The organism is Vibrio qingdaonensis (assembly GCF_026191675.1).
Lineage (GTDB): Bacteria > Pseudomonadota > Gammaproteobacteria > Enterobacterales > Vibrionaceae > Vibrio > Vibrio qingdaonensis.
In genome coordinates, this window is sequence record NZ_JAKRRY010000003.1 from 230,686 (window position 1) to 288,356 (window position 57,671).

Genomic DNA, 57,671 nt, shown 5'->3' on the forward strand with positions numbered 1-57,671 from the left:
AGAAATCTGAAAATAACTGCAATGACGGCGACAACCAAGTCATCAGAGGTAGACCAAACAATAAGGCGAAGAAGAGGCCTATTGGGAAGTAAGACAGTTTTATCGATGATTGCGTTGAACGTAATTCCGGATTTGCTAAGTAGCGCACCCCAATTAACGCTGCAGCCAGCAAAATTACAATTTGCGTTATAACACTCTGGAACAGCAACAGTGCAACGGCTGTTGAAATACAGAGTGCGACCGTGAGCTTTTGTTGGCAGAAGTTTTTATACATTCCCCAAGCCGCATCGGCGACCACAACGACTGCGAGCAGTTTTAGACCGTGTACCAGGCTTTGAAAGTAACTCGACTCGGTTAACTGACTGCTCAGTAAAGCCAGCGCGATCATTAAAATAATCGAAGGAAGGGTGAAGCCGAGAAATGCCATGATTCCGCCACCTAACCCTGCCCGTTGGTAACCCACGGCAAAGCCAACTTGGCTTGAACCAGGACCGGGAAGAAATTGACTGAGCGCCACCATTTGCGCGTATTCTTCATCCGACAACCATTGCATTTTTTCAACAAAAGTTTGTCTGAAGTACCCAATATGAGCCGCTGGTCCGCCAAAGCTGACCCAACCTAGCGCAAAAAAGAGTTTGAAAATGGAAAATAATGACTCATTCGGCGCAGAGTCTTTTGATAGTGCTGTCACTTCGGAACCTTTAGATGGGAGTTTCATTGGCACAAATAGTACTGTCAGCATTATAATGACTCAAATTAATAAATTTGGTTTGTACTATGAGTGAAATAGGATTGGGGGAGGTGGACTGGAGACGCATTGATCTCAATTTGTTGGTCGTGTTTTATCACCTTTATCAAACACAGAGCGTGTCTGAAGCGGCAGCGCAAAGTTATGTCAGCCAGTCTGCGATGAGTCATAGTTTAGCGAAATTACGAGTGTTATGTGATGACCCGTTATTTGAGAGGAAAGGGCATCAAATGCTTCCAACTGAGCGCGCTTATGAACTGTTTCCGGTTGTCGAGCAGATATTGAATTTGTTTGAATTTAAAGTGATGCCTAAGCGTGATTTTCAACCGTCCGAGTACGATGGGGTGTGTAAAATAGGACTCACCGATTACGCTGAATTTATTTTTGCTCCGATTATTTATGATGCCGTCATGTCTCAAGCCCCGAAAGCGAAACTTCGCTTTATTAATGTGAATCGAGATAACTACACCAAGGTCTGCGAGCAACAACGTCTCGATATTATGATTGGCAGTATTCCCGATCTCGAAGACTCATTTTCCTCGCAAAAATTGTATACCGAAAAGCATGTTTGTATTTATGATGCTTCGGTCTGTCAGGTGAAGACATTAGATATCGCCACATTTGTTTCCAAACCTCATTGCCTTGTAAGTCCTACTGGCGACTTTCACTCCCCAGTAGATAAACATCTCGATGCGGTCGGTGAATCTCGCACCGTCAACGCCGTATCACGAAACTTTTTGACGATAGGCCGATTGGTTCATGGAAGAGAAATGTTTGCCATCGTGCCAAAGAAAATGGCGGAGATAAGCCTGATGCAAAGCGCGTTAACCGCCGTCGCACCTCCGGTGCCTGTGGCAGACTTTGATATCTCGTTAATATGGAAAACCCACTCACATATGAATCACAAAGTGTCGTGGCTTAAGGATTCATTGTACGACGCGATTATTACTGCGCTGTAATGACGGGTTGGCTAACACTCGTCGTCCTAATAAGGTTAAGCAATAAAGTGATCACTTCCACAAGGTTATGAATTTGTTGCTAACCTTGTCTTAAATCCAACCTCTAGTGCTTTTTTTGTCAGCAAACGGTGGTAACGTCCAAGTGTAAACGTTACCAATTACCGTATGGCGAGAATGTACCATGAGATCTTTTTCTGAAATTTTGTTCGCTCGTGAGTGGGAAAACCAGCACGTTACCCACCACAATGTACTTAATGCTCACGCGCCTTTGCATGCTTTTCATAGTGAGCCTGCCGCGTTGCAAAACCGTTCATCCACCAATGAAAGAAGCCTAAATGGTGAATGGCAATTTAAGTGCTTCGCAAAGCCAGAGTTGGTAGAGGAAGAGGTGATTAGCACTACGTTTGATGATGCCTCATGGGCAAGAATTTCCGTTCCTAGTAATTGGCAACTTCAAGGCTTCGATAAACCTATTTATACCAATGTGAAATACCCGTTTGCAGACACGCCCCCTAAAGTGCCAAGTGACAATCCAACAGGGGTGTATCGCGTGGTATTTGATATGACGAGTCTGGATACGGAGCAGCGGCATACACTCACATTTGATGGCGTGAATTCGGCGTTTCACTTATGGCTAAACGGTCGTTGGATTGGGTATTCACAAGACAGCCGTCTCGCCGCTGAATTTGATATTACCGATGCGTTAGTGGTGGGTAATAATCAGCTTGTGGTGATGGTGTTGCGCTGGTCTGATGGGTCTTATCTCGAAGATCAAGATATGTGGTGGTTGAGTGGCATCTTTCGGAATGTGACACTACGGACTAAGCCACGTATCGCTATTGCAGATGTGGCGATTAATACCGAGTTGGACGCGTGCTATCGAGACGCGTTGTTAACGGTGTCAACTCACATCAGTGTCACGCCAGAAGAGCGAGCAATGTGCAGCTCTTATTCAGTAGAGGCTGAGTTATTCGATAGGCAGGGTGTGAGCGTTTTTGGCAAAAAGGTGTCTAAATTTGCACAACGCCTTATTGATGAAAAAGGGGCGTGGCAAGAGTTAGCAGAGCATAGTATCAACATTGACAGCCCTCTAAAGTGGAGTGCTGAAGCGCCGAATTTGTATCGTTTAGTCGTGGTTCTAAAAGACGAAGAAGGGAAGTTTGTCGACTGCGAAGCTTACAATGTGGGTTTTCGTTGTGTGGAGATCACTTCAGGTCTGCTTAAAGTGAATGGTCAAGCGCTACTCATACGCGGAGTGAACCGCCATGAGCATCATCCAGAATTAGGTCATACCATGACTCGAGATGCGATGATTGAAGACATTAAATTGCTCAAACAGAATAATTTTAACGCGGTGCGTACTGCTCACTACCCAAATGATCCTCTTTGGTATGAGCTCTGCGATGAATTTGGCCTGTATTTAGTGGACGAAGCGAATATCGAAACCCACGGTCAATTCCCCATGTGCCGTTTGTCAGACGATGTGACTTGGGTGAATGCCTACTTGCGCCGTATGACTCGCCTTGTTGAGCGTGATAAGAACCACCCCTCTGTCATCATATGGTCGTTAGGAAATGAATCGGGTATTGGCAATAACCACCACGCGATGTATCAATGGACTAAGCAGCGCGATCCTTCTCGTCCAGTGCAATATGAAGGCGGGGGATCGGATACGGCGGCAACGGATATCATTGCTCCGATGTATGCACGAGTTGACCGTGACCAACGCCTTGCGGCCGATCCTAATGTCACGCCTAAAATTGGCATTAAAAAATGGCTAACGATGCCAGGTGAAGATCGCCCATTGATATTGTGTGAGTATGCACATGCGATGGGAAATAGCCTAGGCAGTTTTGATAAGTATTGGGATGCGTTTCGAGAGTACCCACGACTGCAAGGTGGTTTTATTTGGGATTGGGTTGACCAAGGGCTGAGCAAAGTGAATCAAAACGGGGTCCATTATTGGGCTTATGGCGGGGATTTTGGCGATCATATCAATGATCGTCAGTTCTGTATTAATGGTTTAGTGTTCCCCGACAGGAGTGCGCATCCTGCGCTTTATGAAGCAAAAAAAGCGCAACAATTTCATTGTATAACGTTAATTTCAACACACCCAGTTAGCGTTAAAGTAAAAAGTGAGTACTTATTTACAGCCACGGAAGATGAAGCGCTGCATTGGAATATTACCGAAGATGGCCATGTGATCGCTCAAGGTTCGCAAGTATTACACGTGTCGCCGCAAGGTGAGACGCTATTGTCGTTGATGGACGCATTACCTGTAGCGCAAATTGGGCGAGATTATCACTTGAATATCGATATCGTTAAAATGTGTTCGACGCCATGGTCGGAAGCGAATCACCTTCTATCGTCACAGCAAATTGAATTACCGAGTGCGTTTGGTTTGAAGCACAAGCCTGCTAATGGCTCCGGAGTAGCGACGACAACAATAAGTGGCGATAAGGTGACGTTACATGCGAGTGAACAAGTCATGGTGTTTGATTCTACATCCGGAGAGCTAGTCTCTTGGAGCGTAGATGATGTGGAACAGTTGGCCCAGCCATTAAAAGATAACTTTTATCGCGCACCATTGGATAATGATATTGGTACCAGTGAAGCCAATCATGTTGATCCTAACTCATGGGTCGCTCGTTGGGATGCGGCTGGGTTACCTTCTCTAGAGGTCGAATGTATCGACTTTGAGCATTTTGCTCGTCCGCATTATTATCAAGTTGAATCTCGTCGAGCCTATCGGTTTAACCATCATTGTGTTTTTGAGACGCTTTGGTGCTATAAAATCTATCAAAATGGTGAGGTTCATATTGATGTTCAGGTTGAAGCCGCACCGGGGCTTCCATCGTTACCTAGGGTGGGTATGGAGCTGGCGTTATATCCATCTTTTGAGAGCGTGTCTTGGTATGGACGGGGGCCTTTTGAAAACTATCCAGACAGGAAGCTCGCGGCGCACATGGGCCGATACCACGCTTCCATTGACGACATGCATACTCCTTATATATTTCCTACGGATTGCGGGCTAAGAACAGATGTTAAACATAGCCAGATAGGCGCACTCCAGATTACGGGTGAGCATCACTTGTCGGTAAGCCGATACAGTACCTCTGCGTTAAGCGCTGCCAAACACACCCACGAGCTGCGTGACAGTGGCGTTGTTTTTGTCCGTTTGGATGGCTTTCATATGGGAGTGGGCGGTGATGATTCATGGACACCAAGTGTCCATGAGGAATTTAAGCTATTGCAACGTCAGTATCAATATCAGTTGCGGCTGAGTATGCAAGGTTAATGCAAATAAGATAGGTTTAGAACGCTCTGAAGAAGTCAGCGTGCTGGTTTACGTGCCCCCAATAAGCGGAGGCACGTAACAGTTAACTTGGTAACTAGAAGAAAAGGTAACTAGGAGAAAAGGTAACTAGGACAGTTGAAAACGAACCCAGACTTTGGAACGCCAGCGACGAATCATGACAATGCCTCTTACCCATTCATCCATCCCCATTGCGATCCACGCACCGATCACGCCATATCCCCAGTGGATGCCCAACAGGTAACTAAAAACCACAGCAACGCCCCACATGCTTAAAATGCCCATTTGAACGGGGAATTTAATGTCGCCAGAACCTTTTAACGCAGCTATAAAAATGAGGTTAGAGACACGACCAGATTCGACAAAAATTGAGCCGGCAATTAATAGTGCGACGAGGGCGACGATCTCGCTTTCTTGGGTAAAGAGATCAATCAACGGGTAGCGGAATACAAACAACACCAAAATGATACTGGTCGAAACCGCCAGTCCAACGAGATAGTACTTTTGGATTCGCGTGAGAATATCATCGGCCCATCCCTTGCCAATAAAGTAACTGGTTTGTATCTGTCCAGCTTGACCCAAAGCTAGCGCAAACGCAAACGAGACCCGTGTGATGTTTTGAGCATACGTGTAAGCCGCCAATGAAGACGTCCCCATTTGCACAACAAAATAGACAATCGTCATTTGGGCGAGGTTGTAGGATAAAATCTCACCAGCATTCATGGTACCGATTTTGATGATTTTTTTGAATAAGGCGCTAGGGATTGTGCGCCATTGGGTAAAAGGGAGGTCGATATTTTTTGAACGTACGACTTGGCACATCAACAGCGTACCAATCACTTGACTGACAACCGTCGCGGTTGCAACACCACTGACACCGTAGACGGGGAGCCCAAAGGGTTGGTATAGCGCCAAATAGTTACCGGCGATATTGATAACACCAGCAATGAGATTGATCACCATCGGTGAGCGAGAATAGCCGTGACTACGAAGTATGGTGGTGAGCACAATACCAATAGTGACGTTAAACGTCATGGAGCCACTAATAATAAGGTAGTCATAGCCAAAAGCCGCCACATCATCGGCTAAGCCAAATAATGTGATGAACTGCTCTGCCCCGAAAAACAACGCAAGACTTAAAAAAGTACCCACACCACAGGCAAGAATAATGCTTGCTACTGCCACTTGCGCGGAATCTGAAAATCGTGAAGCACCATTGTATTGTGCGATGAGTATGCCAGTGCCGCTGCTCACCATCATAGAAATAACAATCAGGAAAAAGGTGATTTGTGTGATAACCCCGACAGCGGATACCGCTGCGTCTGAGTAACCACTGAGCATGAATACGTCGGTGGTATTGAGCGCGGTGCGTAAAAGAACCTCTATGAAAATAGGCCAAGTAAGGGCAACAATATTCATTCTTTTGCTGAGCGTTGAAGCGTTTTTTGGCATGAGATTAAGGCCTAATCAGAGTGACCCAGAGTGGGGGGACGCAAGTGTACTCGCTAATTAACCAAACGCAATACTTTACCGACGAATGATCGTAATTGAATGCGCTAAAATGTAATCGTTACCACTTTGAGGCCTAAAAACGAGGTAAATAAAATCATATAAAATCGCCAAAAAAGGAGATCTTTGTCTCGATGTTACACTGTGAAACATTGAGAGACGTTGTTTTTCCTTTGTTTGTTAACTAATTCAAACAATTTGGCTTGGTTTTGACAACTTTTGTTACGGTTGTGATTTTTTTTAACTTCCTCACATTAATTGTTCATTTTGTCACTATACTTCAGGTTAAACGTTTTCATGTTGAGCAGGTTGTAAGCTGAACCCGAACGTTTTACCCCCTACAAAACTCAATTATAATATTTACAAATAGGACTTGTTCAATGAGAAAGTTAACACTCTTGGCTGCACTTTGTGCTGGTATGGGCTTTGGAACTCAAGCGGTTGCAAGCACCACGGTTGGTTTTACGATCTATAAATATGACGACAACTTTATGTCGGTTGTTCGTCAAGCGATCGTAAAAGAAGCAGACAAAGACAGCGATACTCGCGTATTGATGAATGACTCTCAAAACAGTCAATCAATGCAGAATGACCAAGTAGATGTCATGCTTGCTCGTGGTGTAAAAGCGTTAGCAATTAACCTTGTGGACCCTGCCGCTGCACCAAGCATTATTAAGAAAGCAAAAATGGATGATGTGCCAATTGTTTTCTATAACAAAGAACCAAGCCGTAAAGCACTTGATAGCTATGACAAAGCGTATTACGTAGGCACAGACTCTAAAGAGTCTGGTATTATCCAAGGCGACTTGATTGCTCAGCAATGGAAAGCAAACTCTGCTTGGGATAAGAATGGCGACGGTGTCATCCAATACGTGATGCTAAAAGGTGAACCTGGTCACCCAGATGCAGAAGCTCGTACGTCTTACTCAGTGAAAACCATCAACGATAACGGCATCAAAACCGATGAACTGCACATGGATACTGGCATGTGGGATACCGCGATGGCAAAAGATAAGATGGATGCATGGTTATCTGGTCCTAATGGCAGCAAAATCGAAGTGGTCATTGCTAACAATGACGGCATGGCAATGGGCGCAGTTGAAGCTCTGAAAGGTGCTGGTGTTGCGGTTCCTGTCTTCGGTGTTGATGCCTTGAGTGAAGCACTTGCACTAGTAAAATCAGGAGCAATGGCAGGAACAGTACTTAACGATGCTGACTCGCAAGCAAAGGCGACGTTTGAACTTGCTCGTAACCTTGCAAACGGAAAAGCAGCGACAGAAGGTACTCAGTGGGAAATGACGAACAAAGTAGTACGCGTTCCTTACGTTGGTGTTGATAAGTCAACGTTAGAGTAGTAATGACCAAATTAGGGAGAACGGTGTTCTCCCTAATTATTAATATTGAATATATTAGGTAGTATGAACGAGTATATATTACTCGTTCAGGGTACGTTACGCCTTGTGGTTAATTGTAATAATAAGAAAGTGATGCCATGGTTAATCAAGAACATGAATTTTTGTTAGAAATGACAGGAATTAGTAAAGAGTTTCCAGGGGTTAAGGCATTAGATAAAGTTAATTTAAAAGTGCGACCAAATTCCATTCATGCACTCATGGGAGAGAATGGAGCGGGTAAGTCGACATTATTAAAATGCCTATTCGGAATTTATGAAAAAAATGAAGGTAATATAGTCTTTCTTGGGAATAATATTAACTTTCAATCCTCTAAAGAAGCATTGGAATCCGGTGTTTCAATGGTTCACCAAGAGCTGAATCAGGTACTTCAATGTACCGTAATGGATAATATATGGTTAGGGAGATACCCTAAAAAAGGGTTATTTGTTGACCACGATAAAATGTATCGAGATACCAAAGAAATTTTTGAAGAACTCGATATTAATATTGATCCTAAAGTCAAAGTGAAAACACCCTCAGTTTCTCAAATGCAAATGCTAGAAATAGCTAAGGCATTTTCCTATGATGCAAAAATCGTCATCATGGATGAGCCGACGTCGTCACTGACAGAAAAAGAAGTCAACCATCTATTTACCATTATCAAAAAGCTCAAAGCCAAGGGCTGTGGTGTGGTGTATATCTCGCATAAAATGGAAGAAATTTTTGCGATTTGTGATGAAATAACCATTCTTCGCGACGGTCAGTGGGTAACCACTCGACCACTGGAGGGGTTGGATATGGACGCTATCATCGCAATGATGGTAGGGCGAGAATTGACGCAGCGTTTCCCAGAAAAAAGTAATGTCCCCAAAGAAACGGTTTTAGAAGTGAAGGGGCTAACAGCACTTAATCAACCTTCGATTCAAGATATTTCATTTGATTTAAAAGCTGGTGAGATCCTCGGTGTTGCAGGTCTAGTAGGGTCACGTCGAACCGATATAGTTGAAACCATATTTGGCGTTCGCGAGCGAAGCGAAGGGCAGATCTTGCTTCATGGCAAAGAGATGACGAACCGTGATGCACACGAAGCCATCAGTAATGGTTTTGCATTAGTCACGGAAGAGCGTCGTTCTACCGGGATATATGGCAATTTGGATATCACGTTCAACTCATTGGTTGCCAATGTCGACAGTTATAAAACCAAGTCGGGCTTGTTAAGTAACAAGAAAATGAAAAGTGATACTCAGTGGGTAATTGACTCGATGAGTGTGAAAACACCGTCTCATGAAACCTCGATTGGTTCTTTGTCTGGCGGTAATCAACAGAAAGTGATCATTGGACGTTGGCTGTTAACTCAACCAGAAATATTAATGCTAGATGAGCCAACACGAGGTATTGATGTTGGTGCGAAGTTTGAAATCTATCAATTGATACTTGAACTCGCTAAGAAAAACAAAGGCATTATTATCATTTCTTCGGAAATGCCAGAGTTGTTAGGTATTACTGACCGCATTCTTGTCATGAGTAATGGTCGAGCGGCTGGTGTCGTTGATACCAAGGAAACCACACAAAGTGAAATATTAGAGCTGGCCTCTCGTTACCTCTAGGGAAATTATTATGGACGCTGTTAAATCATTTGCAATGAAGCACTTAAAAGAAGGTGCTATCTATGCGGTTCTCTTTATATTATTGGCAATTATTGTTATTCAAGAACCGTCTTTTTTAAGCTTAAGAAACTTTAGTAACATCCTGACTCAATCTTCTGTACGTGTCATTATTGCTTTGGGTGTGGCTGGTTTGATTGTTACCCAAGGTACCGACTTGTCTGCAGGTCGTCAGGTTGGTTTGGCTGCGGTTGTTTCTGCAACATTGCTACAGTCGGTAGACAATGTGAATAAAGTATTCCCGGATTTAGGTGATATACCGATTTTCGCCGTTATTATCGTCGTTTGTGCGCTTGGTGCCATCATTGGTCTTGTGAACGGTATTATTGTCGCTTACTTAAAAGTGACGCCATTTATCGCCACATTAGGCACGATGATCATCGTATATGGTGTGAACTCTTTGTACTATGACTCCGTTGGGGCTTCGCCAATCGCGGGTTTTGATGAGCGCTTTTCTGAGTTTACGCAAGGGTTTATTCGCATGGGAGACTTTAGGCTCTCCTATATTACCTTCTATGCCATTATAGCTATTGTATTCATGTGGGTACTTTGGAATAAAACGGTGTTTGGCAAAAATATCTTCGCGGTTGGTGGTAACCCAGAAGCGGCAAAAGTTTCTGGTGTAAATGTTCCCGTAACCTTGTTGAAAGTCTATGCATTATCAGGGGTGTTTTATGGCTTTGCCGGTATGCTTGAGGCTGGACGAATTGGTAGTGCGACCAACAACCTAGGTTTCCTATATGAACTCGATGCCATTGCTGCTTGTGTGGTAGGTGGTGTGTCATTTGCTGGTGGTGTCGGTAGTATTGCGGGTGTGGTTACCGGCGTATTGATCTTTACTGTGATCAACTATGGTATGACCTACATCGGCGTCAGCCCGTACTGGCAGTACATTATCAAGGGGTCGATCATTATCTTTGCTGTCGCGCTCGATTCAATGAAATACGCCAATAAAAAATAGTCGCAAGGGCACTCCATTGAGTGCCCTTTTTTATGCCCCCTTCATTATTATCATGATGAAGGATACAGGATTATGTAATCGTTTAACATTATGTGTAATTCTTATGATGCTGTTTTTAAATCACTTTATTTGCGATTGAATGATCTTTTCGGACTTTTTCATTGTTATCTGTGTAAACGTTTACACTTTTTGCGTTCGATCACAGTATGATCTTGCTGACTGTTGCTACAATTTCCTTAGTTTGAAGAATGAGCGCGTATTCTCGGAATAATTCGCTCGCAATTAGAGTGAAACGTAGGAGTGTAATGTGAAAGTACTAGTGACGGGTGGAATGGGCTACATCGGCAGCCATACCTGCGTTCAGATGTTGGAAAGTGGTATTGAACCTATCATCATCGATAACTTGTGCAATGCCAATCAAGCCGTGTTAGCACGTATTGAAGCGCTTACTGGTCAAGCACCAACGTTTTATCAAGGTGATATTCGCGATGAAGCGTTGCTCGATCGCATTTTTGAAGCACATGAGATTCAGTCGGTGATTCACTTTGCTGGGTTAAAAGCGGTAGGTGAATCTGTTGCTAAACCTATTGAGTACTACGATAACAATGTGAACGGCACATTGGTTCTTGCTCGTGCAATGAGAAAAGCAGGCGTTAAGAGCATTATCTTCAGTTCTTCTGCCACGGTGTATGGTGACCCTGACGTGGTGCCCATCACTGAAACTTCTCCTGTTGGAAATACGACCAACCCATACGGTACCAGTAAGTTTATGGTGGAGCGCTGCCTGAGTGATGTGTTCACCTCTGACGACGAATGGAGCATCACCTTACTACGTTATTTCAATCCTGTTGGTGCGCATCCGTCGGGCACGATGGGTGAAGACCCAAAGGGTATCCCTAATAATCTAATGCCTTTTATTGCTCAAGTTGCAGTTGGGCGTCGTGAGAAACTGTCCGTTTTTGGTAATGACTACCCAACACCAGATGGCACAGGCGTTCGCGATTATATTCATGTGATGGACTTGGCAGATGGCCATATTGCAGCGCTTAAAGCGGTTGGCCTGAAGGCTGGCTTACATATTTACAATTTAGGTACCGGTAAAGGCAGCAGTGTTCTAGAAATGGTGGATGCATTTGCAACCGCTAGCGGTAAGCCAATTCCTTACGATCTGCACCCTCGTCGTCCAGGTGATATTGCAGAGTGCTGGGCAAGCACTGCAAAAGCAGAGGCGGATTTAAACTGGAAAGCGACACGGACATTACAAGATATGACCACGGACTCGTGGCATTGGCAGTCCAGTAACCCCAACGGTTACGACAGCGAATAAGGCTGCCTCGTTATCTCAAGAGACTTTTAGAATTTAACCATTGAGTAAGTAATATGTCGAGTATTGAATTTAATCCAGTCGATCATCCTCATCGCCGTTATAACCCGTTAACAGGACAGTGGATCCTTGTGTCACCACATCGCGCAAAGCGTCCTTGGAGCGGCCAAAGTGAGGAGGTCTCTCATGTACAACTGCCAACTTACGACGAGAAGTGTTTTCTGTGTCCGACCAATGATCGCATCTCTGGAGATGTGAACCCAGACTACCAAGGTACTTATGTATTTGGTAACGACTTCGCGGCTTTGATGCCAGATTCCCCTGATGCTCCTGAATCAGAGAATCCATTGTTTAAAACTCAAGGTGTACGTGGCCTTAGCCGCGTCATCTGCTTCTCGCCAGACCACAGTAAAACATTGCCGGAGCTCACCCCCCAAGAACTGCGCTGCGTTGTTGATACATGGAATGGGCAAATTGAAGAATTGGGTAAAGAGTATCTTTGGGTTCAAGCTTTTGAAAACAAAGGTGAAGCAATGGGCTGCTCACAGCCGCACCCTCATGGCCAAATTTGGGCAAACAGTTTTTTGCCTAATGAAATCGAGCGAAAAGATCGCTTAATGCGTGAATATTATCAACAGCAAGGTTCAAACTTGCTGGTGGACTATGTCACCGCAGAAATGAAAGATGGCGCGCGCACGGTCGTAGAAACGGAACATTGGCTCGCGATTGTCCCTTACTGGGCGGCGTGGCCATTCGAAACCATGCTGCTTCCTAAGACGCATATTCGCCGCATGAGCGAACTCAGTGAAGCGCAAAAAGACGATTTAGCGGTTGCCATTAAAATGCTGACGTCACGCTACGACAACTTATTTGAGTGCTCTTTCCCCTACTCAATGGGGTGGCACTACGCCCCATTTTTTAATGAAGGTGAAAGCACCGAACATTGGCAGTTGCATGCGCTTTTCTACCCCCCCTTATTGCGCTCAGCGACGATCCGCAAGTTTATGGTGGGTTATGAAATGTTGGCCGAATCACAACGTGATTTAACCGCCGAGCAAGCAGCAGAGCGTCTAAGAGCATTGAGTGATGTTCATTACAAACAACAATAATTTAAAAATTTGATGTTATGAAGTGGGCAAAACGCCGTCAGCACTAAGGCATCAGGTATTGAGAGAATCTAAAATGAAAGATCTAATTCAAAGCGTAGCAAACTCTTTTGAGAATATACTGGGCTACAAGCCTACTCACTTCATTCAAGCTCCTGGACGTGTAAATCTAATTGGTGAGCATACTGACTACAACGATGGTTTTGTCTTACCGTGTGCCATTAACTATCAAACCGTGGTTGCTGCGGCAAAGCGTGACGATAATCTCATTCGCGTTGTCTCTGTTGATTACCAAGACGCGACCGATGAGTTTGATCTCACCCAAGAGATCACTTTTCAACAAGATAAAATGTGGGCGAACTACATTCGCGGTGTGGTGAAGTGCTTGATGGCTCGCGGCTATCAACTTGGTGGCGCGGATATATCGGTGTCTGGCAATGTACCGCAAGGTGCGGGACTGAGCTCTTCTGCTGCACTAGAAGTGGTGATCGGTCAGACATTTAAAACGCTTTATAACCTAGAAATCACGCAAGCTGAAGTCGCGCTTAACGGCCAGCAAGCGGAGAACGACTTTGTGGGTTGTAATTGCGGCATTATGGATCAGCTTATTTCTGCTGAAGGTAAAGAGAATCACGCTCTGTTGATTGACTGCCGCAGTCTTGAAACGCAAGCGGTATCTATGCCTGAAGATATGGCGGTCGTGATTATTAACTCCAACAAAAAGCGTGGCTTAGTGGACAGTGAGTACAACACTCGTCGCGAGCAATGTGAAGAAGCCGCACGCATTTTTGGTGTAAAAGCGTTGCGTGATGTCTCGATAGGGCAGTTCAATGAGCGTGCTGCTGAGTTGGATGAAATGGTCGCTAAACGCGCGCGTCACGTCATCACTGAAAACGATCGCACGGTTGAAGCAGCAAAAGCACTCAGTGCTGGCGATATGAAGCGCATGAGTGAGCTAATGGCAGAATCACACATTTCGATGCGTGATGATTTTGAAATCACAGTGAAAGAGGTTGATACCATCGTGGATATCGTAAAGGCCGTCATTGGTGATCAAGGTGGTGTACGTATGACAGGCGGTGGCTTTGGTGGTTGTATTGTATCGTTAATCCCCCCGTCATTGGTGGGCGAAGTGACAGCGGCGATTGCAGAGCAGTATGAAGCGGCAACAGGATTGAAAGAATCTATTTATGTATGCCAAGCGAAAGATGGCGCAGGAGCGGTATAGCAATGACAAATATGAGTGAGCGATTAAGCACAATAGAACACTCAATGACTCAATCCGCAGCGCGTGATGGGGTACCTGCAAAGGTACTTCATTTAAGAAACGCATCGGGAATGACCGCGTCATTTATGGATGTTGGCGCTACGTGGTTGAGTTGCTTGCTACCTTTGGCAGAGGGACCGCGGGAGGTGCTATTACGTTCACCCAATATGACGGAGCACACGAAACAAGGGGCGTATTTTGGTTCAGTGGTGGGGAGATACGCCAATCGAATTGATAAAGGGCAATTCGAGATAGGTGGCAAGTGGTATCAAGTCACTTGTAATAATGGCGAAAACGCTTTGCATGGGGGTGCAGAGGGTTTTGATAAACGTCGTTGGTGTATTGACTCACACACTGAATCAACTCTTGTTTTTTCTTTGTTATCAGAAGACGGTGATCAAGGTTTTCCGGGTAATGCACGGATTCAAGTTGAGTACCATCTTAGTGATGATAATGCGTTAACCATTCGCTACCAAGCGTCTTGCGATCAAACATCGCCGATGAACTTGACTAACCATGCTTATTTTAATTTAGCGGGTGAGTCGAGTTCTGCGAAGAGCACCGGTCATCACTTGCAAATCTATGCTGATTCATATTTGCCGACCAGAAACGATCTGATCCCACTGGGTGAAGTCAAACCAGTGGATGCGACAAGTTTTGACTTTAGAGAACAAAAACAAGTCGGTCGTGATTTCCTAACGGATACAGATCAACAGATTGCTGGTGGATACGATCACTCTTTTGTGTTCGACACTGAGTTAATCAATGGGCAAGCGGTAGTGGCTACGTTAGTGTCGCCAGAGCGAGATGTGACGATGGAAGTGCTAACGACTAAACCGGCGATGCAGGTGTACTCAGGTAATTTTCTCAATGATGCGCCTGGAGTGAGCCAAGCTTATGCGAATCTTCATGGCATTGCATTGGAGACACAATATTTCCCCGACGGGCCAAACCATCCAGAATGGCAAGGCCGTAATGGCATGCTTGAGCTCGATGAGGTGTATCAGCATCATACGGTTTATCGGTTTAACTTTTCATCGCTGGCGTGACAATAAAAAACCACGATTTATCGTGGTTTTTTATTGTCTGTGTAATGAGCAACAGTATTAAGCTTTTCGAGCGACAGAAGAGCGTTGAACCAAGGTTGGAGAGTAGACCATAGGTTCCGTTTCTACAGGTTTATTTTTGGATAGGGCTAACGCAATTTGCGCCGCTTTTTCTGCCATCATTTGTATTGGGTAGCGAATAGTGGTTAGCTTTGGATGCAGGTACCTAGCAATGAGTCCATCATCGAAGCCTATGATGGACATTTGATTTGGCAAGGCGTATTGATTCTCTTCGAGTACAGAAAGAGAGCCAGCAGCCATATTATCATTGTAGGCAACGACAGCCGTGATCGGTAATGACTTGGTCAGCAAGTTGGTCATGGCTTTCTCGCCGCCATCGCTGTCTGGCGAACCATATTCGATATAGCTTGCCGACAAGGTAATGTTATTCGCTTTAAGTGCGTCACGGTAGCCTTCAAGGCGTTGGTCAACATCTTCAATGTTATGTGATGATGCGACACAGGCGATATTGGTGTGTCCATTACGAATCAGGTGCTCCGTGGCGATGTAAGCCCCTTTATAGTTATCCAAAGAGATACAGCGTCCCGGTAGTTGTGGGATATCACGATTGATATAAACGAGCCCTTTGACTTCTTCAGCGTATTGGATTAATTCTTCATCAGAGAGGGATTTAGAGTGAATAACGAGTGCATCGCAACGGCTATTAATTAATAATTCAATGGCTTTTCGCTCTTCTTCAGCATCGTGATAACCATTGCCAACCAGAATATGCTTACCGTGTTGATGCGCGACTTTATCGACAGCTTTCACTAAGGTACCGAAAAAAGGATCGGATACATCACTCACGAGGACACCGACAGTATTCGTGCTTTGACTGACCAATGCTCGTGCATTGGCATTCGGTCGATAACCGAGTTTTTTCATCGCTGTTGTCACAGATGCGATGGAAGCGGCGCTTGCTTTGGGTGATTTGTTGATCACGCGAGAAACGGTTGCTACGGAGACACCTGCTTCTTTTGCGACATCTTTTATCGTTGCCATCTGAAACCTCTTATAATCTATAAACTAATTAGACGCTTGTTGTGTAAATATCGCAAACAATGTTTCACAAAAATAAAGGGTTTGTGATGCACGACACTAACAGCAGCGGGAATTAGGCAGAGGTGTAAACGTTTTACAAATGTCGGATACTTCTTATTACCCATTGTTTCGTGTCCAATGGATTTATATGGGTTTATTTGACCTCCTTGTTGTAGTGTTTAAATGACACGTTTTGTGGCTAATGTTTTTTTAATGCACTGTTATATAAGAAGTAATAATGTTGGAATGAAATGTGCATTATAGTCATTAGATTGATGATTAAGTGAAGTACGATGATAAATATTACAGACAAAAAAGTGGAAGAAAAAATCCCAGCATGGTTGCGTCTTGGGTTTCGGCCGTTTTTTCTGATGGGCAGCGTATACGCCATCTTCGCCGTGGTGGCTTGGGTTATCATGTTCCAAAAGGGTCAACCTGATGCGCTGCATGTCCCTGCGCTCTGGTGGCATGCTCATGAAATGATTTTTGGTTTTTCAATGGCGATTGTCGTGGGTTTTGTTTTGACGGCTGTTCAAACTTGGACGGGGGTAAATGGGACGAAACATCATCGCTTGCTTATGCTGGTGGTGTTGTGGCTTGCTCCGCGAGTACTGTTTTGGACTCCGGCCCCACTTTGGCTAATATCTGTGATTGAAACAGGGTTTATTTTGTTGGCCGCTTATGAAATTGGCACGCGGGTTTATGCATCCAAAGGTTGGAAAAACTTGTTTTTTGTCCCGCTATTTTTGCTTGCGATTTTCGCCAATTTTGCCAGTTACGCCACGATTAAAGGGATGCCTCCTTTTAGTAGCAGCGCCGTGTGGCAAGCCATGTTGTGGTGGTTTACGATTCTACTCTCCATTATGGGTGGACGCGTGATTCCATTTTTTGCCGCGAAGCGTTTTCAATACGACAAACCCCAACCCAAAGTTTGGATTGAGTGGGGAGCGACATTGCCATTAATGGGATTGTTTATCTTAAGCTTTTTCCCGTTGTCTTTCGCTGCTTTAAGTCAGCCGTTGATGCTGATTGCAGGCGTTTTTCAATTGGTGAAGTGGTTACGTTGGAAGCCTTGGCTAACGCTATCTGAGCCGTTAGTGTGGTCGCTAATGCTAGCGTATCTGTGTATTCCATTAAGTTTACTTTATCGCGGCCTTCTGACCGATGCCTTTGCGGCGCATGCGATGTTACATTTGTTTGCTGTGGGTGCGCTTGGTGGTTTAATTCTGGCTATGATCAGCCGAGTGACGATGGGCCATACAGGACGGGCGATTTATCAAGGGCCTAATATGACGCTTCCTTTTCTCGCCATCACCGTGGCGGCGTTGTTGCGCAGTGTTGGTGTAGCGTTATGGCCACAGCATATGTTTACCATGATTGACGTTAGTGCCGGGTTGTGGGCGTATGCGTTTTCAATGTATGTCTACCATTTTGGCAAGATGCTCGTGACACCGCGTGTGGATGGTCACCCCGGCTAATGCGATGTGCTACGGCGCAATAAAAAACCAGCCTAAAGGCTGGTTTTTTATTATGAGAATCGCGAAGCGGTTCGTTTAACGCTTAGTAAGCATCATTGTGGACGGCTTGAACTGCACGGCCTGATGGGTCGACACAGTTTTGGAATGACTCATCCCATTCAATCGCTTTCGCTGAAGAACACGCGACCGATGGACCACCAGGAACACAGTGTGCCGCAGATTCTAGAGGGAATAGCTCTTCAAAGATTTCACGGTACGCGTAACCTTCTTTAGTCGTTGGCGTGTTATATGGGAATCTAAAGGCTGCCGTTTCCATTTGTGTATCGGTGACTTTTTCTTCCGCTACGGCTTTCAGAGTATCAATCCAGTCGTAACCCACGCCGTCAGAGAATTGTTCTTTTTGACGCCATGCAATGGATTCCGGCAGATAATGCTCGAAACATTCACGTAGAATGTGCTTCTCCATTTTACCGTTGCCACACATCTTATCTTCAGGGTTTAAGCGCATCGCGACATCAATAAACTCTTTGTCTAAGAAAGGTACGCGGCCTTCCACGCCCCATGCGGCAAGAGATTTATTTGCACGAGCACAGTCAAACATATTGAGTGCCAGCAACTTACGTACTGTCTCTTCGTGGAACTCTTTAGCGTTAGGCGCTTTGTGGAAGTAAAGGTAACCTCCGAAAATTTCGTCAGCCCCTTCGCCAGAAAGCACCATTTTTATGCCCATTGCTTTGATCTTACGAGCCAGTAGGTACATTGGTGTAGAGGCGCGAATTGTCGTCACGTCATAGGTTTCAATGTGATAAATAACGTCACGAATCGCGTCTAAGCCTTCTTGGATCGTGTAAGTCATCTCGTGGTGAACGGTACCAATTTGGTCTGCCACTTCACGAGCCGCGATAAGGTCAGGAGCGCCTTCTAAGCCTACTGCAAACGAGTGCAATTGTGGCCACCATGCTTCTGATTGGCCATCATCTTCAATTCGCATAGCAGCAAAACGTTTAGCAACCGCTGAAGTGATCGATGAATCAAGGCCACCAGAGAGTAGTACACCGTATGGGACATCGGTCATCAGTTGGCGCTTAACCGCCGCTTCTAATGCTTCGGTTAGGTCAGCTTTGCTGGTGGAGTTGCCTTGTACGGCAGCGTACTCATTCCAGTCTCGCAAGTAATAACGCTGAGGCTCTGCATCCTCTGAGCGATAAAAGCTACCAGGAGGGAACTCACTGATGGTTTTACAAACTGGAACCAGGGCTTTCATTTCCGATGCCACATAGTAGTTACCATGTTCATCATACCCTTGATACAGAGGGATAATACCGATGTGGTCACGTCCCACGAGGTACTGGTCTTTTTCTTCATCATAAAGAACAAATGCGAAAATACCGTTGAGTTCTTCAAGTAGATCGGCGCCGAATTCTTGATAAAGAGCGAGAATAACTTCGCAATCAGAATCCGTTTGAAAATCGTACTTGTCTTCATAACGTGCACGAATTTCTTTGTGGTTATAGATTTCACCGTTAACGGCAAGGATGTGTTTTTTATCTTGGCTGTAAAGTGGTTGAGCACCACTATTTAGACCAACAATCGCTAGACGCTCATGGGCAAGGATGGCTTTATCCGATGAATAAATGCCGGACCAATCAGGGCCTCGGTGGCGAAGCTTTTTAGACATTTCTAACGCCACTGGGCGTAGGGCGGCTGCATCAGTCTTGATGTCTAAAATGCCAAATATTGAGCACATAGCAATTCCTTTTTAATTAAATCTAAATCTCTTGAATCCAATTTGCCATCTGCTCAAAAAAAAGCAACCGCAGCGAACGAAAAAGATAATAAACAGCACCCATTGTTGAATGAAATTTAATAATTATTGTAATTAGGTGAATATTATCTATGTGGCGTGTGAGGTGTGACCGTTTTTTGGGCATTCTCTTAAACAGAAAGGTCTGTTTAAGAGAATGCTATCGGTTATTTCAATGAAGGGTTGAGTTGTTCACAGACGTGACGAGCAAAACCGCTGCCCGCTTCGCTGTAAATGTTAAACGCAGCGTTAACTCCCTTCGCTTTTAATTCTTCTAGTTGATCAGGATAGGCGGCGATCGCAGCGACCTGACCATTAAAGTTTGTTTGCTGTAAAAGTGATAGCGCAGTTTGGTTACCCAAATGGTGAGGCATGGCCAATAAGACTAGCTTAACCTGCGCGGTATCGAGAATTCGTTCCCAAAAGTCCGGGTCGGTAGCATCACCAGCAATGACATTACGTCCCTGTTTTTGGTGTTGTAGTGCAGCGTCTTCACGGACTTCAACGCCTAAACTTACTTTGCCGTAGCGATCATACAGTTCGTCATAAGCTCCGGTACCAATTCTTCCCATTCCTAGGATCAACACCTGCGCTTCTCCTGGGTTAATAAATTGGTCACGTAGATTTATTTTTTCGGCCGCTTGTTCTTTTAACCACTTCGCAGAACGCAAATAGAGCAGGTGCCCCATACGATTGAGTGGCGCTGAAATTACGAAGGACAAAGAGACTGCAATGGCCAATGCGACCAGTATGTCACCAGAAATCCAGCCCAATTTGAACGCGAGTCCTCCAACAATAAGACCGAACTCACTAAAGTTAAAGAGTGTGAGTGTGGTTAATAAGCTGGTACGGACGCGGAATTTGAATGCGTTGATAACGACAAAATACAGTACACCTTTGAGTGGCAGTAAAAACAAGAGCAGGACGCCGAGTATAAAGCCTTCAATGGTGGGTTGATCGGAGAGACCAATATTGAGGAAGAAGCAGACTAGGAACAATTCTTTAAGGTTAAATAACGATTTTGAAAGCTCGGATGCTTTAGGGTGTGCTGCGAGTAGCATACCCAGAATCAGCGCGCCTAGATCCGGTTTCATACCAACAATTTCGAACAGTCCTGCTCCCATCACTAACGCAAAAAAGATACCACTCAATACGAGCATTTCGCCATGGCCTGCTTTATTGAGTAGTTTGAACATGATAGGTCTTGCCAGTGGCAGCGCAAACAAAGCGAGAGCGTACCATTCTGGTATTTTTCCAGTCGATGCGGTCAAGAATATGACGGCAAACACGTCTTGCATGACAAGAATACCGATCGCGAGCGTACCATAGGTGGCGTTGAGTTCCCCTTTTTCTTGTAGAGTTTTGACAGCAAAAACAGTACTTGAAAAAGAGAGAGCAAAGCCGAGAAGTATCAACTGCTCGATTTCAAGCGTCGCCAAGCTTGAAACGCCGAGTACTTTTAATCCGACTAGCAACAATGCAAATAAGAAGGTCGACAGAAGGTTATGTATGGTGGCTCCGGCCCATATTTCTTTAGAGAGTAGGGTTTTTACATCGAGCTTTAAACCGATGGTAAAGAGCAATAACGTGACGCCAAGATCAGCCAACGTGATGATGGTATCAGAAGTTTGAAAGCCAAAGCTATGGAGTGCAAATCCAGCGAGCAAAAAGCCTACCATAGGCGGCAGTTGACACTTTAATGCAAGAAAGCCTGCTAAGAAGGCGACGGTAACAAGTATTAGTTCCATAAGTACGACGAATTTCTGCCTATAAAAAAGACCACACCGAAGTGTGGTCATCCATTTTATCAAAGTATATCAAACTATTATTTGATAGGTTCGATACAAGGTCTCAATCTTCTAACAATTTTTGTAACAGAACACCATTAAGCATCGCACGCTTGATCATGGCAAATGCGCCCATGGTTGGTTGTTTGTCTATTTCTGACGCGACGATAGGGAGGCCTGTGTGGAAAGTGGTGAGCGATTGATTCTCAACATTACGCTGGATCGCAGGGAAGACAATGTCTTTCGCCATAGTAATATCGCCGGCAATAATGATTTTTTGTGGATTGAACAAATTCACAGTCATGGCGATGGCTTTACCTAATTGGTTGCCCACGCGCACTAAGCTTTGCTTGGATAGTTCGTCACCATTAAGCGCGTGCGTACACACATCTTCTATGGTGATGTCTTCTTTTTGCGCTAACGTTGACTCATACCCTTGGTCGATGAGTTTTTTGACGCGTTGAACGATTGCAGGGTTAGCAGCCACAGTTTCTAAGCAACCAAAGTTGCCACATTGACACTGTTCGCCAAGTGGATCGATTTGGATATGACCAATTTCACCGACATTTCGATTGAACCCTAAGAAAACTTGTCCATTAACGATGATCCCGGCACCTGTACCTCTATGTACGCTGACTAGAATCGAGTCCTGACAGTCTCGGCTAGAGCCAAAATAATGCTCGGCTAACGCCATGCCTCTCACATCATTACCGACGAAGCATTCGACATTAAACTGTGAACGAATGAGATCAGCCAGTTCGAGTTTATCGATGTCGGTGTTGGGCATGTATTCAACAACACCAGTCGTTGGGTTAACAAGTCCCGGCAGAGTAATACCAATTGCTATTAATTGGTCGATACGATGTTCATGGTCACTGAGAAAGGCGTGCAGGTTAGTTAGTAAGCCGTTAGCCAGTTCAGTTTGATCGGCGTAATGTAATTCTTTTTGGACAAAAGCGAGTTCATTACCACCAAGGTTATACAGGGAAAGTTGGACGTAATCACGGCCAAGACGAACGGCGATAGAGTGAAAGGGCGCCACTTCGGTGGTCAGTGAAATTGCTCGTCGTCCACCAGTTGAAGCTTGCTGGGCGACCTCTTTAATGAGGCCGCGCTCTAAAAGCTGGCGGGTAATTTTGGTAACGCTGGCTGGAGCCAGTTGGCTCACATCGGCAACTTGAATGCGCGAGATAGGCCCTTGACGGTCTATTAAGCGGTAAACCGCTGCGCTATTAAGTTGTTTTACTAAATCTACGTTACCTATCTGTCCGCCATTCATGCTTAATTGTGCTCGTATTGTCCGTTAACAACTGTGCCTTGGACGTTGAAATCTCTATCGAAGATGGCTAAGTTTGCGACCATGCCTTTTTTGATGCGACCAAGTTTGTTATCTAGTCCCATCGCTTTAGCAGGGTAGAGCGTTGCCATTCGTAGCGTCTCATCCAAAGCAATACCGGCGTGTTCAACTGTATTTTGAACCGCTTCAATCATGGTGAGTGCGCTGCCACCTAGTGTGCCATTTTCGTCTACGCACTTACCATCCTTGTAATATACTTTCTTACCGACAAAAATAAAGTAATCCATCTCAGCACCAGCTGGAGCTGTGGCATCGGTCACTAATACGAGCTTTTCACCCTTTACTTTATGCGCAATACGAATGTTTGCGTAGTCTACGTGGAAACCATCTGCAATGATTCCAGCGTAGACTTCAGGTGTGTCGTAGATAGCACCCACAACGCCGGGCTCACGACCGGTCATCGGCGTCATAGCGTTGAACAAATGAGTCGCAAAGGTAATGCCCGACTCAAATCCTTTACGAGCTTCTGCATAAGTGGCATTGGTATGGCCAATAGAAACAACAATGCCAGCCTTACGTAGTTTTTCGATATGCTCTGGTGCATTTTGTTCCGGAGCAAGCGTGACTTTTGCGACGAGGTCGTTATTTTCACAAATTAAGTCGATCATTGAGTCATCGGATTGACGAATAAAGTCAACGCTGTGAATGCCTTTCTTCTCAACGTTTAGGTATGGACCTTCTAAATGAAGTCCTAAGGAATGGTTTTGGTACTGGTCTTGGTAAGTACGCGCCGCTTCCAATGCTTGACGCATATCTTCATCAGAAGAAGTGATAAGCGTTGGTAAGAAACTGGTACAGCCGGATTTAAGGTTAGCGCGATGCATCGTATGGATTGTTTCAGCGGTAATTTCATCATTGAGCATAACACCGCCACAACCGTTCAGTTGTAAGTCGATAAACCCTGGGCTGATATTTGCGCCATTAAGGTCGATACGCTCCATAGACGCAGACAGTTCTGAAATGGGTAAGACGGCTTCAATTTGTTCACCGTTGATAACAACAGCATGATTATTGAGAACATCACTACCTGTGAAGACCTTACAATTGGTTAATGCATACATCGTTAGCGAATCCTTGTGTTTTTAATTCGGTTTACCTCTTTGCGAGTGCCAAACAAAGACGCCACCTTGCGGTTAGAGTCACTTAGTTTGTGTCACTTAGCAAAGAGTCATATTTAATACTTAGCAAGCTGCAAATTAATAAATAACTAATTTTAACTAAATGATTACATGAGAGTTATTGTTATTTTTCTGTGCGAATCTACCGGGCGACTTTGATGTTTGTCGCAAATTTTCCAGGTATGAGCCAACTCTCTTCAGCGAAATCCTAACGAGATCTCGTCATTTTTTCGTATGATAAAATAAGTTTTATGATCTCGCTAGCAAAAAGCCTCCATTTTGGTGAAAACTGGTGATTATGATCACAAATGGGGACGTTTTAATTTGCGGAGCAAAATTAATTTCATAAACTGAGTAGGACTAAATTGAACGGCTAAAATAAGTCGTCCAAAATTCTAAATTCCTATAGGGGGAACACACGGTGAATATACTAGGATATGCACAGAAGCTCGGGAAGGCGTTAATGCTTCCGATTGCGACGCTTCCAATCGCAGCACTTCTACTTCGTTTGGGTCAGCCAGACCTTTTAGACATTCCGTTTATGGCACAGGCGGGTGGCGCAATTTTTGGTGAGCTACCTTTACTATTCGGTTTGGGTATTGCGATCGGTCTTTCTAAAGACGGTAACGGTGCAGCAGGTCTTGCTGGTGCCGTGGCTTACTTTGTATTGACTGCGACAGCAACGACAATTAACGCAGACGTTAACATGTCTTTCTTCGGCGGTATCTTTGCAGGTATCATCGCAGGTCACTCTTACAACGCATTTAGCACAACGCGTTTGCCTGAATGGTTAGCATTCTTCTCTGGTAAGCGTCTTGTACCAATTATGGCGGGTCTTTTCGCTCTAGTTGCTGGTGCGCTTTCTGGTGTTATTTGGCCTGGTATCCAATCTGGTCTAGATGCACTAGCACACGCGGTATCAACGTCTGGCGCTGTTGGCCAATTCGTTTACGGTACACTTAACCGTGCACTTATCCCTGTTGGTCTTCACCATGTTCTTAACTCGTACTTCTGGTTCGGTATGGGTACATGTCAAGAAGTTCTAGTTGCTGGCGCACAAGCTGCTGGTCAAGCTCTTCCTGCTATCCAACAACTTTGTGTTGACCCTGCTCTTGCTAAGACTCTAGTTGCTGGTCAAACTCACACATTTGAATTTGCTAACTCAGTAACACCTGAAATCACAGCAACTGTGAAAGAAGTGACTGAAACCGTTAAATCTGGTGACCTTCACCGTTTCTTCGGCGGCGATAAAGGCGCTGGCGTATTCATGAACGGCTTCTTCCCTGTCATGATGTTTGGTCTGCCTGGTGCTGCACTTGCCATGTACCTAGCGGCACCTGCTGAAAAACGCAGCCAAGTTGGTGGCGCACTATTCTCAGTAGCATTCTGTTCATTCCTAACTGGTATCACAGAGCCTCTAGAGTTCATGTTCGTGTTCCTTGCTCCTGCTCTATACGCAATGCACGCCGTGTTCACTGGTCTGTCTCTAGTGGTTGCTAACATGTTTGGTACACTACACGGCTTTGGTTTCTCTGCAGGTCTTATTGACTTCGTATTGAACTGGGGTCTAGCGACTAAACCATTCGTACTACTACTAATCGGTCTAGGTTTTGGTGCTCTATACTTCTTCACTTTCAGCTTCGCTATCCGCGCATTCAACTTGAAGTCGCCAGGTCGTGAAGATGACGATGAAGCAACACCTGCAGCAGCTGGTGATGCACCTAAAGGCGACCTAGCTCGTCAATACCTAAAAGCGCTTGGTGGTCACGATAACCTAACGTCTATCGATGCATGTATCACTCGTCTACGTCTTACTCTAAAAGACCGCTCAGTCGCTGACGAAGTTGTACTTAAGAAGCTTGGCGCGAAAGGTGTTGTTAAACTAGGTGAAAATAACCTACAAGTTATCCTTGGTCCTCTAGCGGAAATCGTTGCTGGTGAAATGAAAGCAATCGGTGCTGGTGAAGACCTATCTGATGTTAAACTTCCTTAGGCTAAAACCTAACTAAGTTGTTTAGGCCTTAAAAAGCTTAAGTTTTAAGAACATCGGTCTTAAAAAAATAAGTTAATAAACCTCTCTTCGGAGAGGTTTTTTTTTGTTTGGTACCGCTCAATTAGTATTGAGCAAAGGGATAAGTGAAAATAATCCTTATAAAGTGCGAGTTATTGTTGTGGTTTTCCGAAGAATTGTGGATCATTGGAGCTTATACAATCTGACAATACTAAACCATAGAGGTGTTATAGATGAGTGAAGCTGAGGCTCGTCCATCGAACTTTATCCGCCAAATCATTGATAAAGATTTAGCCGATGGCAAACATACTAGCGTGCATACTCGTTTTCCGCCGGAACCGAATGGTTACCTGCACATCGGTCACGCGAAATCTATTTGTTTGAACTTCGGTATTGCTCAGGACTATCAAGGCCAATGTAACTTACGTTTTGATGATACGAACCCTGAAAAAGAAGACGTTGAATACGTTGAATCGATCAAGAATGATGTGAGCTGGTTGGGCTTTGATTGGTCTGGTGACATTTGCTATTCATCGAACTACTTCGATAAGTTGTATGACTATGCCGTTGAACTAATTAACAAAGGCTTAGCTTATGTTGATGAGTTAAGTCCAGAGCAAATCCGTGAATACCGTGGTTCATTAACGGCGCCAGGTAAAGCAAGCCCATATCGCGATCGCAGCGCTGAAGATAACCTTGCGCTATTTGAAAAGATGCGCGCCGGAGACTTTGCTGAAGGTAAAGCGTGTTTGCGTGCCAAAATTGACATGGGTTCATCATTTATGGTGATGCGTGACCCGGTTTTGTACCGTGTACGTTTTGCTGAACATCACCAAACAGGTAATAAGTGGTGCATCTATCCGATGTACGACTTTACACACTGTATTTCTGATGCGCTTGAGGGTATCACTCACTCATTGTGTACACTTGAATTCCAAGACAACCGTCGTTTGTACGACTGGGTTCTCGAGAATATTACGATTGACTGCCAGCCTCACCAATACGAGTTTAGCCGTTTGAATCTTGAGTATACGGTGATGTCTAAGCGTAAACTTAGCCAGCTTGTGTCTGAAAACTTAGTAAATGGATGGGATGACCCGCGTATGCCGACGATTTCAGGTCTTCGTCGTCGTGGCTTTACGCCTGCATCTATTCGTGAGTTTTGTAAGCGCATAGGTGTCACTAAGCAAGAGAACATGATTGAATTTGGTTCATTGGAATCTTGTATCCGTGATGATCTAAATGAAAACGCGCCTCGTGCTATGTCTGTGTTAGAGCCAGTAAAGGTGGTGATTGATAACTTTACGGCTGATGCAGTGGAAACTCTGAATATTGCGAATCATCCCAATAAACCAGAGATGGGTAGTCGAGAAGTTCCATTTACTCGTGAACTATGGATTGAGCGTGATGACTTCCGTGAAGAAGCGAACAAGAAGTACAAGCGTTTAGTGCTTGGCAAAGAAGTTCGTTTACGCGGCGCTTATGTGATTAAAGCGGAACGTATCGAGAAAGATGCCGAAGGTAACATTACGACTATTTTCTGTAGTTACGATGACGAGACTTTGGGTAAAAACCCGGCAGATGGCCGTAAAGTGAAAGGTGTGATTCACTGGGTTTCTGCTGATAAAGGTCTACCCGCTCAGATCCGTCTTTACGATCGTTTGTTTACTGTTGCGAACCCTGCGGCGGAAGACAACTTTGCTGCGACAATTAACCCAGAGTCATTGGTTGAGCTAAATGGTTTCGTAGAGCCGAGTTTAGCATTGGCGACGGCTGACCAAGGTTACCAGTTTGAGCGTACAGGATACTTCTGTATTGATAGCAAGGACTCACAGCCAGACGCTCTTGTGTTTAACCGCACGGTGGGGCTGCGTGATACTTGGGCGAAAATCGAGACCAATTAACGCCACTGTTCAAACCGATCGTAGAGAGCTTAATTAAAGTTCTCTACGAATAAAAAAACCAGCTCATGAGCTGGTTTTTTTGAATCACGTTCTTGAATTAGTACTAGCTTGGTTTGTGAGCTTTAGGGTTCTCTTTGCAAGCGCCACCAACACATTTCCCGTACAAATATAGGCTATGATTGGTCAATTCAATATTGTATCTTGCCGCAATTTCCTTTTGGCGAGTTTCAATCATTTCATCAGAAAACTCAATAACTTCGCCACAATCAAGACAAACTAGGTGGTCATGGTGATGTTGAGTTGATAATTCAAAAACCGATTTACCACCTTCAAAGTGGTGACGAGTCACGATACCTGCATCGTCGAATTGGTTAAGGACACGATAAACCGTGGCTAATCCAATTTCTTCACCCAAATCAATGAGTTTTTTGTACAAATCCTCAGCACTAATATGCTGATATTCAGGCTTTTGTAATACTTCTAGAATCTTTAGTCTAGGCAGTGTGACTTTAAGGCCGGCATCTTTAAGTGCTTTGTTATTGTCTGACATATACTTTCCTGTGATGATCTGCAGCAATAAACAGATGTCAATAATCTGTGTTCATTATAGGGTACTAAGGCTTAACAATAAACCACGAAGTTCAAGGGGTTACTAACTATTAACATAGAACTCGAACTCGGTCACTTTACATACATGTCTGACCAGTTACAATTTGTTTACATGTGAAACTAAATTGCAGATGGATGTGGTTACTGAGTATGGATAAACGATTGGCCAAAATATACAAGCCTAACAACGTTAAGTTTGCTTTAAATATATGGCCGCCTTTTTGGGGCGCAGGAATTAGAATTTTAGACATCAGTGAAGACTTTCGAACGGTAAAGGTGCGCTTGAAATTGCGATGGTGGAACAAAAACGCGAATCGATCTCAATTTGGGGGAAGTATTTTTTCCATGACGGACCCAATTTACTCACTGATGTTAATGGGTATTTTACGTGAGCAGTATTATGTATGGGACAAAGAGGCGAGCATTAACTTTGTTAAACCAGGCTTTTCATGCCTTGAGGCGGAATTTGTTGTTACACAAAACATGCTCGATGAGATAGCGGAAAAAACCGCGAGCGGTGAAAAATGCTTCCCGGAGTTTGTCACACACATTAAAGATGACAGTGGTGATGTGGTGGCGACGATTCAACGAAAACTCTATATCCGGAAAAAACCAAAATATCGCGCATCGGAGAACAGTGAGGAAGAGGTGATAACGTCGTGAAGGGGAAATGAAGAGATTGGCGATAGGTAAGTCAATAAAAAGCCTCCGCGAAGGAGGCTGTTTATTATTAGTCTTCTAGCTCGGCAAGACACATCTCTTCATAGAGCTGTTTCGTCCACGTAGATACACGTTCGTCAGTCAGTTCAGGTTGACGATCTTCATCAATGCAAAGGCCTACGAACTGGGAATCGTCGCCTTCAACAAGGGCTTTCGACGCTTCAAACTCATAGCCATCTGTTGAAGTGTGACCAATAACAGTGCCGCCTTTGGCTTCAACGATGTCACGTACCGTACCCATAGCATCGCAGAAATACTCAGCGTAATCCTCTTGGTCACCACAGCCAAAAATAGCCACAAGCTTGGTTGAGAAATCGATGCCTTCAAGCTCAGGGAAAAAGTCATCCCAATCTGCTTGAGCTTCGCCGTAATACCAAGTTGGGATACCAAGAAGAAGTAAGTCGAAGTTGTCGATATCCTCTTTGCTGCTCTTCGCGATATCTTGAACGTGAATGAGCTGTTTACCCAATTGTTTTTGGATCATCTTTGCAATAGCTTCTGTATTACCAGTATCACTACCAAAGAATAGACCTACACTTGCCATAGATTCAGTACCTTTTCATTGTCTATTTTTGACTAAAGAAGTGGGGATAGTTAACTAATCCCTGAGCCTTCCCAGCTTAGTTGGATTATGCCTTTGGCAATGAATCCAGCACAACCTAGAAAGAGCACCAGCCATACGATACGACGACCAAACGTTGGGACGTTGCCTTGCTTGAGAACGTCTTTTATTGCCATGCCGATTAAAAAGAAAATCGACGCAAACAATAGATCTAATCCGATAGATTCCAACTTGTCTATGTAGTCGTAGAGCATGCTATTCCTTTATGCCAATATGCTTGCGCGAAACTATACCACTGTTAAAAGCTAAAGTTAATCCACGCTGGTCAACAAGCCTTGGTTTGATGTCTAAATTAGATAAATTTACGGATTGCTCTGAGTACTTCTGTGGGTTTTTCTGCATGTAACCAATGTCCTGTATTCGCGATCACATGTGCTTTTGGATGAGAAAACTGTTGTTGAATGAAAGGTTGATGCTCCACGGTTAGATAATCGGAGTCACCGCCTTTAATAAACAGCACGGGGACATCGGTTTTCGTAATGGGCTGCCAGTCTAGGATGTTTAAGTAGTTTGCTTTAAGGGATTGGACATTAAATCGCCACGTTAAATAATCATCAACTTTGTAGAGCGATTTACCCAAAAATTGGCGTACACCCTCTATTTCAACATGTTGTGCTAACTGTTCCATCGCCTCGCTACGAGTGGTCGGTTTCGTTGATAGTACCGTATCCAGTCCCGCTAGCACATTATCATGGCGTCGGGTGTGATATTTTACTGGTGACATGTCGAGCACAATCAGTTTGGCTAGTGGATAATGCTCACAAAGCGCCATGGCGACTTTTCCACCCATAGAGTGACCAATAATAATGGGTGATGTGATGTTGAGAGAATCAAGGAGAATACTGACATCTTTTGCCATCACAGGGTAGCTGTGTTCACTGCTGTGAAAGGATTTACCATGATTTCTTAGGTCGATACTGATGACGTCAAAGTCTTGTTTTAAGTCGCGAGCAAGTACCCCTAAGTTGTTGAGGTCGCCAAACAGGCCATGAATCAATACGACGGGCTGGCCACTCCCTTCTCTTTTATAGTTTAATAGTGATGACATTTTTCTGTTATTCGTGATGCGTTTATCGTAGAGGTTCACGGCGGAACTCGTTATAATCATCCAGAGTTTAAACATAGAGATTGTGAAAAGCGAATGAAAACAATTGAGGTTGATGAGGATCTATACCGTTACATTGCCAGTCAAACCCACCATATCGGTGAGAGTGCTTCTGATATTTTGAGGCGACTGCTCAATGTTGATGCGTCTAAAACGGAACAGAAACCGGCCGCCGCTAAAACTATCGTAGTCAGCAAAGAAGCGCCAAAAGTAGAACAGGTTGATTTTGTTAAAGAAATGCGCACTTTGCTTATCTCTGACGAATTTGCAGGGTTAAAGAAAGCGATCGATAGATTTATGTTGGTGCTATCAACCCTTCATCGCTTGAATCCAGAAGGCTTTTCTGAAGCGACGCAGGTTAAAGGTCGTAAGCGAGTGTATTTCGCCGATAATGAAAATACGTTATTAGAAAGTGGCACGACAACAAAACCTAAAGCCATTCCAAATACACCGCTGTGGGTCATTACCAATACCAATACTAGCCGCAAGCGGCAAATGGTCGAGCAGGTGATGACCGTGATGGGATTGCCTGTAGATATCGTCGAGAAAGTGACGACTTCGATTTAGAGTTTCGATTCAAACCTCATAGCGACCGGCAACTGGCGGACATTATGAGGTTTTTTTTATTTTAGGCTTAATATTATAAGGACGTCTGTTATGGCTATCCATCCTCGAGCGGGCCAGAAGGCTCAGCAAGAAGATTTGTACAACATTCCCGCACTAGTTTCGAACTATTTTCTCATTCAACCAGAACCACAAAACTCCGCACATCGAGTTCAATTTGGTACCTCTGGTCACCGTGGCAGTGCCGATAAAGCCACGTTTAACGAAAATCATATCCTCGCTATATCTCAAGCGGTTGCTGAAGTACGTGCGCAACACGGGACCACAGGCCCGTTGTTTATTGGTAAAGACACGCACGCATTATCTGAGCCGGCTTTTGCCAATGTGGTAGAGGTGTTAGTTGCTAATGGAGTGCATGTCGTCATTCAAGAAGAAGGCGGTTACACCCCAACTCCAGGCGTTTCTCACGCCATTTTGACTCATAACCTTGTCAATGACGCTAAGGCTGATGGTATTGTTATTACGCCATCGCACAATCCGCCTCAAGACGGTGGTATTAAGTATAACCCGACGCATGGTGGTCCTGCTGAGGCTGAATTGACTCAGGCGATTGAAGATCGTGCCAATGAGATCATTGCTGCAGAGCTAAAAGACGTAAAACGTCTTCCTATTGCAACAGCATTGAAATCTGAACTTGTTGAGTCGCGTGATTTGGTTAAACCGTATATCGATGATCTTGTTAACGTTATTGATATTGAAGCGATTCAAAAAGCGAATCTAAAAATTGGTGTCGATCCATTGGGCGGCTCAGGCATTGAGTATTGGCGTCAAATTGCCAAGACGTTCAATCTTGATTTGACCTTAGTGAGCGAAGCCATTGACCCATCTTTCCAATTTATGTCACTCGATAAAGATGGTGTCGTTCGTATGGATTGTTCATCGCCGTATGCGATGGCGGGTTTATTGGCGCTTAAGGATGACTATGACCTTGCGTTTGGTAATGATCCCGATTACGACCGCCATGGTATCGTAACACCAAAAGGCTTAATGAATCCTAACCATTATCTTGCGGTTTGTATTGACTACCTATACCGCCATCGTACGCAATGGCGCGCAGATGTTGCTGTGGGCAAGACCTTAGTTTCAAGCGCTCTAATTGATCGTGTTGTTGCCGATCTTGGTCGTACGCTATGTGAAGTGCCTGTTGGCTTCAAATGGTTCGTTGATGGGCTGTATAACGGTGAGTTTGGCTTTGGTGGTGAAGAGAGCGCTGGTGCTTCATTCTTGCGTAAAGATGGTACACCTTGGTCAACGGATAAAGACGGCATTATTTTATGTCTTCTTGCGGCTGAAATTACGGCCGTGACGGGTAAAAACCCACAAGAGTATTATGAAGCGCTTGCTGCTAAGCATGGTGAGTCACAATATAACCGTATTCAAGCCGTTGCTAATACTGAGCAGAAAAATATCTTGAAGAAACTGTCTCCGGATATGGTTTCGGCTGAGACGTTAGCGGGTGATGCAATAACTGCACGCCTAACGCACGCTCCGGGTAATGGTGCGGCAATTGGTGGCCTTAAAGTTACCACCGAAAATGGTTGGTTTGCGGCTCGTCCATCTGGAACAGAAGACATCTACAAAATCTACTGTGAAAGCTTTAAGGGCGAAGCGCACCTCAAGCTTATTGAAGCAGAAGCTCAAGAGATTGTTAACCAAGTTTTTGCTAACGCAGGACTGTAATTAACGATTAGCTCAGCTATTTATAGATTTGCAAAAAACGGTCACATATTGTGACCGTTTTTTTATGCAGATTTTGAACTGGCCAATTTTAGGCAAAAAAAACACCGCCATAAAGGCGGTGTATGAAAATTTGACAGACAGGTCAAAATACAGGAAGTACACACTTCGAATAGGGGATAACTAATCAAAGCATGGTGGTAGAATCTACCGAACTCGAAAATCGAGATTGCAAACACAACATCGCAATCGCGAGTCAATTGATTCTAGAGAGAACCAAGCCGTTCAGACTCGCGTTTGCGGGATGAAATATAGAATTTCTCTGGCTGTTCGGCAATGGACAAATTATAATGTTTCAGATAAAAAAAACTAATGCATTTGAGAGTGCTCTATGTCTAGACGTTTACCGCCACTAAACTCACTGAAAGTTTTTGAAGCTGCCGCGCGTCATTTAAGCTTTACTCGCGCAGCTGAAGAGCTTTTTGTTACTCAAGCCGCAGTGAGTCATCAAATAAAAGCGCTTGAAGAATTCCTAGGGTTAAAGTTATTTCGACGCCGGAATCGTTCGCTACTTCTAACGGAAGAGGGACAAAGCTACTTTCTTGATATCAAAGATATATTTACCGCCTTGTCGGAAGCGACTGACAAAGTGCTTGAGCGTAGTGAGAAAGGCGCACTAACCATTAGTTTGCCGCCTAGTTTTGCCATTCAGTGGTTGGTACCACGCCTCGCGGATTTTAATGAGCAAGAGCCGGATATTGACGTGCGTATTAAGGCGGTTGATATGGATGAGGGCTCACTAACCGATGATGTGGATGTGGCGATTTACTATGGTAGAGGCAATTGGTCGGGTCTACGTGCAGATAAATTATATCAAGAGTTTTTGGTTCCGCTGTGCTCTCCTGCATTACTGCTGGGGACAAAACCACTGGATACCTTAGCTGATCTATCGAAACATACCTTGTTGCATGACACATCGCGTAAAGATTGGAAACAATTTACTAAGCAAAATGAATTAGATGGTGTCAATGTGAACCATGGTCCAATTTTTAGTCATTCGACAATGGTGCTGCAAGCCGCGGCTCATGGGCAAGGCATTGCGTTAGGTAATAACGTATTAGCGCAACCAGAGTTAGATGCCGGGCGTTTGATTGCGCCGTTTGATGAAGTCCTTGTTAGCAAAAATGCCTTCTATGTTGTTTGTCATGAAAAACAAGCGGACATGGGGCGTATCGCGACTTTTAGAGACTGGATGTTAGCTAAGGCGCAAAAAGAACAGGAAGTATTATTTGATGGATAATCTTATTTTTGATGGCCCAGAAGGCGCGCCGATATTTTTGTTTGCTCATGGGGCGGGGGCGGGAATGGACCATGAGTTCATGCAAGATGTTGCCAGCCGATTAGCGGCCAAAGAGATCAGAGTGGTACGTTTTAATTTCCCGTATATGGTTAAGCGAGCCGAAGATGGTAAGAAGCGCCCACCGGATCGTGCGCCTAAGTTATTAGCAGCGATGACCGAAGTGATTGAACATATTGCCGGTGATAATCAGATTGTGATCGGTGGTAAATCCATGGGTGGGCGTATGGCATCGCTGCTTTCTGAACATGACAACGTAAAAGCGGTGGCTTGTTTGGGGTTCCCATTTCACCCCCCTGGCAAACCGGAAAAATATAAAGGCGAGCAGCTGGCGAGCATCGCTAAACCTTGTCTAATTTTGCAAGGTGAGCGAGATACGTTTGGTAAACGTGAAGAGTTTGATGCCTTTGAGTTTTCGAACGAAGTCGCAGTAACCTTTATCCCCGACGGTGATCATAGCTTAAAACCAAGAAAGTCTTCTGGCTTTACTGAAACTCAAAACCGCCAAATGGCGGTTGATCGATTAGCACTATTTGTTAAAGGAATCACGGATGTCTGCTAACCTGATGACACAATACTACCGTCAATCTAGCCGGTTATTTATTGTGACAGCGGCGTTATCCGGCTTAATTAGCGTCGCTTTAGGTGCCTTTGCTGCGCATGGGTTAAAGGCGTTACTGTCTCCGTATTTATTGGGTGTGTTTCAAACGGGTGTGACGTATCAGTTTCTTCATACGCTGGCATTACTATTTTGTGCCTTGTTCATGATTACTACCCGACACGCTAATTCACAAAAGGCGTTTCATCGTGCCGCGATTTGCTTTATCATCGGCATCCTTTTCTTCAGCGGTAGTCTTTATGCACTAGCGCTGACAGGGGTGAAGTGGTTTGGACCAATTACCCCTTTAGGTGGTGTGATGTTCATGTTGGGGTGGGGCTTTCTCGCGCTAGGTGGATATCGGATGACTGACGATACGACCAACGATGGAGTCAATCAGTGAAACAGTTAATGCTATATTGCCGCTCTGGATTCGAAAAAGAGTGTGCTGGTGAAATTCAAGACAAAGCAACACAGCTTGAGGTCTTTGGTTTTCCAAGAGTAAAAAATAACTCAGGATATGTGTTATTTGAATGCTACCAAGAAGGTGATGCAGCAAAACTAGTCCGCGACCTTGACTTTAAATCGCTGATCTTTGCTCGTCAGATCTTTGCCATTGCGAGTGAGCTAGAGTCACTTCCATCAGACGACCGTATCTCGCCAATCCTCGAGTCGTTAAGTCAGGTAGATGGCTTGCCGATGTGTGGCGACCTTCGTATCGAAACGCCAGACACGAATGAAGCCAAAGAGCTGCTAAAATTCTGCCGTAAATTCACGGTTCCAGTGCGTCAAGCGATGCGTGGTAAAGGTTTGCTCTACAACAAAGACAATGCGAAAAAGCCAGTCTTGCATATTTGCTTTACGGAGCCGGGTCACTGCTATATTGGTTATTCTTTACCTGTGAACAACTCTGCGTTCTTTATGGGGATACCTAGACTCAAGTTCCCAGCCGATGCACCAAGCCGTTCAACACTGAAATTGGAAGAAGCTTTCCATGTGTTTATCCCACGAGAAGAGTGGGATACACGCCTTGCTTCTGGTATGTGGGGCGTAGATTTAGGTGCGTGCCCGGGTGGTTGGACGTATCAGTTAGTGCGTCGTTCTATGTTTGTGCATGCGATTGATAATGGCATGATGGCGGATAGCCTAATGGACACAGGGCAAGTGAAGCACCACCAAGCGGATGGTTTTAAGTTTGAGCCACCCCGTAAGAATGTGACGTGGTTGGTGTGCGATATGATTGAAAAGCCTTCACGTGTTGCACAACTGATGGGTGAGTGGTTAATTAAAGGCTGGGCGAAAGAAACCATCTTTAACCTCAAGCTGCCGATGAAAGGCCGCTATGATGAAGTGCTTCAGGACATTGAGAACCTGAAAATATTTCTAATAGAAAATAAGGTGAAGTTTACGCTTCAAGCGAAGCATTTGTACCATGACCGCGAAGAAATTACGGTACATATTCAAGTGCTATCTAATATCTCGCCACATTAATGTTTTTAAGACTCTTGGTTTCTGGACGATACGCTCCTAGAAACCAAGAGCTCTATCTCTATTCTTTTTCAAAATCGCTATTCCTCTTCAAAGCGAATATCTTGTAAATTAAAGCCTAGCTCTATATCGGTTTTTAACGACGAGATCTGTTTGCACTTGCGTGCTATGTCGATGTGCTCATTCAGTTTTTTACGATATTTCTTTGGCAACTCTTCACCTGCAAACGCGGCTTCAATGCTGTCATATTGCGTTAGGATCTCTTTGGCCGCTTTAGGTCCCACGCCAGGAATACCGGACACTTGAGAAGAACTCACGCCTGTTAATCCCCAATAGTCGGCAAGTTGTGCCGGTTTGACACCAAATTCAGCTTCGATGAAAGGTGCGTCAAGCCAACGGTGTTGGAAATAGTCGCGGATCTGTAGGGTTGGTGATAGTAGCTGGCAATATCCTTTGTCTGTTGAGATGATAGTGGCCTTCTCGCCGCGACTCGCAACCTTAACGGCTAGTGTTGCTACTAAATCGTCTGCTTCATCTCCCTCGGAGAGTAGCGAATCAATCCCCAGCTGCCACCACGCGTCTTGAACCTTTTCTAGCCCTAAATAGAGCGGCTCAGGCATGGGTTTGCGGTTTTGTTTATATTCAGGAAGGATCTCTGCTCGCCAACCGCGATCTTGGTCGTGATGGTCAAAAACCGCAATAATATGAGTCGGCTCGGACTCTTTAATGATTCGCTTTAGAGTGCGGGTCGTCGTGAGGATGGTACGATCAATATCTTCTGGGTCAGGTTGTACGGCATGCACCCGTCGGAGAAGATTAAGTGCATCAATAATAACAAGATGAATAGACATAAAAAAAGACCACAGAATAACGTGGTCTTATTGTAATGAATCTCACGAGCAGTTTCAGGCTTTTATTCGCGGTTGGCTATCTTATAACATGGGATATATTCTGAGCCGGGTAGTTTCATACGTTGCTGCTGAACAAAATCGCCAAGTAATTTGTCCATTTTTGTCATGAGTGCTTTATCGCCATCAATCAAGAATGGACCGTGCTTTTCTATTTCTAGAATACCTTCTGCCTTAACATTACCAGCAACAATCCCAGAGAATGCCTGCCTAAGCGCCGCTGCGAGGTTTTCTGGACGTTGGTTAAGGTGTAAGTCTAATCCCGCCATATTCTCATGTGTTGGGTCAAACGGGAGTTGGAATTCAGGCTCAATATGTAACGACCAATTGTAACTGTACGCATCGCCATTTTTCTTCCGGTGCTCACGGACATCAGGCATGGCATTTTTCATGACTCTGGCCGCTTTAGCAGGATTGTCAATAATAATCTGGTAGTGCTTTTGCGCTTCTTCACCCAGCGTGTCTCGCACAAACTCATCAATAGAGCGGAAATAGGCTTCACTTTCTTTTGGTCCAGTCAGCACAATAGGTAGAGGCTGTTCTGCATTATCAGGGTGCATCATAATGCCCAGAATATAGAGCAGCTCTTCTGCTGTTCCTGGGCCTCCTGGGAAAATGATGATGCCGTGTGCCATGCGCACGAAGGCTTCCAAACGTTTTTCTATATCTGGCATGATCACCAGTTCGTTAACGATAGGGTTCGGTGGCTCAGCGGCGATGATAGAAGGTTCGGTGAGCCCTAGGTAGCGCTTTTCGGTATAGCGCTGCTTGGCGTGGCCAATGGCTGCGCCTTTCATAGGGCCTTCCATTGCACCGGGTCCACAACCAGTACAAATATTGAGTTCTCGTAGCCCTAATTCATTACCGACTTCTCGAGTATATTGATATTCGGTTGGATTGATTGAGTGCCCACCCCAACAAACAATGAGGTTAGGTTCAATTCCCGGAGTGAGTGCTCGGGCGTTGCGTAAAATACCAAAGACCAGGTTAGTAATATGCGCCGAGTTAGTGAGATTAAGGCGCTGGCTATCGGCAAGGTGCATATTGACATAGACGATGTCACGTAACACCGCAAATAGGTGTTCTTGAATCCCTTTAATAATCTGTCCATCAACAAACGCGTGCTCAGGAGGGTTAGACAGTTCAAGTTTGATGCCTCGCTCACGTCGCATGACATTGACATCAAAGGAAAGGTGTTTGTCTAGTAGCTCTTTTGAGTTGTCAGTGTGGCTGCCTGAATTTAGTACCGCAAGCGTACAGTTTCGATAGAGCTGATAGAGGTCACTAGCGGCGGTTTTTTTAAGGCGCTCAACTTCAAGTTGAGAAAGAAGGTCCATGCTGCCAGCAGGACTGATATGCGTGATCATAGGCATTTCCTTTGTCTAGAACCAAAAGCGATTGCCAACCGAGGCGAAGAGACAGTACATGAAAATGTGCGGTACTGAACGTAGGGGAGGGCAATGCATTAGCCATAATTAGTATTGTTATAAACCACAACTCGTTAATACTTAACGACATAGGTTAGTTATTAGACTAGCAAATATAAGGCAACTTTCTATCACTATTTATTAATGACAGTGGATTACGCTTTCCATGCAAACTGGTTTGGGCCCAGCTTTTTGGTTTGTATTAAGATCTGGTTGAGACGCTCCAACGCTTCGTCTGGGGTGTCGTTTTGATTGAACTCAGTACTGGCAGCCGACAAGGTGATAGTGATGAGTTGGTCGCGAAACTTAAATGGTAAGTTGCTGATTTTATATTGAATTTCTTGAACTATCTTCTGGCAGTGAGCGTCGTTTTGTTCCGGCATAATAAGAATGAACTCTTCGCCTGAAAAGCGAGCGACGGTATCAGTATCAGCGACCGTATTAGCGATAGTGCGAGCAATGATCTTTAGCGCTTTATCACCAGCGCTGTAGCCAAAGTTATGGTTAATACTCTTAAATTTATCAATATCAAGAATGACTAATCGCAGTGAATGCTGATTTTTTAGCCATCGGCGGTACTCTAATTCTAACTTGTCTAGCAAGGCTGTTCGGTTGTAAACCTTGGTTAACGGATCGGTAAGCAATCGCTTCGATTGGTCTTCTAACCGACGGCGGTAGTCTTGTGTTACGTCAAATAGGTTTTCTAGCTGATTATTATTGTACTGCATCCGGTCGAGCAGAGCTTGCTCTCTCATTTCGGCATGTTGCAGACGTTCAGCAAGGGAGGCCAATTGGGCAAGTACCGGGTCCATGGTACGTTTTACCGTTTCTAGATCCTGGCTTTGGTTAATATTCGTTTGGCTGGTCGTGATCAGTGAGCCAAGTTCTTGATGAATTTGTTGTCTTTGCTCAAAGTAAACTTGGTTTTGGTCTAAATTTTGAGTGCTATTTTTTAGCGAGTTAGACAGGGATACGTTAACTTGTTCTAAAAATTGCTCAGAGGTCTTTCTTTCGTAATTTGTGGCATCAATCACCAGACGTAGCACGTTTAGTGTCAACTCTAGAAGCGCGTCTCCAGAGATCTCCATGAGTAGTTTAGCGCGAATTTCGAGTAGTTGCTCCCCAGACTCGCCTTCAAAATCAAGCTCTGTAATGAGATTTTGCAGCTCTTCATTTAAACCTAAAAGAAGGTGATGGTTATTGGGCTTAGTATCGGGTTCTTTAGGGGTGAGAGCACTATTTGACGTGATGATCTTTACGGCCTTCTCGTAAATCGCGAGTAGCTTAATGGCGTTATCGGTTTTTTTGAAGCTGTGTTTGTCGCTGTAGGTCAGAACCACGCGCAAATCACGTTTAATTTGTGCAGGCAAGCCAGAAATACGCTGAAGGGTTTCACCACTGCGACGAAGTTGTTCATCTAGTGAAGTATTCTGTTTATCGACGGCCGCTGATTTTTGAGCGATGAGTCGCTCCAAAATCGCAAAACGAGGAATTAAACTACTGATGTCAGCGTTGTGTTCAAGTTCGTGACGAAGTTCGATCAGTTTCTCATCGATACGAGGATGAGAGCCAATATGGGCGCGGCTGAGAGTGGCAATAAAGCGCTTAAGTACAGTCTGCTCTCGTCGACTTTTTAGCGATGCATCCCTTTGAGCAAGACGTAATTGTTCCAGCTGTACTTTTAACAGATGGAGTTGCTCTAATGTATCACTTTCAGATGGGCCCATAAATTCTATAAAAACTAATCAGTTGTAATGTTATTGATGCATTGAATGATAATAACAAAAAACATCACAACGTCACCTAGTCTTCGGTTTAAGTGCTGTTTTTTTACCCTTCAGTAAGCGTTTTTTTGAAGCCGTCCTCATTCTGAGAAGATGAATGTACTTTTATTAACCCTTGTTTAATCGCTGTCTTACACGCTTTTCGTATGTCATCAGTTGCAAGACTCGCTGCCGGTGCGTTATCAATGGCTTTGAGGTATACCCAATGACTCTTATTTTCTTGCATACTTATGTCTCGAGCCATATGCGTTGAAACCAGTAAAATATCCAAGAGTTCTTTATCATTGATAGCGGTGTAAGCTCGCGGTAGGAACGGGTAGTTCGCCATACCAACGCGGACAATGCGGTTGATTTTTCGATCGGGTTCAAACTCGCTAACCCAGCTTTGTATTTCCTCAAATAGGCTCTCAGCAGTGCGCGGTTTGATACTCGGTTCGATATAGAGCAAGTTCGCATCGGAGAAATGATAAATGCGAGCTGGATGGTCAATTTTATTTCGAACAAATTCACCAAAAGCACGCTCTAGCTCTAATCCCGCTTTATAACCATTTTGTAGATACATGTTGCGCAGGAACGGAACATCAATCATGACAAACCGTAGGCGGTCACTTAGTGGCTCATTGATCAGCTCACCGACTTGCCATTGTTCAAAATTACGCTGGGTACGTTGTAATGAGCTGGGTAAGTTCGCATTCAGCAACCGAAGGTTGGGGAGGCCGGAGCGAGCATGAGTAAATAGGGTCTCGTTGAGCTCTAAGAGTTCGCGTTTGATTCGTCGATTGACAATAAACATTCGCAAGCCGAAGAGAAATACGATGGCAACGGTACAAAAAAGCCCAAATGCGACTTTTTGAAATTTCTGTTGCGCGATCAGGGAATCTTTTAACTCAAGCTTTTGGGTTTCATAGTGAAGCCCTTGCTCTACAAATTGTTTTTGTTGACGAAACGCATCTTCACTAATTTGGTTTAATTGCTCTTGCTGATACGTACGTAGTGAGTTGGCATGCTTAATGTTTTCGAGTGCGAGTTTGTAATTACCTTTTTGCTCATGTCCAAGAGCCAGCAGTTGATACGATTGTTGCTCAATTGAGGTCTGCTTAAGTGATTGACTAAGCGCTAACGCTTCGTTGGCGTGCAGTAAGACTTTGTCACTGTCCTTTTGGTGATAGGCCAACCCAGCGTAGAGCAGTGCTGCACGCGCTTTAAGCGCAGGGTAGTCAGACAAGGACAATAAGCTTTGTGCTCGAGTTAAATACTGTTCCGCTAATGGATAGTTATAGAGCTGCAAATAGGTCGATGCGAGGCTAATGCGAATGTCGATAACTTTCTCTATATTCCGGTCGAAACTCCGATGATCGACGACATTAAAGTAGTGTACCAATGCAAGGTTGTATTTGCCTTGTAAGAAGTAGATGTCGCCCATGAGTTTTAATACGTCAACGAGCACTGGAGAGTCGGGGTAGCTATCGTAAAAGTCGGCAGCCTGAGAAAGGTGTTCTAGTGCTTTGTCGAGCACTTGCCTTTGCATAAATAGCTGTGCGAGTAACTGGTTGATGTTTGCCAGTTGATCACCTGAATTAAGCTCAATGGCTGCCCAGTATGCGAGTAATAGTTCAGATAATGCTTCGTTATAGCGACGATAGCGTAAAAAGTGTGTGCCATAAGCCGTGTGATAATCAATAGATAGCTTCGATATGGAGTCACTAGGAATGTAAACCCCCGCCTTTTGGTACATGTGATTAGCGAGCTCGAATTCGTTTTCCGCGGAGGCAATTTCACCTTGAAGTTTTTTGATTCGATAGCTGGTGCGATTAGCGATGCTTTGCCCTTTGCGTATGCCTTCCAACTCACTTTCTATACTTTTTAAGGCGTCTAATGCGGTGGCTCCCGCGCCATCCTTTAGCCAGGTTAATCGTGTTTTCAAAATTCGAATATCAAGCTCTAGAAACAGTAAACGGTACTGCTTCGTCATTGCTTCTGCTTCATCTAAACGCTCAAGCGCATCTTTCACATGTCCCAGATTGAACTGAGCTTGAGCCAAAATTGTGAGGGCATTGACCGAACTTAGAGGCGTACGGACCCGTTGGTCTGTGTCGTCTCTAGACAAATTCGATGGGCGGTCGTCAGTTTGTTCTATGAATTTGCGGCTATCCAAGTAATCACTGGCAATGTCGCTGGCTTTTTGTGGTTCAATATTGACCAGTTTATCGGCTTCAACAAGTAATGGCGACGTAAAATTAACGGCGTGAAGAGGCATGGAGTACACCCCCGCAAGAAGCGAAGCGAATAACCCTAATACAGGCCAGAATTTAGAATTCATGAGTGCATCCATTCCTAATGATGATTTATTGTCGAGCCATACGAGCATTATGCTCAGGTGCAGATTGGAGGCTAGATCGATAAGGGTTTATATCTAAGCCACCACGTCGAGTATAGCGCGCGTAAACGGTCAGCGAGCTTGGGCGACAGTAGGACATTATATCGGTATAAATGCGTTCTACACATTGCTCATGAAATTCATTGTGCTCACGAAACGAGACTAAGTAACGTAGCAACGCTTCACGATCAATTTTGGGACCACGATATTGAATCTCAACACTCCCCCAGTCTGGTTGATTGGTGATGAGGCAGTTTGATTTTAGTAAGTGGCTGTGAAGTGCCTCTTCTACTATCACGTCACTGGTTGCGTGTTGCAGTAAATTAGCATCGAACTCATAGCTATTAATTTCAATATCTTGATCATCGATGCACTCGCCCGCCATGCCGACAATTGCAGAGTGTTCATAGTCTTTTACTGGAATCAGTTTGAGGGTGACCTCTTCCCCTGCACAGTTCGACAGATCGCTTTGAATTGAACGCTGAACCTCGTCCCAGCTAGCAAAGCGAGTTTGGTTATAACTATTGAGATAGAGTTTAAAAGATTTGGACTCAATGAGGTTCGCGCTGGTGGCAGGGATGTAGGCCTCACCAATGGCAACTTGTGGTAACCCTTTGCTATTTAGCCATGAGATTTCGTAAAGCGTCCAAACATCACAACCTTTAAATGGTAATTCATCGCCTAGCTCGAGATCATCACGATTAAGACTTCTTGGCACCGGCTGCAATAAAGATGGATCGTATTGATTGGTGTAATCGGTTTTTTGGCCGAGAGTGAGACCAGAAAGCTCTTTGGCGTTGGAATATTTGCTCATAATTGTGTGATATTTCGATTAGAATAATGCGAATTTTACGAGATCCCGGAATAGCTGTCATCTTTTGTGAGCGGAAATCCGTGTTCAGTACGATGATAAGTGGAGATAATATGAATCAAAGTGTACAACAGGCGTTAGAAGCTTTTGCTAAGCGTTATGAAGAGTCATGGCAGAAAAAGCACCAAACGCTCCCAGCGAATGAAGCGTTATATGATCTAGTTTCTCCATGTATTGAAAGCAAAGATGACCAACAGGTATTCTGGCGTGCGAGCTTACGTGAAACACCAGAGCAGTTAGAGAGTATTGAGCGTGGTATAGAGCTATTGATTCATGATGATGTCAAAGCGTTCTACGGTCATCAGTACAGCGCGGACATGGACGCCACATGGCAAGGCAATACTTTAACGCTGTTGCAAGTGTGGAGTGATGAAGATTATGTTCGCTTGCAAGAAAATATATTGGGGCACTTAGTCACTCAAAAACGCTTGAAACTAAAACCGACGATTTTTATTGCCGCTACCGATGCAGATATGGATGTGATCTCGATATGTAACATTAGCGGACAAGTCATATTAGAGCGCTTGGGCACTGATCGCCGTGATATTATTGCTGACGACTTAGCTTCATTTCTTAATGGGTTGGAGCCTAATGTTTAATAAAAACCCATATTCAAAGGAGCTTAGCGCTTAATATGTACGTTGTAGAGCTTCAATTTGAGTGTTTTGACAACACTACGATCACCGCGGTAGAAAAAGGCATTAATGGCTTAATGGACGCGCTTCGCTTTAATGGCCAAGTACTTGGACGAGAGTTTCCTATCGTTATGGGGGATGGCGAGTTTTATGTTCGGGTTGTCTGCCCTGAACAAGACAGCTTACATCCTAAAAACCATTCAGATTTTGTTAAAGTTTGCTTTAAGCGATTGTCGGATGCGTTTTTGCTGGCACCCAAAATGCGTTTACTGGGACAAGATTTAAACTCAGAAGAGTCAGCGGAGATCACGCCGCCAAGTTGGCAGGTGCTGTACACGACTTATGTTCATACGTGTTCGCCATTGAGAAGCGGCGACACCTTATTGCCGATTCCTCTGTATCGTAATCCACCGACGCTAAATGGTGACCATAAGTCTGTGATTAAATGGCAGACGGAGTGGCAAGCGTGTGATGAAGTGCAGATGGGCGGAGGCTGCAGAGCTGAGCATGCCACACTTAGAGAGTTGAGCGATGTTAGCAGTGATCTGTTTAGACGTGGTTGGGATCTTCGTGGCCGTATTGAGTTCATGACTCATATCCCGACTTACTATTACCTTTATAAAGTGGGCGGTAAGAGTCTCGCGGAAGAGAAGGCGCGTAAGTGTCCTAAGTGTGAGGGTGAATGGTTACTTGATGAGCCACTGCACGACATTTTCCATTTTAAGTGTGAGGATTGCCGACTCGTTTCTAATATTTCTTGGGATCACCTAAAGTAGGGCGCAGACTAGCCAGTATTTTCGACTGATAATAAAAAAGGTTGAAGCGTTTAGCTTCAACCTTTTTTTAATGCGAACCGAGAGTTGCATCATGGTAACCTATTGGATTTTCAAATAATTAAAAATCCGTACCGGTTTATTCCCAGCCTTTAACGACGCCACCTTGGAAGATGTCAGACGCTGCGTTGTAAACCTCTTCTGTTTGGTAAGCTTTAACAAAGTTTTGCACATTTTCAGCGTTTACATTGTCTTCACGAGCCACAATCAGGTTCACATAAGGTGACTCACTGTTTTCAACAAACACACCGTCTTTTTCTGGCGTTAAGTTGATAGAGCTTGCGTAAGTGGTGTTAATGATTGATAGCGCTACATCGTCAAGAGAGCGTGGTAGTTGCGCCGCGTCCAGTTCAACAATCGTAATGTTTTTTGGGTTTTCTACAATGTCACGCACAGTGGCTGCAAGATCAGCCCCTTCACGTAATGTAATAAGACCTTGCTGCTCAAGCAGCAGTAGCGAACGACCAAGGTTAGTTGGATCGTTTGGTACGGCAATACGTGCGCCTTCCGCTATCTCGTCAACAGAAGTGACCTGCTTAGAGTAGCCTGCGATAGGGTAAACAAACGAGTTGCCTGCAATAGTCAGTTTGTAGCCACGGTCAGTCACTTGTTGATCAAGATATGGCTTATGTTGAAATGCGTTAAGATCAATTGAGCCATCATCCAGTGCAGCATTTGGCGTTACATAATCAGTGAACGTAACAAGCTCAACATCTAAGTTGTATTTTTCTTTCGCGACTTTCGCTGCGACTTCTGCAACTTGAGCTTCTGCGCCAGCCATTACGCCAACTTTGATGCTGTTAGTGTCCGCTTCTTTTTCACCACAACCTGATAGCACAAGTGCTGATGCTGCCGCTGCGATAGCAAGCAAACCTTTAACATTGAATTTCATGACTTTCTCCTTGTTATAAACTTTTTAACTGCTTTATCTGTGATCGACGCGACGAACAATGTGATCGCCAATCGATTGAATAATTTGAACTAATACAATAAGCATGACCACAGTAACGGCCATAATCACGACATCGTATCGATGGAATCCATATCGAATCGCAACATCACCTAAGCCACCACCGCCCACGGTTCCTGCCATAGCAGAGTAGCTGACTAACGTGACTAGCGTGATCGTGACTGAATTCACAATGGTTGGTAATGCTTCTGGAAGCAACACTTTGGAAATAATTTGATATGGCGTCGCGCCCATCGACTGGGCGGCTTCAACCAAGCCGCTTGGGACTTCTAGTAACGCGCCCTCAATAAGGCGAGCCACAAATGGAATGGCACCAATCGTTAGTGGTACGATCGCTGCGGTAGTACCAATGAATGTGCCGATTAGCAGCTTGGTGAGCGGGATAATCGCGACCATAAGGACGAGGAAAGGCACAGAGCGACCCATGTTAACAATCGCACCAAGGATATTATTGAGGCGAGTATTTTCAAGTAATCCACCTTTTTTAGTGGTGTGTAAAATAACACCAAGAGGAATACCTACAGCAAAACCAACGACACCAGCAACCGCCACCATGTAGAGGGTTTCCCATGTTGCGCCTAGTAGCAGTTCACCATTAAGGGACAGCCAATCTGAAACAGAATTAAAGGACATAACCGAGTACCTCTACTTTTACGTTGTGGTTGCGCAAGTATTCTATTGCCGCATTGTCATCAAGTTCGGTGCCAAAGAGCTCAGCAACCATCATGCCGAATTTTACGCCACCGGCGTAATCGAGATCAGAGCTAAGAATGCTGATATCGATATTGTATTTGCGAGCGATTTGCGAAATAAGTGGAGCATCAACCGTTGCACCCGTGAATTCAAGGCGAACCAATGGATAGCTGCCTTCGACTCGGCTGGTTTGCAATCGACGTTGGTAATCTTCAGGAATGGATAAGTCCAATGTCGAGCGAATGAACTGGTGCGCAAGTTCAGTTTTTGGGTGAGCAAAAATGTCACCAACTGACCCTTTCTCTACCAATCGACCGTCACCGATAATCGCCACTTGATGACAAATACTTTTTACCACGTCCATTTCATGAGTGATCAATAAAATGGTGATGTTAAGTTTACGATTAATGGTTTTAAGCAGCTCTAAAATAGATTGGGTGGTGGCAGGATCTAATGCGCTGGTCGCTTCGTCACACAATAATACTTTAGGGTCGGAGGCAAGTGCGCGAGCGATAGCAACACGTTGCTTTTGTCCACCACTTAAATTGGCTGGGTACGTATCACGTTTATCGCCAAGGCCAACCAGTACCAATAATTCAGATACTTTCGCTTCGATTGCCGCTTGGCTTTTGCCTGCCAATTCAAGAGGAAGAGCAACATTTCCAAAAACAGTGCGAGATGAGAGCAAGTTGAAATGCTGGAAGATCATGCCAATATTACGGCGAGCTTGGCTGAGCTCTGATTTAGAGAGCAGAGTAAGATCAACGCCATCAACAATCACTGCGCCAGACGTCGGTGCTTCAAGCATATTGACGCAGCGAATAAGGGTGCTTTTCCCTGCGCCAGATGCGCCGATCACGCCAAAAATTGTGCCTTCTGGAATATGAAGGTCTATATCAGCAAGCGCATTGATGGCTTTAGTGCCTTGATAAAACACTTTGTTTACCTGATTAATTTCGATCATCTAATCAACCTGAACTCTATGAGTAGCATAAAAGTTTGAACTACATCCCAATTACTAGAAGATGCTATGGGTTTTGCTTATTTGTGTCAATGGATATTTTTACGTCTAGACGTCTAAACGTCATTTTCATAGTGATGAAGCGATCAAAGCATGTAATAATTCAGTCTATTAACACCTATATATAAGAAGAGAGTGACCTGTGGCCAAACCCGCCGTATTTTTGGATCGTGATGGCGTGATAAACGTTGATCATGGTTATGTCAGTGATGAGCATGATTTTGAGTACATCGATGGTGTATTTGAAGCGGCCAAAAAATTAAAACAGCTTGGCTATATGCTGGTGGTGGTGACCAACCAGTCCGGCGTCGCTCGTGGTATGTTTTCTGAAGACCGCTTCATGTCATTGACACAATGGATGGATTGGAATTTTAGCGACAATGGTGTGGAGTTAGATGGGATTTATTACTGTCCTCATCATCCCGAGCATGGTATTGGCGAATATAAGCAAGACTGTGAATGTCGTAAGCCAAAACCGGGTATGTTTATTTCAGCGCGCGATTTTCTTGATATTGATATGGCGAACTCTGTCATGGTGGGCGATAAAGCTGAAGATTTGATGGCAGCCGAAGCGGCTGGGGTGACAACCAAAATTTTGGTCAGAACCGGCAAGCCGGTAACTGAGCGTGGTGAAAGTATTGCTTCAGTGGTGTTAGATAGTATTCGTGACGTGCCGGCTTATCTTGCCAAATAAACTGCCCGTATGACTAGGCTACTTGAATCATAGCCTTTACGTGAATGCGACAAGAAAGGAAAACGGGCTACGGAACTGAATGACTGACTAAGGTTATGATGGCGATAAAGCTATGATGGCGATAAAGCAAAGGAGTGCAGATAAATATGAACGTCAATAAATGGCAGTACTTGCTGGTAGGCAGCGTACTTAGTGTTGTTGCTGGTTGTAGTCAACATGCTGCCGAGACCGAGCAAAGTGCAAACTCACTGTATCAGAACGATGCAAGCCGTGAGCTTTCTTCGACTTTGTATCAATGTGAATCGGCTGAATTTGTGGTTACGGCTTTAGATGATGAGCAAGTGCTAGTGCTTATTGATGGCACAGAAAATCACTTACATCGTGTGCCTTCTGCATCTGGAGTGAAATATACACTAGATGGCCAGCTAGAAAATGATGCGGAAGTGGCACTGTTTACCAAAGGTAAGCAGGCAATACTGACGATATCAGGTCAAACGTATAATGGCTGTATGACGAAATAACGTCAAAGATTGAAGGTAATATGAGCAAGAAACTCACTATTTTGGACATTGCTAAACTCTCTGGTGTTGGGAAATCGACGGTTTCTAGGGTGCTCACTAAGGATCCTAAAGTGAAGCCCGATACGAGGCAGAAAGTTGAGGCGATTATTGCCGAGCATGGTTATGTGCCGTCTAAATCCGCCCAGTCAATGCGCAGTGGTGGCAACCCCAAGGTTATTGGCGTCATTATTTCTCGTTTGGATTCCCCTTCAGAAAACAAAGCGGTGAGCGGCATGCTCAGCGTATTGTACGCAGCTGGTTATGACGTTGTGATCATGGAAAGTCAGTTCGATCCAGAAAAAACCAATGAGCACCTGACGGTGTTACGCAAGCGTAATGTGGATGGTGTCATTGTTTTTGGTTTCACTTCTCTTGATGTGGACGAGGTGAGCCGTTGGCAATCGAAAGCGGTGGTGATTGCGATGGACACTGATAAAGTATCGTCGATTAATTATGACAACCAAGGGCTCATTCGGTCTGTACTCAGTAAGTTGGCGACAGATGGTTTAACGAATTTGGCCTTTATTGGCGTCGATCCTACAGATAAAACTACAGGGTTAGCACGTTTAACGGCTTATCAGGAGTGGTGTGAAGAGCAGGGAGTTGCGCTTTGCTACCAGACCGGAGCGCTTCACCATGACAGTGCTTACCATTTAGTGGATAAAGTGATTAGTACTCAGTTGCAAGCACTGGTTTGTGCCAGTGACACGTTAGCACTTGGCGCGGTGAAACGCTTGCAGGAATTGGGTCGCGAAGATGTTGTGGTAACCGGTATTGGTGGCAATGAGCTTCTCTCATTTCTTTTCCCCAAAGTGTATAGCATTGACCCAGGTTACCAACAAGCTGGCAGTAAAGCCGCTCACTTGTTGATCAGTCAGCTAGAACAGGGAGAATCTATTCAGCACCTCACTCAAGAAGCCGTTTGACGTCAGCGACTTCCTTTCGTTGATCTTTCTCATTATTAACAACAAACGCTGTAAATTTGACCAAAGAGTGTGATCATGCTCAATTAATGGGAATGTTCCCATTTTGTAAGGTGCGTTCTGGTGGCACACTGTGCTTACTCTCTTTTGGGAATGTTCCCATTATTGAGGTGAAGATACTATAATTCATTAGAGGTGAGCGGAGATTCATCTCAATTATCAGAAAAGGTCTGTATACGATGAGCCATATAGCCAAACAAGATGTTGCTGCCATCATTGACGGTGTCGGGGGGCAAGAGAATATTGCCAGTGTCAGTCACTGTCTTACTCGTCTTCGTTTTGTATTAAACGATACCGACAAAGCCGATAAGCGTGCCTTAGAAGCGCTTAAATTAGTAAAAGGGTGCTTTACTAATGCTGGTCAATTTCAGGTCGTGATAGGTACTGAAGTCGATGAGGTTTATAAACTCCTGATTGCCATGACGGGTAAAAGTGAGTCTTCAAAAGATGAAGCTAAAGTTGCCGCACGAAGCAACATGAACATTATAGAGCGCGGTATCTCTCACCTTGCTGAGATTTTTGTTCCGCTGTTACCTGCGATTATTACCGGTGGTTTAATTCTGGGCTTTCGTAATGTTATTGGCGACATTCGAATGTTTGATGGTCAAACGTTAACAGAAATTAGCCAGTTTTGGGCCACGGTACACTCTTTCTTATGGTTAATTGGTGAAGCCATATTCTTCTTCTTACCCGTTGGTGTTTGTTGGTCTACCGTTAAAAAATTAGGTGGTACGCCGATTTTGGGGATTACCTTAGGGGTCACCTTGGTGTCACCACAATTGATGAATGCTTACCTTATTGGTAAACAAGTACCTGAAGTCTGGGACTTTGGACTATTTGTTATCGAGAAAGTTGGGTATCAAGCGCAAGTGATCCCAGCGATGTTAGCGGGCGTGGCGTTAGCGTTCATTGAGACGCATTTAAAGCGTATCGTACCGAGTTACCTCTACTTGGTCGTCGTACCTTTTGTATCCATTATCTTATCCGTTGTGCTCGCTCACGCTCTGATTGGCCCTTTTGGTCGAGTGCTTGGTGATGGCGTAGCCTTCGCAGCTCAAGCGGCGATGACTGGGGATTTTGCGGTACTTGGTGCCATTGTTTTTGGTTTTTTCTACGCTCCTTTGGTCATTACAGGGATTCACCACACCACCAATGCTGTTGATCTTCAGTTGATGCAAGAGTTGGGTGGCACACCAATCTGGCCATTGATTGCGTTGTCAAATATCGCACAAGCATCGGCTGTCGTTGGCATCATCATTATTAGTAAGCGAGAAGGTGAGCGAGATATCTCAGTTCCCGCTGCTATCTCGGCTTATTTAGGGGTCACCGAGCCTGCTATGTATGGCATCAACTTGAAGTACAAGTTCCCAATGCTTAGCGCCATGATTGGCAGTGCGGCAGCCGCGGCGATTTGTGGGAGCGCTGGTGTGATGGCAAATGGGATCGGTGTGGGTGGTTTGCCAGGCATCTTATCTATTCAGCCTCAGTATTGGACCGTTTATCTCGTGGCTATGCTGGTGGCTATCGTGATTCCTATCATGCTTACGTTATTTATGTACAAGAGAGCTCAGTCTAAAGGTGAGCTTGAACTCGCCAATGCATAACATTTCAAGGCTCGTATCTGCGAGCCTATTTTTCCTTTTTAAAGTGTAAGTGAGACGGTGATGGGTTTACAGGCTCAGCAACAATGGTGGAAAACCGCCACAATCTATCAAATTTATCCGAAAAGCTTTTGTGATAGCGGTAGTAAAGGGATCGGGGATATTAAGGGGATCACCTCTAAACTCGATTATTTGCAGAACTTGGGGGTCGACGCCATTTGGCTTACACCGATTTATGCGTCACCAATGATCGATAACGGTTATGATATTTCTGATTATTACGCGATCAATCCTGACTTCGGTAGCATGGCAGACTTTGATGAACTGTTGGCACAAGCGCATCAACGCGGTATCCGTTTAGTAATGGATATTGTGGTTAATCATACCTCTACCGAGCATCAATGGTTTCAATCCGCCCTTGGAGACAAAGATAGCCCGTATCGAGACTACTATATTTGGAAACCAAACCAAGATGGTTCGCTACCGAATAACTGGCAGTCCAAGTTTGGTGGCTCGGCTTGGAAGCTGGATGAGAAAACCGATGAGTACTTTCTTCATTTGTTTGCACAAGAACAAGCGGATTTAAACTGGGAGAACCCGGCAGTACGGGAAGAAGTCAAACAAGTTATTGAGTTCTGGGCGAAAAAAGGCGTGGATGGTTTTCGCCTCGATGTCATTAATCTTATTTCTAAGCAACAAACCTTTTTGGACGATGATGAGGGTGATGGGCGACGCTTTTATACCGATGGCCCACGAGTACACGAGTATCTGCAAGAAATTAGTGAAGCGGTATTCCAAAAATATGGCTCTGTGACGGTGGGTGAAATGTCTTCGACAACCCTAGAGCATTGCCAGCAATACAGCGCGCAAGATGGCAAAGAGCTGTCAATGGTGTTTAACTTTCACCACCTTAAAGTCGATTATCCGAATGGAGAAAAGTGGCGTCTTGCTCCATTTGATTTCATCGAATTAAAGCGAATCTTCAATCATTGGCAAACAGGACTCAATGGTTGTGGTTGGGGGGCGTTATTTTGGTGTAACCATGACCAACCTCGGGTGGTAAGCCGCCTTGGTGACGACACGCTCTACCGGAATGAGTCGGCAAAAATGCTCGCAGCTTCGATTCATCTGATGCAGGGAACACCTTATATTTATCAAGGTGAAGAAATCGGTATGACCAACCCAGGTTTTAGTGAGCTATCGCAGTATAGAGATGTGGAAACCCTGACGATGTATCGTGTGATGCAACAAGCGGGACAGTACAGTCACGATGAAATCATGTCCATCTTACAGCAAAAATCACGAGACAACTCTCGTACGCCGATGCAGTGGGATGAGAGTGCTCAAGCTGGTTTTACCACCGGTGAGTCTTGGATTGGTGTATCAGACAACTACGCAGAGATTAACGCGGCAGCCGCTATAGCAGATGAACAGTCAATTTTTTATTTTTATAAGGATTTGATTGCGCTGCGTAAACAGCTCAAAGTCATCACTGATGGTCGTTATGTCGATCTGTATCCAATGCATGCACAAGTTCATGGTTACATGAGAGAGAACCAAGACAGTCGCTTACTTTGCTTGAACAATTATTATGGCCAAGAGACAACCGTCACGCTGCCGGAACACTATGTTTCTCAAAGCGGCAAGGTGGTCGTGGGGAATTATTCGCACTCAGAGGCGCGTATTGAGCTCGAAGCGGAGATAACCTTAAAGCCGTATCAGACAATGGCGATCTTATTGAAAAAGTAGCCATTAAGCTATTATGCCATAAGCCATAAGCCATAAGCCATTTTGGTAAACTAGCGAGGTGTCATTAGGTAAAAACGCCCTTCAAATTGAGGGGCGTTTTCATTTTTATCCGTAGGTGACCACATACCGAGTCGGTTTGTGATTCATCGCTAAGACAATGTTGAGTACCACGGCGCCGATAATAGAAACCAAAATAATTGGTGGCGCAACGAAGAAGCAAGAGGCCAGCAAAATAGTACAGTCGATGGCAAGTTGAGTTTTACCAACAGAGATGCCAAAACGTTCTTGGATAAATAGGCATAGAACATTAAAGCCACCAAGACTGGAGCGATGACGGAATAAGATCAACATGCCTAACCCCATGAGTAATCCCCCTGCGATTGCGCAGTAAACGGTATTCACATGGTCGACAGACACGACATGATGCATGTTATCGGCAAAAATGGACACGAGCGCACCGGAAATGGCACTGCTCATCGCAAAGCGTTTACCAAAGCGTCGCCAGGCTAATAAGTAGAATGGCGTATTGGCGGCAAAATAGAGCATACCGAATGAAATCGGTAGAAACTGGCTAAGTAATAACGCAAGACCTGTGGTCCCGCCAGTCAGTAATTGAGCCGATTGCAAGAAGAATATGCCTTGGGCCACTATGAAAGTGCCGGTCAAAATGGCTATCCAGTCTTCTTTACGTGAGTGTTTTTCCATCAAGTTAAAAATCTTCCGATAGTAATTGGCGGCAATAGTATTAAAAAGATGATCGTTTCGATAGCTAGGAGGGGAAAATTACGGTAAACCTATGTAATTCAATTTTTACACACTGTAAAAGGAATTATTGACACTTTAGGTTGCTAATGGGGTTATTTTCTTGCCGTACATGATGCAACCTAACGTTCACTATGAAGAAACTGCATGAAAAAGATCCATTTTTTCCTTTATGACCTAGATCAAATTATGTATTATGCGATTCATCAAACGTGGTGACGAAAACGTTTGCTTTTGGTCATTGTGTGGTTTTTTTGAAACTTTCAGTACAATCTGAGTCAGGAGATACAGATGCTAAAGCGTGATATGAACATCGCTGATTACGATGCGGAACTATTTGCAGCCATTCAAGAAGAAACTCTTCGCCAAGAAGAGCACATTGAGCTTATTGCTTCGGAAAACTACACCAGCCCTCGCGTGATGGAAGCGCAAGGCACGCAATTAACCAATAAGTACGCTGAAGGCTACCCAGGCAAGCGTTACTACGGTGGTTGTGAGTATGTCGATAAAGCGGAAACATTGGCAATCAATCGTGCATGTGAGCTTTTCGGCTGTGAGTATGCAAACGTTCAGCCACACTCTGGCTCTCAAGCGAACAGTGCGGTTTATATGGCGCTTTTGAACCCAGGAGATACGGTTTTAGGCATGAGCCTAGCGCACGGTGGTCACTTGACTCACGGTTCTCCAGTAAACTTTTCTGGTAAGCACTACAATGTCATTCCTTACGGTATTGATGAAGCGGGTCAAATCAACTACGACGAAATGGAACAGTTGGCTGTTGAGCACAAACCAAAAATGATCATCGGTGGCTTCTCTGCTTATTCTCAAATCGTTGATTGGGCACGTATGCGTGAAATCGCAGACAAAGTTGGCGCGTACTTCTTTGTTGATATGGCACACGTTGCCGGCCTTATCGCCGCTGGTGTTTACCCAACACCGGTACCACATGCTCATGTTGTTACAACAACAACGCATAAAACACTTGCTGGCCCACGTGGTGGTTTGATTCTTTCAAACGCTGGCGAAGACATGTACAAGAAACTGAACTCAGCGGTTTTCCCTGGTGGTCAGGGTGGTCCTCTGATGCATGTGATCGCGGGTAAAGCGGTAGCGTTTAAAGAAGCGATGGAGCCTGAATTTAAAGCTTATCAACAACGTGTAGTTGATAATGCTAAAGCGATGGTTGCACAATTCCAAGAGCGTGGTTACAAGATCGTATCTAACTCAACAGAGAACCATTTATTCCTTGTTGACCTGATTGATAAAGACATCACAGGTAAAGAAGCGGATGCGGCTTTGGGCTCTGCTAACATTACCGTTAATAAAAACTCAGTACCGAACGATCCACGCAGCCCATTTGTAACCTCTGGTATTCGTATTGGTACGCCAGCGATCACACGTCGTGGTTTCTCTGAAGCTGATGCGAAAGAGTTAGCGAATTGGATGTCAGATGTTCTTGACAATCTTGGCGACGAAGCGGTAATTGCTGCTACAAAAGCGAAGGTTCTGGACATTTGTAAGCGTCTGCCAGTTTACGCGTAAGTGAGCTAAAAGAACTCTGCTATAACAGGCATTAAAAAAACGAGCGTATTAGCTCGTTTTTTTGTGCGTGACGCTTAGCAATTAACGTGAAATTACTTATTTATATTAAGTAACGTGCCAGACTTACACTTGAAGGAGTAGTACTTACGGCTTTCGTTAAATTGCCCTAAGCCTTCACCGTTACAGTAATCAATGTTGATATCTCGCATAATTTCCAGCGTTTTCTCACTGTTCATTGAGAACTTCGCGCCATCTTTACATACTACTCGAACACGGCCATCATCGCTGACTGAGTAAAGGTTCACTTCGGTATTACATAACTCGAATGAAGCTTCTAAGTAATTGTCTTGTTGCGAGTTTTGAGCACAACCCGCAATGAGTGTGGCGGCTATGATGGGTAAACCTATTTTAAGCAATTTCATGCGTACATCCTTGAATGGCTGATGTTTTTCTATAAGCCTACCTAAAAATGACGAAAATGCGAGTACGAGATTGTCATGATGGTCATTTTTCTTAAAAAAAACACGGATAGTGCAACGCACATCCGTGTTTTTTATGTGGGGGACTTTTTACGGCGGTTATTTAATTTCTACGCCTTTCGCTTGTAGATCCGCGTGGTAAGAAGAACGCACAAAAGGTCCACAGGCGGCATGGGTAAAGCCAAGCTCTAGTGCAATTTCTTTAAGCTCATCAAATTCTGATGGTGGTACATAACGCTCAACCGGTAAGTGGTGGCGGCTTGGTGCGAGATATTGACCGAGCGTCAGCATGGTGACGCCATGAGCTCGCAAGTCTTTAAGTACTTGAACAATCTCTTCTTTTGTTTCACCGAGCCCCATCATTACCCCAGACTTTGTTGGAATATCTGGGTGCATAGCTTTAAATTTTTCTAGCAGCTGTAGCGACCATTTATAGTTCGCACCAGGTCGCGCTTTACGGTAAAGGCGAGGGGCGGTTTCTAAGTTGTGGTTGAAGACATCGGGTGGGTTGTCTTTTAATGCTTCTAAGGCAACATCCATACGGCCACGGAAATCCGGTACTAAGGTTTCAATACGAATTTCAGGATTCAGCGTTCGTATTTCACGAGTACAGTTAGCAAAGTGTTCAGCGCCGCCATCACGTAAATCATCGCGGTCAACGGAAGTCACGACCACATATTTGAGTTTCATGTCTTTAATGGTCTGAGCCAGTTTTTGCGGCTCATTAGATTCAGGTGCATTTGGACGACCATGGGCAACATCACAAAATGGGCAGCGGCGAGTACAAATAGCACCAAGGATCATAAACGTCGCAGTACCATGGTTGAAACACTCGGCGAGGTTTGGACAAGACGCCTCTTCACAGACTGAGTGAAGATTGTTTTTACGCATCGCCTTTTTGATGTCTTGAATTCTTTGGCTGTCAGAAGGCAGCTTTATCTTCATCCATTCTGGCTTACGTAGGACTTCTCTTTGTTCCTCCGGCATGTTTTTTACCGGAATCAGTGCCATTTTATCTGCGTCGCGATATTTGACGCCTTTTTCCATTTGTATAGGTTTGCTCATCGTCTTATGCTTCTTCGCTGAATTCTACTTGCTCGTAATCAAGTAATTGTATTAATTCGTTGA

General features: G+C 44.6%; 50 protein-coding genes (2 of these 50 only partly in view). 27 read left to right on the plus strand and 23 right to left on the minus strand.

What is annotated here, in order from left to right:
* A protein-coding gene (gene chrA, locus MD535_RS04600) for a chromate efflux transporter (protein ID WP_265673753.1) crosses the window boundary here: on the minus strand, nt 1-742 show its 5' portion. It extends 506 nt beyond the left edge of the window; 742 of the gene's 1,248 nt are visible here — the first part of the coding sequence; the start codon lies at nt 740-742; its stop codon lies off the left edge, out of view.
* Nucleotides 743-777: 35 nt separating this feature from the next.
* Here chrA and MD535_RS04605 point away from each other — a divergent pair, with 35 nt between their 5' ends.
* A complete protein-coding gene (locus tag MD535_RS04605; RefSeq protein WP_265673754.1) occupies nt 778-1,707 on the plus strand; it encodes a LysR family transcriptional regulator in 930 nt (309 codons plus the stop codon).
* 181 nt (nt 1,708-1,888) lie between these two features.
* Entirely contained in the window at nt 1,889-5,005 is a 3,117-nt protein-coding gene (locus MD535_RS04610) for a beta-galactosidase (RefSeq protein WP_265673755.1), read from the plus strand.
* A 126-nt stretch (nt 5,006-5,131) separates the two neighbouring features.
* Here MD535_RS04610 and MD535_RS04615 read toward each other — a convergent pair whose 3' ends face one another.
* Entirely contained in the window at nt 5,132-6,475 is a 1,344-nt protein-coding gene (locus MD535_RS04615) for an MATE family efflux transporter (protein WP_265673756.1), read from the minus strand.
* Nucleotides 6,476-6,912: 437 nt separating this feature from the next.
* Here MD535_RS04615 and mglB point away from each other — a divergent pair, with 437 nt between their 5' ends.
* The 7 genes from mglB to galM all read left to right on the plus strand — a co-directional run bounded on the left by mglB (nt 6,913) and on the right by galM (nt 15,297).
* Nucleotides 6,913-7,887 (plus strand): galactose/glucose ABC transporter substrate-binding protein MglB, encoded by a 975-nt coding sequence (gene mglB / locus MD535_RS04620; protein ID WP_265673757.1) that lies wholly within the window; start codon nt 6,913-6,915, stop codon nt 7,885-7,887.
* 137 nt (nt 7,888-8,024) lie between these two features.
* On the plus strand, nt 8,025-9,533 hold the full coding sequence (mglA, locus tag MD535_RS04625; RefSeq protein WP_265673758.1) for a galactose/methyl galactoside ABC transporter ATP-binding protein MglA: 1,509 nt from the start codon (nt 8,025-8,027) through the stop codon (nt 9,531-9,533).
* A 10-nt stretch (nt 9,534-9,543) separates the two neighbouring features.
* Nucleotides 9,544-10,551, plus strand: a complete 1,008-nt coding sequence (gene mglC, locus MD535_RS04630) for a galactose/methyl galactoside ABC transporter permease MglC (protein ID WP_265673759.1) — start codon at nt 9,544-9,546, stop codon at nt 10,549-10,551.
* A 307-nt stretch (nt 10,552-10,858) separates the two neighbouring features.
* A complete protein-coding gene (gene galE, locus MD535_RS04635; RefSeq protein WP_265673760.1) occupies nt 10,859-11,878 on the plus strand; it encodes a UDP-glucose 4-epimerase GalE in 1,020 nt (339 codons plus the stop codon).
* Nucleotides 11,879-11,931: 53 nt separating this feature from the next.
* Nucleotides 11,932-12,984 (plus strand): UDP-glucose--hexose-1-phosphate uridylyltransferase, encoded by a 1,053-nt coding sequence (locus MD535_RS04640; RefSeq protein WP_265673761.1) that lies wholly within the window; start codon nt 11,932-11,934, stop codon nt 12,982-12,984.
* 73 nt (nt 12,985-13,057) lie between these two features.
* Nucleotides 13,058-14,209 (plus strand): galactokinase, encoded by a 1,152-nt coding sequence (gene galK / locus MD535_RS04645; RefSeq protein ID WP_265673762.1) that lies wholly within the window; start codon nt 13,058-13,060, stop codon nt 14,207-14,209.
* An 11-nt stretch (nt 14,210-14,220) separates the two neighbouring features.
* Complete coding sequence (gene galM, locus MD535_RS04650) at nt 14,221-15,297, plus strand: galactose-1-epimerase (protein ID WP_390902890.1); 1,077 nt, start codon at nt 14,221-14,223, stop codon at nt 15,295-15,297.
* A gap of 57 nt (nt 15,298-15,354) precedes the next feature.
* Here galM and MD535_RS04655 read toward each other — a convergent pair whose 3' ends face one another.
* Entirely contained in the window at nt 15,355-16,356 is a 1,002-nt protein-coding gene (locus MD535_RS04655; protein WP_265673764.1) for a substrate-binding domain-containing protein, read from the minus strand.
* A 332-nt stretch (nt 16,357-16,688) separates the two neighbouring features.
* Between MD535_RS04655 and MD535_RS04660 the strand changes: the two genes are divergently transcribed.
* The gene (locus MD535_RS04660) at nt 16,689-17,873 is read left to right on the plus strand and encodes an NnrS family protein (protein ID WP_265673765.1); all 1,185 of its coding nucleotides are present in this window, start codon (nt 16,689-16,691) and stop codon (nt 17,871-17,873) included.
* Between the two features lie 82 nt (nt 17,874-17,955).
* Here the strand turns inward: MD535_RS04660 and asnB are convergent, their stop codons facing one another.
* The 4 genes from asnB to nagA all read right to left on the minus strand — a co-directional run bounded on the left by asnB (nt 17,956) and on the right by nagA (nt 23,882).
* Nucleotides 17,956-19,620 carry an asparagine synthase B gene (gene asnB, locus MD535_RS04665; protein ID WP_265673766.1) on the minus strand — a complete coding sequence of 555 codons (1,665 nt, stop codon included), beginning with the start codon at nt 19,618-19,620 and terminating at the stop codon, nt 17,956-17,958.
* Between the two features lie 224 nt (nt 19,621-19,844).
* Nucleotides 19,845-21,425 (minus strand): cation:proton antiporter family protein, encoded by a 1,581-nt coding sequence (locus MD535_RS04670; RefSeq protein WP_265673767.1) that lies wholly within the window; start codon nt 21,423-21,425, stop codon nt 19,845-19,847.
* Between the two features lie 103 nt (nt 21,426-21,528).
* Complete coding sequence (gene nagC / locus MD535_RS04675; RefSeq protein WP_265673768.1) at nt 21,529-22,743, minus strand: DNA-binding transcriptional regulator NagC; 1,215 nt, start codon at nt 22,741-22,743, stop codon at nt 21,529-21,531.
* 2 nt (nt 22,744-22,745) lie between these two features.
* Entirely contained in the window at nt 22,746-23,882 is a 1,137-nt protein-coding gene (gene nagA / locus MD535_RS04680; protein ID WP_265673769.1) for an N-acetylglucosamine-6-phosphate deacetylase, read from the minus strand.
* A 478-nt stretch (nt 23,883-24,360) separates the two neighbouring features.
* Between nagA and nagE the strand changes: the two genes are divergently transcribed.
* Together nagE and glnS are read left to right on the plus strand one after the other, a co-directional pair.
* A complete protein-coding gene (gene nagE / locus MD535_RS04685; protein WP_265673770.1) occupies nt 24,361-25,932 on the plus strand; it encodes an N-acetylglucosamine-specific PTS transporter subunit IIBC in 1,572 nt (523 codons plus the stop codon).
* Nucleotides 25,933-26,183: 251 nt separating this feature from the next.
* Nucleotides 26,184-27,854: a glutamine--tRNA ligase gene (glnS, locus tag MD535_RS04690; RefSeq protein ID WP_265673771.1), complete on the plus strand. Its 1,671-nt coding sequence runs from the start codon at nt 26,184-26,186 to the stop codon at nt 27,852-27,854.
* A gap of 103 nt (nt 27,855-27,957) precedes the next feature.
* Here the strand turns inward: glnS and fcrX are convergent, their stop codons facing one another.
* On the minus strand, nt 27,958-28,404 hold the full coding sequence (fcrX, locus tag MD535_RS04695) for a ferric iron uptake transcriptional regulator FcrX (protein WP_102468443.1): 447 nt from the start codon (nt 28,402-28,404) through the stop codon (nt 27,958-27,960).
* A 209-nt stretch (nt 28,405-28,613) separates the two neighbouring features.
* On the opposite strand from fcrX, the gene MD535_RS04700 reads away from it, so the two are divergent.
* The gene (locus MD535_RS04700) at nt 28,614-29,126 is read left to right on the plus strand and encodes a DUF4442 domain-containing protein (RefSeq protein ID WP_265673772.1); all 513 of its coding nucleotides are present in this window, start codon (nt 28,614-28,616) and stop codon (nt 29,124-29,126) included.
* A gap of 67 nt (nt 29,127-29,193) precedes the next feature.
* Here the strand turns inward: MD535_RS04700 and fldA are convergent, their stop codons facing one another.
* The 3 genes from fldA to MD535_RS04715 form a co-directional block, all read right to left on the minus strand.
* Nucleotides 29,194-29,727: a flavodoxin FldA gene (gene fldA / locus MD535_RS04705; RefSeq protein WP_250615645.1), complete on the minus strand. Its 534-nt coding sequence runs from the start codon at nt 29,725-29,727 to the stop codon at nt 29,194-29,196.
* Between the two features lie 50 nt (nt 29,728-29,777).
* A complete protein-coding gene (locus MD535_RS04710) occupies nt 29,778-29,999 on the minus strand; it encodes a DUF2788 domain-containing protein (protein ID WP_250615644.1) in 222 nt (73 codons plus the stop codon).
* Nucleotides 30,000-30,097: 98 nt separating this feature from the next.
* Nucleotides 30,098-30,853: an alpha/beta fold hydrolase gene (locus MD535_RS04715; RefSeq protein ID WP_265673773.1), complete on the minus strand. Its 756-nt coding sequence runs from the start codon at nt 30,851-30,853 to the stop codon at nt 30,098-30,100.
* A gap of 93 nt (nt 30,854-30,946) precedes the next feature.
* On the opposite strand from MD535_RS04715, the gene seqA reads away from it, so the two are divergent.
* The 6 genes from seqA (at nt 30,947) to rlmM (ending at nt 36,657) form a co-directional block, all read left to right on the plus strand.
* A complete protein-coding gene (seqA, locus tag MD535_RS04720; protein ID WP_265673774.1) occupies nt 30,947-31,477 on the plus strand; it encodes a replication initiation negative regulator SeqA in 531 nt (176 codons plus the stop codon).
* A 90-nt stretch (nt 31,478-31,567) separates the two neighbouring features.
* Nucleotides 31,568-33,214, plus strand: coding sequence for a phosphoglucomutase (alpha-D-glucose-1,6-bisphosphate-dependent) (pgm, locus tag MD535_RS04725; RefSeq protein WP_265673775.1), 1,647 nt, complete (start codon nt 31,568-31,570; stop codon nt 33,212-33,214).
* Nucleotides 33,215-33,602: 388 nt separating this feature from the next.
* Entirely contained in the window at nt 33,603-34,511 is a 909-nt protein-coding gene (locus tag MD535_RS04730) for a transcriptional regulator GcvA (protein ID WP_265673776.1), read from the plus strand.
* Nucleotides 34,504-35,130, plus strand: coding sequence for an alpha/beta fold hydrolase (locus MD535_RS04735; protein WP_265673777.1), 627 nt, complete (start codon nt 34,504-34,506; stop codon nt 35,128-35,130). The genes MD535_RS04730 and MD535_RS04735 overlap by 8 nt, the downstream gene beginning before the upstream one ends.
* Before the next feature lie 4 nt (nt 35,131-35,134).
* A complete protein-coding gene (locus tag MD535_RS04740) occupies nt 35,135-35,569 on the plus strand; it encodes a DUF423 domain-containing protein (RefSeq protein WP_265673814.1) in 435 nt (144 codons plus the stop codon).
* Nucleotides 35,566-36,657 (plus strand): 23S rRNA (cytidine(2498)-2'-O)-methyltransferase RlmM, encoded by a 1,092-nt coding sequence (gene rlmM, locus MD535_RS04745; RefSeq protein ID WP_265673778.1) that lies wholly within the window; start codon nt 35,566-35,568, stop codon nt 36,655-36,657. Before MD535_RS04740 ends, rlmM begins: the two co-directional genes overlap by 4 nt.
* 77 nt (nt 36,658-36,734) lie before the next feature.
* On the opposite strand, the gene xni is transcribed toward rlmM, so the two are convergent.
* From xni to queF, 5 genes are all read right to left on the minus strand, one after another.
* Entirely contained in the window at nt 36,735-37,505 is a 771-nt protein-coding gene (xni, locus tag MD535_RS04750) for a flap endonuclease Xni (RefSeq protein ID WP_265673779.1), read from the minus strand.
* A 62-nt stretch (nt 37,506-37,567) separates the two neighbouring features.
* Entirely contained in the window at nt 37,568-38,929 is a 1,362-nt protein-coding gene (ppnN, locus tag MD535_RS04755; RefSeq protein ID WP_265673780.1) for a nucleotide 5'-monophosphate nucleosidase PpnN, read from the minus strand.
* 215 nt (nt 38,930-39,144) lie between these two features.
* Nucleotides 39,145-40,716: a GGDEF domain-containing protein gene (locus tag MD535_RS04760; protein WP_265673781.1), complete on the minus strand. Its 1,572-nt coding sequence runs from the start codon at nt 40,714-40,716 to the stop codon at nt 39,145-39,147.
* A gap of 103 nt (nt 40,717-40,819) precedes the next feature.
* Entirely contained in the window at nt 40,820-43,093 is a 2,274-nt protein-coding gene (locus tag MD535_RS04765) for a tetratricopeptide repeat protein (RefSeq protein WP_390902887.1), read from the minus strand.
* 25 nt (nt 43,094-43,118) lie between these two features.
* Nucleotides 43,119-43,964 carry an NADPH-dependent 7-cyano-7-deazaguanine reductase QueF gene (gene queF / locus MD535_RS04770; protein ID WP_265673782.1) on the minus strand — a complete coding sequence of 282 codons (846 nt, stop codon included), beginning with the start codon at nt 43,962-43,964 and terminating at the stop codon, nt 43,119-43,121.
* Nucleotides 43,965-44,074: 110 nt separating this feature from the next.
* Here queF and syd point away from each other — a divergent pair, with 110 nt between their 5' ends.
* Together syd and MD535_RS04780 are read left to right on the plus strand one after the other, a co-directional pair.
* Nucleotides 44,075-44,620 carry a SecY-interacting protein gene (gene syd / locus MD535_RS04775; protein ID WP_265673783.1) on the plus strand — a complete coding sequence of 182 codons (546 nt, stop codon included), beginning with the start codon at nt 44,075-44,077 and terminating at the stop codon, nt 44,618-44,620.
* Nucleotides 44,621-44,655: 35 nt separating this feature from the next.
* The gene (locus MD535_RS04780) at nt 44,656-45,432 is read left to right on the plus strand and encodes a Zn-ribbon-containing protein (RefSeq protein WP_265673784.1); all 777 of its coding nucleotides are present in this window, start codon (nt 44,656-44,658) and stop codon (nt 45,430-45,432) included.
* A gap of 136 nt (nt 45,433-45,568) precedes the next feature.
* Here MD535_RS04780 and MD535_RS04785 read toward each other — a convergent pair whose 3' ends face one another.
* The 3 genes from MD535_RS04785 to metN are packed head-to-tail and all read right to left on the minus strand — an operon-like array spanning nt 45,569 to nt 48,116.
* Nucleotides 45,569-46,381, minus strand: a complete 813-nt coding sequence (locus tag MD535_RS04785; protein WP_265673785.1) for a MetQ/NlpA family lipoprotein — start codon at nt 46,379-46,381, stop codon at nt 45,569-45,571.
* A gap of 33 nt (nt 46,382-46,414) precedes the next feature.
* A complete protein-coding gene (locus MD535_RS04790) occupies nt 46,415-47,092 on the minus strand; it encodes a methionine ABC transporter permease (protein ID WP_265673786.1) in 678 nt (225 codons plus the stop codon).
* Nucleotides 47,082-48,116: a methionine ABC transporter ATP-binding protein MetN gene (gene metN / locus MD535_RS04795; RefSeq protein WP_265673787.1), complete on the minus strand. Its 1,035-nt coding sequence runs from the start codon at nt 48,114-48,116 to the stop codon at nt 47,082-47,084. Before metN ends, MD535_RS04790 begins: the two co-directional genes overlap by 11 nt.
* Before the next feature lie 199 nt (nt 48,117-48,315).
* Between metN and gmhB the strand changes: the two genes are divergently transcribed.
* The 5 genes from gmhB (at nt 48,316) to treC (ending at nt 53,760) form a co-directional block, all read left to right on the plus strand.
* Nucleotides 48,316-48,867, plus strand: a complete 552-nt coding sequence (gmhB, locus tag MD535_RS04800) for a D-glycero-beta-D-manno-heptose 1,7-bisphosphate 7-phosphatase (protein ID WP_265673788.1) — start codon at nt 48,316-48,318, stop codon at nt 48,865-48,867.
* Nucleotides 48,868-49,013: 146 nt separating this feature from the next.
* A complete protein-coding gene (locus tag MD535_RS04805) occupies nt 49,014-49,388 on the plus strand; it encodes an MliC family protein (protein WP_265673789.1) in 375 nt (124 codons plus the stop codon).
* Nucleotides 49,389-49,408: 20 nt separating this feature from the next.
* Complete coding sequence (gene treR, locus MD535_RS04810; RefSeq protein ID WP_265673790.1) at nt 49,409-50,353, plus strand: trehalose operon repressor TreR; 945 nt, start codon at nt 49,409-49,411, stop codon at nt 50,351-50,353.
* A 236-nt stretch (nt 50,354-50,589) separates the two neighbouring features.
* A complete protein-coding gene (gene treB, locus MD535_RS04815; RefSeq protein WP_265673791.1) occupies nt 50,590-52,014 on the plus strand; it encodes a PTS trehalose transporter subunit IIBC in 1,425 nt (474 codons plus the stop codon).
* 60 nt (nt 52,015-52,074) lie between these two features.
* Nucleotides 52,075-53,760, plus strand: coding sequence for an alpha,alpha-phosphotrehalase (treC, locus tag MD535_RS04820; RefSeq protein WP_265673792.1), 1,686 nt, complete (start codon nt 52,075-52,077; stop codon nt 53,758-53,760).
* Between the two features lie 105 nt (nt 53,761-53,865).
* Here treC and MD535_RS04825 read toward each other — a convergent pair whose 3' ends face one another.
* Nucleotides 53,866-54,465, minus strand: coding sequence for a YitT family protein (locus MD535_RS04825; protein ID WP_265673793.1), 600 nt, complete (start codon nt 54,463-54,465; stop codon nt 53,866-53,868).
* 348 nt (nt 54,466-54,813) lie between these two features.
* Here MD535_RS04825 and glyA point away from each other — a divergent pair, with 348 nt between their 5' ends.
* The gene (gene glyA, locus MD535_RS04830) at nt 54,814-56,064 is read left to right on the plus strand and encodes a serine hydroxymethyltransferase (protein ID WP_265673794.1); all 1,251 of its coding nucleotides are present in this window, start codon (nt 54,814-54,816) and stop codon (nt 56,062-56,064) included.
* A gap of 92 nt (nt 56,065-56,156) precedes the next feature.
* Here glyA and MD535_RS04835 read toward each other — a convergent pair whose 3' ends face one another.
* From MD535_RS04835 to lipB, 3 genes are all read right to left on the minus strand, one after another.
* Nucleotides 56,157-56,486, minus strand: a complete 330-nt coding sequence (locus MD535_RS04835) for a hypothetical protein (protein ID WP_102468849.1) — start codon at nt 56,484-56,486, stop codon at nt 56,157-56,159.
* Nucleotides 56,487-56,642: 156 nt separating this feature from the next.
* Entirely contained in the window at nt 56,643-57,608 is a 966-nt protein-coding gene (gene lipA / locus MD535_RS04840) for a lipoyl synthase (RefSeq protein WP_265673795.1), read from the minus strand.
* A 4-nt stretch (nt 57,609-57,612) separates the two neighbouring features.
* Nucleotides 57,613-57,671, minus strand: partial view of a lipoyl(octanoyl) transferase LipB gene (lipB, locus tag MD535_RS04845; RefSeq protein WP_265673796.1) — the 3' portion only. It continues 583 nt past the right edge of the window; the window shows 59 of its 642 coding nt (coding positions 584-642); its start codon lies off the right edge, out of view — the gene reads right to left on this strand; it ends in the stop codon at nt 57,613-57,615.

Excerpts from the sequence above, each read along its gene's own strand:
- syd (WP_265673783.1), top strand. The coding sequence starts at position 44,075 with ATGAATCAAAGTGTACAACAGGCGTTAGAAGCTTTTGCTAAGCGTTAT.
- MD535_RS04735 (WP_265673777.1), top strand. The coding sequence starts at position 34,504 with ATGGATAATCTTATTTTTGATGGCCCAGAAGGCGCGCCGATATTTTTG.
- MD535_RS04710 (WP_250615644.1), bottom strand. The coding sequence starts at position 29,999 with ATGCTCTACGACTACATAGACAAGTTGGAATCTATCGGATTAGATCTA.
- mglC (WP_265673759.1), top strand. The coding sequence starts at position 9,544 with ATGGACGCTGTTAAATCATTTGCAATGAAGCACTTAAAAGAAGGTGCT.
- MD535_RS04610 (WP_265673755.1), top strand. The coding sequence starts at position 1,889 with ATGAGATCTTTTTCTGAAATTTTGTTCGCTCGTGAGTGGGAAAACCAG.
- MD535_RS04780 (WP_265673784.1), top strand. The coding sequence starts at position 44,656 with ATGTACGTTGTAGAGCTTCAATTTGAGTGTTTTGACAACACTACGATC.
- mglA (WP_265673758.1), top strand. The coding sequence starts at position 8,025 with ATGGTTAATCAAGAACATGAATTTTTGTTAGAAATGACAGGAATTAGT.
- MD535_RS04670 (WP_265673767.1), bottom strand. The coding sequence starts at position 21,425 with ATGGAACTAATACTTGTTACCGTCGCCTTCTTAGCAGGCTTTCTTGCA.
- MD535_RS04640 (WP_265673761.1), top strand. The coding sequence starts at position 11,932 with ATGTCGAGTATTGAATTTAATCCAGTCGATCATCCTCATCGCCGTTAT.
- fcrX (WP_102468443.1), bottom strand. The coding sequence starts at position 28,404 with ATGTCAGACAATAACAAAGCACTTAAAGATGCCGGCCTTAAAGTCACA.
- MD535_RS04615 (WP_265673756.1), bottom strand. The coding sequence starts at position 6,475 with ATGCCAAAAAACGCTTCAACGCTCAGCAAAAGAATGAATATTGTTGCC.
- asnB (WP_265673766.1), bottom strand. The coding sequence starts at position 19,620 with ATGTGCTCAATATTTGGCATTTTAGACATCAAGACTGATGCAGCCGCC.
- treC (WP_265673792.1), top strand. The coding sequence starts at position 52,075 with ATGGGTTTACAGGCTCAGCAACAATGGTGGAAAACCGCCACAATCTAT.
- MD535_RS04785 (WP_265673785.1), bottom strand. The coding sequence starts at position 46,381 with ATGAAATTCAATGTTAAAGGTTTGCTTGCTATCGCAGCGGCAGCATCA.
- MD535_RS04730 (WP_265673776.1), top strand. The coding sequence starts at position 33,603 with ATGTCTAGACGTTTACCGCCACTAAACTCACTGAAAGTTTTTGAAGCT.
- MD535_RS04605 (WP_265673754.1), top strand. The coding sequence starts at position 778 with ATGAGTGAAATAGGATTGGGGGAGGTGGACTGGAGACGCATTGATCTC.
- fldA (WP_250615645.1), bottom strand. The coding sequence starts at position 29,727 with ATGGCAAGTGTAGGTCTATTCTTTGGTAGTGATACTGGTAATACAGAA.
- nagA (WP_265673769.1), bottom strand. The coding sequence starts at position 23,882 with ATGTATGCATTAACCAATTGTAAGGTCTTCACAGGTAGTGATGTTCTC.
- glyA (WP_265673794.1), top strand. The coding sequence starts at position 54,814 with ATGCTAAAGCGTGATATGAACATCGCTGATTACGATGCGGAACTATTT.
- MD535_RS04700 (WP_265673772.1), top strand. The coding sequence starts at position 28,614 with ATGGATAAACGATTGGCCAAAATATACAAGCCTAACAACGTTAAGTTT.
- xni (WP_265673779.1), bottom strand. The coding sequence starts at position 37,505 with ATGTCTATTCATCTTGTTATTATTGATGCACTTAATCTTCTCCGACGG.
- treB (WP_265673791.1), top strand. The coding sequence starts at position 50,590 with ATGAGCCATATAGCCAAACAAGATGTTGCTGCCATCATTGACGGTGTC.
- metN (WP_265673787.1), bottom strand. The coding sequence starts at position 48,116 with ATGATCGAAATTAATCAGGTAAACAAAGTGTTTTATCAAGGCACTAAA.
- MD535_RS04805 (WP_265673789.1), top strand. The coding sequence starts at position 49,014 with ATGAACGTCAATAAATGGCAGTACTTGCTGGTAGGCAGCGTACTTAGT.
- galM (WP_390902890.1), top strand. The coding sequence starts at position 14,221 with ATGAGTGAGCGATTAAGCACAATAGAACACTCAATGACTCAATCCGCA.
- MD535_RS04765 (WP_390902887.1), bottom strand. The coding sequence starts at position 43,093 with ATGAATTCTAAATTCTGGCCTGTATTAGGGTTATTCGCTTCGCTTCTT.
- galK (WP_265673762.1), top strand. The coding sequence starts at position 13,058 with ATGAAAGATCTAATTCAAAGCGTAGCAAACTCTTTTGAGAATATACTG.
- MD535_RS04835 (WP_102468849.1), bottom strand. The coding sequence starts at position 56,486 with ATGAAATTGCTTAAAATAGGTTTACCCATCATAGCCGCCACACTCATT.
- mglB (WP_265673757.1), top strand. The coding sequence starts at position 6,913 with ATGAGAAAGTTAACACTCTTGGCTGCACTTTGTGCTGGTATGGGCTTT.
- glnS (WP_265673771.1), top strand. The coding sequence starts at position 26,184 with ATGAGTGAAGCTGAGGCTCGTCCATCGAACTTTATCCGCCAAATCATT.
- ppnN (WP_265673780.1), bottom strand. The coding sequence starts at position 38,929 with ATGATCACGCATATCAGTCCTGCTGGCAGCATGGACCTTCTTTCTCAA.
- MD535_RS04715 (WP_265673773.1), bottom strand. The coding sequence starts at position 30,853 with ATGTCATCACTATTAAACTATAAAAGAGAAGGGAGTGGCCAGCCCGTC.
- MD535_RS04790 (WP_265673786.1), bottom strand. The coding sequence starts at position 47,092 with ATGTCCTTTAATTCTGTTTCAGATTGGCTGTCCCTTAATGGTGAACTG.
- queF (WP_265673782.1), bottom strand. The coding sequence starts at position 43,964 with ATGAGCAAATATTCCAACGCCAAAGAGCTTTCTGGTCTCACTCTCGGC.
- MD535_RS04660 (WP_265673765.1), top strand. The coding sequence starts at position 16,689 with ATGATAAATATTACAGACAAAAAAGTGGAAGAAAAAATCCCAGCATGG.
- lipA (WP_265673795.1), bottom strand. The coding sequence starts at position 57,608 with ATGAGCAAACCTATACAAATGGAAAAAGGCGTCAAATATCGCGACGCA.
- nagC (WP_265673768.1), bottom strand. The coding sequence starts at position 22,743 with ATGAATGGCGGACAGATAGGTAACGTAGATTTAGTAAAACAACTTAAT.
- pgm (WP_265673775.1), top strand. The coding sequence starts at position 31,568 with ATGGCTATCCATCCTCGAGCGGGCCAGAAGGCTCAGCAAGAAGATTTG.
- MD535_RS04760 (WP_265673781.1), bottom strand. The coding sequence starts at position 40,716 with ATGGGCCCATCTGAAAGTGATACATTAGAGCAACTCCATCTGTTAAAA.
- MD535_RS04825 (WP_265673793.1), bottom strand. The coding sequence starts at position 54,465 with ATGGAAAAACACTCACGTAAAGAAGACTGGATAGCCATTTTGACCGGC.
- MD535_RS04740 (WP_265673814.1), top strand. The coding sequence starts at position 35,135 with ATGACACAATACTACCGTCAATCTAGCCGGTTATTTATTGTGACAGCG.
- treR (WP_265673790.1), top strand. The coding sequence starts at position 49,409 with ATGAGCAAGAAACTCACTATTTTGGACATTGCTAAACTCTCTGGTGTT.
- MD535_RS04655 (WP_265673764.1), bottom strand. The coding sequence starts at position 16,356 with ATGGCAACGATAAAAGATGTCGCAAAAGAAGCAGGTGTCTCCGTAGCA.
- seqA (WP_265673774.1), top strand. The coding sequence starts at position 30,947 with ATGAAAACAATTGAGGTTGATGAGGATCTATACCGTTACATTGCCAGT.